This is a genomic window from Candidatus Planktophila sp., assembly GCF_040402275.1.
GTDB lineage: Bacteria > Actinomycetota > Actinomycetes > Nanopelagicales > Nanopelagicaceae > Planktophila.
Genome location: NZ_JBBAMW010000006.1, coordinates 1 through 49,782 on the forward strand (window position 1 = coordinate 1; position 49,782 = coordinate 49,782).

63 protein-coding genes, 1 tRNA gene and 1 pseudogene are annotated in these 49,782 nt (G+C 46.7%); 62 read left to right on the plus strand and 3 right to left on the minus strand.

Annotation, left to right across the window (positions count from 1 at the left end; translation table 11 throughout):
• The first annotated feature begins 127 nt into the window (after positions 1–127).
• The 5 genes from rpmG to AC9UEY_RS02445 are packed head-to-tail and all read left to right on the plus strand — an operon-like array spanning position 128 to position 2,989.
• Positions 128–298 carry a 50S ribosomal protein L33 gene (gene rpmG, locus AC9UEY_RS02425; RefSeq protein ID WP_445835565.1) on the plus strand — a complete coding sequence of 57 codons (171 nt, stop codon included), beginning with the start codon at positions 128–130 and terminating at the stop codon, positions 296–298.
• The gene (locus tag AC9UEY_RS02430; RefSeq protein ID WP_509537276.1) at positions 298–687 is read left to right on the plus strand and encodes an FAS1-like dehydratase domain-containing protein; all 390 of its coding nucleotides are present in this window, start codon (positions 298–300) and stop codon (positions 685–687) included. Before rpmG ends, AC9UEY_RS02430 begins: the two co-directional genes overlap by 1 nt.
• Positions 684–1,079 (plus strand): MaoC/PaaZ C-terminal domain-containing protein, encoded by a 396-nt coding sequence (locus AC9UEY_RS02435; RefSeq protein ID WP_509537279.1) that lies wholly within the window; start codon positions 684–686, stop codon positions 1,077–1,079. Before AC9UEY_RS02430 ends, AC9UEY_RS02435 begins: the two co-directional genes overlap by 4 nt.
• On the plus strand, positions 1,076–1,963 hold the full coding sequence (locus tag AC9UEY_RS02440) for a glycosyltransferase family 2 protein (protein ID WP_509537282.1): 888 nt from the start codon (positions 1,076–1,078) through the stop codon (positions 1,961–1,963). Before AC9UEY_RS02435 ends, AC9UEY_RS02440 begins: the two co-directional genes overlap by 4 nt.
• A gap of 9 nt (positions 1,964–1,972) precedes the next feature.
• Entirely contained in the window at positions 1,973–2,989 is a 1,017-nt protein-coding gene (locus AC9UEY_RS02445) for a UDP-N-acetylmuramate dehydrogenase (protein ID WP_509537285.1), read from the plus strand.
• On the opposite strand, the gene AC9UEY_RS02450 is transcribed toward AC9UEY_RS02445, so the two are convergent.
• A complete protein-coding gene (locus AC9UEY_RS02450; protein WP_509537288.1) occupies positions 2,986–4,185 on the minus strand; it encodes a pyridoxal phosphate-dependent aminotransferase in 1,200 nt (399 codons plus the stop codon). The genes AC9UEY_RS02445 and AC9UEY_RS02450 overlap by 4 nt on opposite strands.
• Positions 4,186–4,299: 114 nt before the next feature.
• Here AC9UEY_RS02450 and AC9UEY_RS02455 point away from each other — a divergent pair.
• From AC9UEY_RS02455 to AC9UEY_RS02495, 9 genes are all read left to right on the plus strand, one after another.
• Positions 4,300–4,373 (plus strand) — tRNA-Trp (locus AC9UEY_RS02455).
• Positions 4,374–4,432: 59 nt separating this feature from the next.
• Positions 4,433–4,657: a preprotein translocase subunit SecE gene (gene secE / locus AC9UEY_RS02460; protein ID WP_509537291.1), complete on the plus strand. Its 225-nt coding sequence runs from the start codon at positions 4,433–4,435 to the stop codon at positions 4,655–4,657.
• A gap of 9 nt (positions 4,658–4,666) precedes the next feature.
• Positions 4,667–5,410 carry a transcription termination/antitermination protein NusG gene (gene nusG / locus AC9UEY_RS02465; RefSeq protein ID WP_509537293.1) on the plus strand — a complete coding sequence of 248 codons (744 nt, stop codon included), beginning with the start codon at positions 4,667–4,669 and terminating at the stop codon, positions 5,408–5,410.
• Between the two features lie 30 nt (positions 5,411–5,440).
• Positions 5,441–5,872 (plus strand): 50S ribosomal protein L11, encoded by a 432-nt coding sequence (gene rplK / locus AC9UEY_RS02470; RefSeq protein ID WP_509537296.1) that lies wholly within the window; start codon positions 5,441–5,443, stop codon positions 5,870–5,872.
• Between the two features lie 103 nt (positions 5,873–5,975).
• The gene (rplA, locus tag AC9UEY_RS02475; protein ID WP_509537299.1) at positions 5,976–6,680 is read left to right on the plus strand and encodes a 50S ribosomal protein L1; all 705 of its coding nucleotides are present in this window, start codon (positions 5,976–5,978) and stop codon (positions 6,678–6,680) included.
• A gap of 251 nt (positions 6,681–6,931) precedes the next feature.
• A complete protein-coding gene (gene rplJ, locus AC9UEY_RS02480; RefSeq protein ID WP_509537302.1) occupies positions 6,932–7,582 on the plus strand; it encodes a 50S ribosomal protein L10 in 651 nt (216 codons plus the stop codon).
• Positions 7,583–7,587: 5 nt separating this feature from the next.
• Positions 7,588–7,971 carry a 50S ribosomal protein L7/L12 gene (gene rplL / locus AC9UEY_RS02485; RefSeq protein WP_509537305.1) on the plus strand — a complete coding sequence of 128 codons (384 nt, stop codon included), beginning with the start codon at positions 7,588–7,590 and terminating at the stop codon, positions 7,969–7,971.
• Positions 7,972–8,192: 221 nt separating this feature from the next.
• Positions 8,193–11,663, plus strand: coding sequence for a DNA-directed RNA polymerase subunit beta (gene rpoB / locus AC9UEY_RS02490; protein ID WP_509537475.1), 3,471 nt, complete (start codon positions 8,193–8,195; stop codon positions 11,661–11,663).
• Positions 11,664–11,676: 13 nt separating this feature from the next.
• The gene (locus AC9UEY_RS02495; RefSeq protein ID WP_509537308.1) at positions 11,677–15,489 is read left to right on the plus strand and encodes a DNA-directed RNA polymerase subunit beta'; all 3,813 of its coding nucleotides are present in this window, start codon (positions 11,677–11,679) and stop codon (positions 15,487–15,489) included.
• 59 nt (positions 15,490–15,548) lie between these two features.
• On the opposite strand, the gene AC9UEY_RS02500 is transcribed toward AC9UEY_RS02495, so the two are convergent.
• Both AC9UEY_RS02500 and deoD read right to left on the minus strand, forming a co-directional pair.
• Positions 15,549–16,790, minus strand: coding sequence for a M48 family metallopeptidase (locus tag AC9UEY_RS02500; RefSeq protein WP_509537311.1), 1,242 nt, complete (start codon positions 16,788–16,790; stop codon positions 15,549–15,551).
• Between the two features lie 3 nt (positions 16,791–16,793).
• A complete protein-coding gene (deoD, locus tag AC9UEY_RS02505; RefSeq protein ID WP_509537313.1) occupies positions 16,794–17,498 on the minus strand; it encodes a purine-nucleoside phosphorylase in 705 nt (234 codons plus the stop codon).
• Positions 17,499–17,542: 44 nt separating this feature from the next.
• Between deoD and AC9UEY_RS02510 the strand changes: the two genes are divergently transcribed.
• The 48 genes and pseudogenes from AC9UEY_RS02510 to alr all read left to right on the plus strand — a co-directional run bounded on the left by AC9UEY_RS02510 (position 17,543) and on the right by alr (position 49,699).
• Positions 17,543–17,911: a hypothetical protein gene (locus tag AC9UEY_RS02510; protein WP_509537316.1), complete on the plus strand. Its 369-nt coding sequence runs from the start codon at positions 17,543–17,545 to the stop codon at positions 17,909–17,911.
• Positions 17,912–18,119: 208 nt separating this feature from the next.
• A complete protein-coding gene (gene rpsL, locus AC9UEY_RS02515; RefSeq protein ID WP_018207201.1) occupies positions 18,120–18,500 on the plus strand; it encodes a 30S ribosomal protein S12 in 381 nt (126 codons plus the stop codon).
• On the plus strand, positions 18,500–18,970 hold the full coding sequence (rpsG, locus tag AC9UEY_RS02520) for a 30S ribosomal protein S7 (protein ID WP_509537319.1): 471 nt from the start codon (positions 18,500–18,502) through the stop codon (positions 18,968–18,970). The genes rpsL and rpsG overlap by 1 nt, the downstream gene beginning before the upstream one ends.
• 113 nt (positions 18,971–19,083) lie before the next feature.
• Positions 19,084–21,138, plus strand: coding sequence for an elongation factor G (gene fusA / locus AC9UEY_RS02525; protein ID WP_509537477.1), 2,055 nt, complete (start codon positions 19,084–19,086; stop codon positions 21,136–21,138).
• Positions 21,139–21,214: 76 nt separating this feature from the next.
• The gene (tuf, locus tag AC9UEY_RS02530) at positions 21,215–22,408 is read left to right on the plus strand and encodes an elongation factor Tu (protein ID WP_509537322.1); all 1,194 of its coding nucleotides are present in this window, start codon (positions 21,215–21,217) and stop codon (positions 22,406–22,408) included.
• 109 nt (positions 22,409–22,517) lie between these two features.
• Entirely contained in the window at positions 22,518–22,826 is a 309-nt protein-coding gene (gene rpsJ / locus AC9UEY_RS02535; RefSeq protein WP_509537325.1) for a 30S ribosomal protein S10, read from the plus strand.
• A gap of 16 nt (positions 22,827–22,842) precedes the next feature.
• Positions 22,843–23,538: a 50S ribosomal protein L3 gene (rplC, locus tag AC9UEY_RS02540; protein WP_509537327.1), complete on the plus strand. Its 696-nt coding sequence runs from the start codon at positions 22,843–22,845 to the stop codon at positions 23,536–23,538.
• A 2-nt stretch (positions 23,539–23,540) separates the two neighbouring features.
• Positions 23,541–24,212, plus strand: coding sequence for a 50S ribosomal protein L4 (gene rplD, locus AC9UEY_RS02545; RefSeq protein ID WP_509537330.1), 672 nt, complete (start codon positions 23,541–23,543; stop codon positions 24,210–24,212).
• On the plus strand, positions 24,209–24,502 hold the full coding sequence (rplW, locus tag AC9UEY_RS02550; RefSeq protein WP_509537333.1) for a 50S ribosomal protein L23: 294 nt from the start codon (positions 24,209–24,211) through the stop codon (positions 24,500–24,502). Before rplD ends, rplW begins: the two co-directional genes overlap by 4 nt.
• A 33-nt stretch (positions 24,503–24,535) precedes the next feature.
• Positions 24,536–25,369: a 50S ribosomal protein L2 gene (rplB, locus tag AC9UEY_RS02555; protein WP_509537335.1), complete on the plus strand. Its 834-nt coding sequence runs from the start codon at positions 24,536–24,538 to the stop codon at positions 25,367–25,369.
• Positions 25,370–25,381: 12 nt separating this feature from the next.
• A complete protein-coding gene (gene rpsS, locus AC9UEY_RS02560) occupies positions 25,382–25,666 on the plus strand; it encodes a 30S ribosomal protein S19 (RefSeq protein WP_509526185.1) in 285 nt (94 codons plus the stop codon).
• The gene (gene rplV, locus AC9UEY_RS02565; RefSeq protein ID WP_509537338.1) at positions 25,659–26,063 is read left to right on the plus strand and encodes a 50S ribosomal protein L22; all 405 of its coding nucleotides are present in this window, start codon (positions 25,659–25,661) and stop codon (positions 26,061–26,063) included. Before rpsS ends, rplV begins: the two co-directional genes overlap by 8 nt.
• On the plus strand, positions 26,063–26,836 hold the full coding sequence (gene rpsC / locus AC9UEY_RS02570; RefSeq protein WP_509537341.1) for a 30S ribosomal protein S3: 774 nt from the start codon (positions 26,063–26,065) through the stop codon (positions 26,834–26,836). The genes rplV and rpsC overlap by 1 nt, the downstream gene beginning before the upstream one ends.
• Positions 26,836–27,249, plus strand: a complete 414-nt coding sequence (gene rplP / locus AC9UEY_RS02575; RefSeq protein ID WP_509537344.1) for a 50S ribosomal protein L16 — start codon at positions 26,836–26,838, stop codon at positions 27,247–27,249. Before rpsC ends, rplP begins: the two co-directional genes overlap by 1 nt.
• The gene (gene rpmC / locus AC9UEY_RS02580; RefSeq protein WP_509537346.1) at positions 27,250–27,465 is read left to right on the plus strand and encodes a 50S ribosomal protein L29; all 216 of its coding nucleotides are present in this window, start codon (positions 27,250–27,252) and stop codon (positions 27,463–27,465) included. It abuts the gene before it with no gap.
• A complete protein-coding gene (gene rpsQ, locus AC9UEY_RS02585; RefSeq protein ID WP_509537349.1) occupies positions 27,465–27,734 on the plus strand; it encodes a 30S ribosomal protein S17 in 270 nt (89 codons plus the stop codon). The genes rpmC and rpsQ overlap by 1 nt, the downstream gene beginning before the upstream one ends.
• Before the next feature lie 18 nt (positions 27,735–27,752).
• Positions 27,753–28,121, plus strand: a complete 369-nt coding sequence (gene rplN / locus AC9UEY_RS02590; RefSeq protein ID WP_509537352.1) for a 50S ribosomal protein L14 — start codon at positions 27,753–27,755, stop codon at positions 28,119–28,121.
• 2 nt (positions 28,122–28,123) lie between these two features.
• Complete coding sequence (rplX, locus tag AC9UEY_RS02595) at positions 28,124–28,435, plus strand: 50S ribosomal protein L24 (protein WP_509537355.1); 312 nt, start codon at positions 28,124–28,126, stop codon at positions 28,433–28,435.
• Positions 28,435–28,992 carry a 50S ribosomal protein L5 gene (gene rplE / locus AC9UEY_RS02600; RefSeq protein ID WP_509537358.1) on the plus strand — a complete coding sequence of 186 codons (558 nt, stop codon included), beginning with the start codon at positions 28,435–28,437 and terminating at the stop codon, positions 28,990–28,992. The genes rplX and rplE overlap by 1 nt, the downstream gene beginning before the upstream one ends.
• A gap of 3 nt (positions 28,993–28,995) precedes the next feature.
• Entirely contained in the window at positions 28,996–29,181 is a 186-nt protein-coding gene (locus AC9UEY_RS02605; protein WP_509537360.1) for a type Z 30S ribosomal protein S14, read from the plus strand.
• Positions 29,182–29,256: 75 nt separating this feature from the next.
• Positions 29,257–29,661, plus strand: a complete 405-nt coding sequence (gene rpsH / locus AC9UEY_RS02610; RefSeq protein WP_509537363.1) for a 30S ribosomal protein S8 — start codon at positions 29,257–29,259, stop codon at positions 29,659–29,661.
• Between the two features lie 7 nt (positions 29,662–29,668).
• On the plus strand, positions 29,669–30,208 hold the full coding sequence (rplF, locus tag AC9UEY_RS02615) for a 50S ribosomal protein L6 (protein ID WP_509537366.1): 540 nt from the start codon (positions 29,669–29,671) through the stop codon (positions 30,206–30,208).
• The gene (rplR, locus tag AC9UEY_RS02620) at positions 30,208–30,585 is read left to right on the plus strand and encodes a 50S ribosomal protein L18 (protein ID WP_509537368.1); all 378 of its coding nucleotides are present in this window, start codon (positions 30,208–30,210) and stop codon (positions 30,583–30,585) included. The genes rplF and rplR overlap by 1 nt, the downstream gene beginning before the upstream one ends.
• The gene (gene rpsE, locus AC9UEY_RS02625; RefSeq protein WP_509537371.1) at positions 30,585–31,202 is read left to right on the plus strand and encodes a 30S ribosomal protein S5; all 618 of its coding nucleotides are present in this window, start codon (positions 30,585–30,587) and stop codon (positions 31,200–31,202) included. The genes rplR and rpsE overlap by 1 nt, the downstream gene beginning before the upstream one ends.
• Positions 31,202–31,384, plus strand: a complete 183-nt coding sequence (gene rpmD, locus AC9UEY_RS02630; RefSeq protein ID WP_445821876.1) for a 50S ribosomal protein L30 — start codon at positions 31,202–31,204, stop codon at positions 31,382–31,384. Before rpsE ends, rpmD begins: the two co-directional genes overlap by 1 nt.
• 2 nt (positions 31,385–31,386) lie before the next feature.
• Entirely contained in the window at positions 31,387–31,827 is a 441-nt protein-coding gene (gene rplO, locus AC9UEY_RS02635) for a 50S ribosomal protein L15 (RefSeq protein ID WP_509537373.1), read from the plus strand.
• Between the two features lie 35 nt (positions 31,828–31,862).
• Positions 31,863–33,158, plus strand: coding sequence for a preprotein translocase subunit SecY (gene secY, locus AC9UEY_RS02640; RefSeq protein WP_509537376.1), 1,296 nt, complete (start codon positions 31,863–31,865; stop codon positions 33,156–33,158).
• Positions 33,159–33,731, plus strand: a complete 573-nt coding sequence (locus AC9UEY_RS02645; protein WP_509537379.1) for an adenylate kinase — start codon at positions 33,159–33,161, stop codon at positions 33,729–33,731.
• 10 nt (positions 33,732–33,741) lie between these two features.
• Positions 33,742–34,554 carry a type I methionyl aminopeptidase gene (map, locus tag AC9UEY_RS02650; protein ID WP_509537382.1) on the plus strand — a complete coding sequence of 271 codons (813 nt, stop codon included), beginning with the start codon at positions 33,742–33,744 and terminating at the stop codon, positions 34,552–34,554.
• 113 nt (positions 34,555–34,667) lie between these two features.
• Positions 34,668–35,801, plus strand: a complete 1,134-nt coding sequence (locus tag AC9UEY_RS02655) for a Bug family tripartite tricarboxylate transporter substrate binding protein (RefSeq protein WP_509537385.1) — start codon at positions 34,668–34,670, stop codon at positions 35,799–35,801.
• Complete coding sequence (locus AC9UEY_RS02660) at positions 35,802–36,311, plus strand: tripartite tricarboxylate transporter TctB family protein (RefSeq protein WP_509537387.1); 510 nt, start codon at positions 35,802–35,804, stop codon at positions 36,309–36,311. It abuts the gene before it with no gap.
• Positions 36,304–37,803, plus strand: coding sequence for a tripartite tricarboxylate transporter permease (locus tag AC9UEY_RS02665; protein WP_509537390.1), 1,500 nt, complete (start codon positions 36,304–36,306; stop codon positions 37,801–37,803). The genes AC9UEY_RS02660 and AC9UEY_RS02665 overlap by 8 nt, the downstream gene beginning before the upstream one ends.
• A complete protein-coding gene (locus tag AC9UEY_RS02670) occupies positions 37,804–38,970 on the plus strand; it encodes an MFS transporter (RefSeq protein ID WP_509537393.1) in 1,167 nt (388 codons plus the stop codon).
• 115 nt (positions 38,971–39,085) lie between these two features.
• Entirely contained in the window at positions 39,086–39,307 is a 222-nt protein-coding gene (infA, locus tag AC9UEY_RS02675) for a translation initiation factor IF-1 (RefSeq protein WP_018207233.1), read from the plus strand.
• A 17-nt stretch (positions 39,308–39,324) separates the two neighbouring features.
• Positions 39,325–39,438 carry a 50S ribosomal protein L36 gene (rpmJ, locus tag AC9UEY_RS02680; protein ID WP_017955275.1) on the plus strand — a complete coding sequence of 38 codons (114 nt, stop codon included), beginning with the start codon at positions 39,325–39,327 and terminating at the stop codon, positions 39,436–39,438.
• 108 nt (positions 39,439–39,546) lie between these two features.
• The gene (gene rpsM, locus AC9UEY_RS02685) at positions 39,547–39,924 is read left to right on the plus strand and encodes a 30S ribosomal protein S13 (RefSeq protein ID WP_509537396.1); all 378 of its coding nucleotides are present in this window, start codon (positions 39,547–39,549) and stop codon (positions 39,922–39,924) included.
• Positions 39,924–40,343, plus strand: coding sequence for a 30S ribosomal protein S11 (gene rpsK, locus AC9UEY_RS02690; RefSeq protein WP_509537398.1), 420 nt, complete (start codon positions 39,924–39,926; stop codon positions 40,341–40,343). Before rpsM ends, rpsK begins: the two co-directional genes overlap by 1 nt.
• 16 nt (positions 40,344–40,359) lie before the next feature.
• Positions 40,360–40,986 (plus strand): 30S ribosomal protein S4, encoded by a 627-nt coding sequence (gene rpsD, locus AC9UEY_RS02695; protein WP_509537401.1) that lies wholly within the window; start codon positions 40,360–40,362, stop codon positions 40,984–40,986.
• Between the two features lie 125 nt (positions 40,987–41,111).
• Positions 41,112–42,125 carry a DNA-directed RNA polymerase subunit alpha gene (locus tag AC9UEY_RS02700; RefSeq protein ID WP_509526235.1) on the plus strand — a complete coding sequence of 338 codons (1,014 nt, stop codon included), beginning with the start codon at positions 41,112–41,114 and terminating at the stop codon, positions 42,123–42,125.
• Positions 42,126–42,136: 11 nt separating this feature from the next.
• Positions 42,137–42,490: pseudogene (gene rplQ, locus AC9UEY_RS02705) on the plus strand (50S ribosomal protein L17); the annotation flags it as partial.
• A 38-nt stretch (positions 42,491–42,528) separates the two neighbouring features.
• On the plus strand, positions 42,529–43,311 hold the full coding sequence (gene truA / locus AC9UEY_RS02710; RefSeq protein WP_509537403.1) for a tRNA pseudouridine(38-40) synthase TruA: 783 nt from the start codon (positions 42,529–42,531) through the stop codon (positions 43,309–43,311).
• Between the two features lie 112 nt (positions 43,312–43,423).
• Complete coding sequence (rplM, locus tag AC9UEY_RS02715) at positions 43,424–43,876, plus strand: 50S ribosomal protein L13 (RefSeq protein WP_509537405.1); 453 nt, start codon at positions 43,424–43,426, stop codon at positions 43,874–43,876.
• An 11-nt stretch (positions 43,877–43,887) separates the two neighbouring features.
• Entirely contained in the window at positions 43,888–44,370 is a 483-nt protein-coding gene (gene rpsI / locus AC9UEY_RS02720; protein WP_509537408.1) for a 30S ribosomal protein S9, read from the plus strand.
• A gap of 24 nt (positions 44,371–44,394) precedes the next feature.
• The gene (gene glmM, locus AC9UEY_RS02725; RefSeq protein ID WP_509537411.1) at positions 44,395–45,735 is read left to right on the plus strand and encodes a phosphoglucosamine mutase; all 1,341 of its coding nucleotides are present in this window, start codon (positions 44,395–44,397) and stop codon (positions 45,733–45,735) included.
• A 6-nt stretch (positions 45,736–45,741) separates the two neighbouring features.
• Entirely contained in the window at positions 45,742–47,580 is a 1,839-nt protein-coding gene (glmS, locus tag AC9UEY_RS02730) for a glutamine--fructose-6-phosphate transaminase (isomerizing) (protein WP_509537414.1), read from the plus strand.
• Complete coding sequence (locus AC9UEY_RS02735) at positions 47,580–48,248, plus strand: phosphatase PAP2 family protein (protein ID WP_509537416.1); 669 nt, start codon at positions 47,580–47,582, stop codon at positions 48,246–48,248. Before glmS ends, AC9UEY_RS02735 begins: the two co-directional genes overlap by 1 nt.
• Positions 48,249–48,257: 9 nt before the next feature.
• Positions 48,258–48,602: a holo-ACP synthase gene (locus AC9UEY_RS02740; protein ID WP_509537418.1), complete on the plus strand. Its 345-nt coding sequence runs from the start codon at positions 48,258–48,260 to the stop codon at positions 48,600–48,602.
• Positions 48,599–49,699, plus strand: coding sequence for an alanine racemase (gene alr / locus AC9UEY_RS02745; RefSeq protein WP_509537421.1), 1,101 nt, complete (start codon positions 48,599–48,601; stop codon positions 49,697–49,699). The genes AC9UEY_RS02740 and alr overlap by 4 nt, the downstream gene beginning before the upstream one ends.
• Positions 49,700–49,782: the final 83 nt, after the last annotated feature.

Sequence of the window (49,782 nt, forward strand, 5' to 3'; positions counted from 1 at the left end):
CGGCTCATAATCGCTGTGTCGTGGGTTCAAATCCCGCCTCCGCTACTAGTTCAACGAGCGTGAATTTCGCGCTACGTGATGGCTCAGGTAACCTGTGCCTCTCGTAATCGATAGAAGGAGTAAGACCATGGCAAGTAAGAGCTCGGACGTCCGTCCAAAGATCACCATGGCATGCGTTGATTGCAAAGAGCGTAACTACATTACAAAGAAGAACCGCCGCAACGATCCAGACCGTATGGAACTTAAGAAGTTCTGTCCACGTTGCAAGTTGTCAACTCTTCACCGCGAAACTCGCTAATGATCAATCCCGATTCGGTCGGGCGCACCTTTGAAGGTGCAGGGTCTGTAACTGTTTCTCAATCTGAAATTGATGACTTCTGTGCTGTCATCTCAGAGACAAATACAACTGTCGCACCTCCTACCTTTTCTATTCGGATTTCATTGTCCCAATATGAAGCAATTCTGACTCAACCTGACATTGGCGTTGATTGGACTCGCTTAGTTCACGGGGATCAAAAGTTTGAAATCTTTCGCCCAATAGTTGCTGGTGATGTGTTTAAGTGTTCAGCGACAATCGAAACGCTTCGAGTTGCTGCAGGAAATGAAATTGTCTCCGTTCGCTCGGATCTACATAACGGAGCTGAATTAGTTGTTTCTTCTTGGTCCACTTTGGTGGTGCGCGCATGATTGAAGTCGGCACTGTTTTGGAAGAACATATCTTTTATCTAGATCGCGCATTGCTTAAGGCGTATGCAGATGCAAGTGGAGATCAGAACCCAATCCACCAGAATGAAGAGTTTGCACTCTCTGTCGGGCTTCCTAATGTCATTGCACACGGCATGCTAACAATGGCTTTGGTTGGAAAGTATGTGACAGATTGGGCAGGCGGATCAGCTTCAGTTAAAGAGTTTTCGGCCCGCTTTGTTAAGCCTGTGATTGTGCCGGCAGATCAAAAGGTTGATTTAACTGTGACAGCTACTGTTGCTGAAATAGATGGTAATCAGATATCAATAACTTTGAGTGCTACATCTGCTGGCGTAAAGGTTCTTGGTATGGCTAAAGCGGTTGTAATCAAGTGAGCATTCCAGATTCAGTAACTGCGTTAGCACAAGCCCGCATGGATGCACGTGCCGCAAAAGACTTTGCCCTAGCCGACAAATACCGCGATGAATTACTTCAAGCAGGTTTTGAAGTTGTAGATGTTGCTGGGGGATATGAACTAAAGCCTAAGAAGCCTTATATAACTCTTGCTTACCCTCGCGATATCCGAACTATTGATTTGGAAAACGATGTCACAGTTGGATTAATTGTTGATGGCTTCACAGAAGATGCCTTAGAAACAGTTAAAGCGATAAAGGCCAACAGTGATTGCGCTGTGGCAATAATTTCAATTGGTGATGCTGGCACATTGTTTGAGCAAATGGATAAGCGCACCTATTTGATTTCAGTTAATCCAGGTGCTGCATGGGGAGATTGTGCAAATGTTCTTCTCGAAAAGGTCCAAAGTAAGTATGTAATCATCATGGATCCTTCAACTCGTTTTACAGGCGATGCAATTACTCCAGTTGTCCAAGAACTCGAAAAGGGCGAATACGTCGCCGTTGGTTGGCGCGGGGGATTAGTTAACACTGAGGATGAATGGCGAAGTGTTGATGACAAGGGTCCTGGCGAAGTTGATGTTCTGTTTTCTTACTTCATGGCATTTAACCGCGCAGCGATGATTGAAGTGGGTGGATTTAATCCTCGCGCTGTGTATTACCGAAATGCAGACATGGAATACTCATTAAAGATCCGCCAAGCAGGTGGCAAGTTGCTACAAATGGAGTTGCCACTTACGCAAGAGCGTCATCACGGATATCACGACGCAGATCCCGAATACCGCGAGGTGCAGTCCAAGAAGAACTACGACCGTATCTTGGATAAGTACAGAGGTAAAAGCGCAATTTTGTCCCCGCGCAGGTAACCTTTCTACATGACCGAGTTATCCCAATACACCAGCTTGCGCGTGGGTGGCCCGGCTACAAAAATTGTTCAGGTATCAACAGAGGCGCAAATAATCGCTGCCATTGAAGAGGCAGGCGATACGCCTATTTTGATTATGGGTGGCGGCACCAATGTTCTGATTGCAGATAAGGGCTTTGAAGGAACGGTTATTCGAATCTCTAACAACTCTGTGCAAGCAGAAGTTGATGCATGTAGCGGTGCCACGCTGACAATTGGTGCGGGTGAAGACTGGGATGTATTTGTTCAAACAACAATTGCCAGTGGTTTCGCAGGTCTTGAAACCCTCAGCGGAATTCCTGGCACGGTGGGTGCCTCACCCATTCAAAATATTGGTGCATATGGTCATGAAGTTTCAGAGTTCATTACACGTGTTCGAACTTATGACCGCCAAGAAAAAGTGCTAAAAACATTTACCAATAGCGAATGCCAATTCTCATACCGAAACTCTTTATTCAAGTCGCACCCTGGGCGATATGTCGTACTAGATGTCCAGTTCCAGATTCGTCGCGGTGAGTTGAGTGATCCCATTACTTATCTTGAACTTGCTAAAAAACTTGGAGTACAACTAGGAGATAAAGCACCAGTAGTTGCAACTCGTGACGCTGTTCTTGAGCTTCGTGCAAGCAAAGGAATGTTGCTATCTCTCGAAGATCATGATTCGTGGTCTGCTGGATCCTTCTTTACTAATCCAATTATTTCGCAGCAAGCAGCAGATGCCTTGCCTAATGCTGCGCCTAAATGGCCGCTCAACGATGGTCGAGTAAAGATTTCTGCTGCGTGGCTTATTGAAAATGCAGGAATGCATAAGGGTGATGAAGTTGGTGGTGCGCGTATTTCATCAAAGCATGTGCTGGCATTGACTAACTCTGGTGATGCAACAGCTGCAGATATTGCAGAGCTTGCAAAGCGCGCACGAGATCACGTTAAAGAGATATTTGGAATAACCCTTGAAGCAGAGGTAAATCTGATTGGGATCGAGATTTAACCTTCTGTAAGTAGTTTCTTAATACGGCCAATACCTTCGACAATATCTTCATCACTTGTTGCATAGGAAAAGCGCAGGTATCCAGAGGGACCAAATGCTTCGCCTGGTACTGCGGCAACTTCAACCTCTTCAAGTAACAAGGTAGCTAATTCAGCAGATGTCGTAGGTGTTTTCCCACGGATTGTTTTGCCCAATACGCCCTTAACGGATGGGTAGACGTAAAAAGCACCGGTAGGTGTTGGGCATTCAAATCCTGGAATTTCGTTGAGTAAACCAACAATTAACTTACGGCGACGGTTAAATGCTTCACCCATTGTGTGAACGGCATCAAGGTTTCCGGTCACTGCTGCAATAGCTGCGCGCTGTGAAACATTTGAAACATTTGACGATAGGTGTGATTGCAAGTTGGTGGCTGCCTTGATGACATCTTTTGGTCCAATCATCCAGCCCACGCGCCAACCTGTCATTGCATAAGTCTTTGCAACTCCGTTAATGATGATGCATGTGTCTGCAAGTTCTGGGACTACAACTGGAAGTGATGGAGCCTTCGCACCGTCATATAACAAGTGCTCATAAATTTCATCGGTGATTACCCAGATGTTGTTTTTAACAGCCCATTCACCAATTGCTTTAACTTGCTCTGGTGAATAGACAGCACCTGTTGGATTTGATGGAGAACCAAAAAGCAACGCTTTTGTTTTTGGTGTGCGAGCAGCCTCTAGCTGTTCAATTGAAACCAAATAGTTTTGAGTTTCATCAGCAAATACCTCAACAGAAACTCCGCCAGCTAATTTGATGCACTCTGGGTATGTAGTCCAAAATGGTGATGGAAGTAGTACTTCATCGCCTGGATCAATAATTGTTGCAAATGCTTGATACACAGACTGCTTGCCACCATTTGTTACCAGTACTTGGTCAACGGTGATGTCATAGTTACTGTCACGCTTAGTCTTTGCAACGATTGCTTCGCGTAGATCTGGCAAACCTGGTGTTGGTGTGTAGCGATGGTTTGCTACAACCTTTGTTGCAGCAGCTGCTGCTTCAACGATGTAATCAGGTGTTGGGAAATCTGGTTCACCTGCACCAAAGCCAATTACTGGACGACCAGCTGCTTTAAGCGCCTTTGCTTTTGCATCAACGGCCAAAGTGGCTGATTCTGCGATAGCTGCGATGCGGGCTGAGATACGTGGAGTCATAGGCGTAAGTCTGCCGTATTTCACGCGCGAGTTAGACCTGAACCCCACCTTGCCTCTACACTTCGACGCTCACGAGGGTTTGCTTTTCCCTATGGTTTTGCCATGCTCTCGCGAAGGGCAGTAGCTCAATTGGCTAGAGTTGCCGTCTCCAAAGCGGCCGGTTGGGGGTTCGAGTCCCTCCTGCCCTGCAAGTAGTACGAAGTATGTGTAATAAAGAAGTATCCGTGAAGTATCGAAAGGAATGACGATGACAGAGTCAGTTGAACAAGTAGCCGAGAAGCTCGGTCTATTTGCGCGCGTTGGACTTTTCTATCGCCAAGTAGTTTCAGAACTTCGCAAGGTTGTTTGGCCTACACGTAATCAGCTAACAACATACACAGCTGTTGTTCTTGTATTCGTTTCATTCATCATTGCCGTTGTATCTCTCATCGACCTTGTTCTTGGAAGACTTGTCTTCTGGGTATTTGGATAAAGGAAAATAATGACTGAAGAGATCAAAGCAGACGCATTTGAAGCAGCACTTGCTGCCAATGCGACAGAGATTTCAACTCCGGTAGTTGAAGAAGAGATCGTTGAAGCTCCAGTAGCTTCGCCTGAGCCTGAGCTTGCGCTCGCATCAGATGAAGATGGCGACATCGAATCAGATGACAATGATCCAAACGCAGAATTCCGTCGCACCCTGCGCACAGCACGTGGCGACTGGTATGTAGTCCACTCTTATGCAGGATATGAGAAGAAGGTTAAAGGCAACCTTCATAACCGCATTATGTCTCTCAACATGGAGGATTACATCTTCCAGATCGAAGTACCTGAAGAAGAGGTCAAGGAACTTAAGAACGGCCAGTTCAAGATGGTTAAGCGCAACATCTACCCAGGTTATGTTCTTGTTCGCATGGATCTAACTGATGAGTCATGGTCAGCAGTTCGTAACACTCCTGGTGTTACAGGCTTCGTTGGCAACGCTCATCACCCATCACCACTGAGCATGGATGAAGTTGAAAAGATTCTTGCACCACGTCCACAGAAGAAGTTGGATAAGGATCAAATCCGTCTTATTGACTTCGAAGTTGGCGAGTCAGTAACTGTGATGGATGGCCCTTTTGCAACGCTGCCAGCATCGATCTCAGAGATCATGCCAGAGCAAGCAAAGCTCAAGGTTCTTGTTTCAATCTTCGGACGTGAAACACCTGTAGAACTTTCATTTGCGCAAGTACAAAAGATTTAATTAGAAAACCAAGAAAAAGAGGAAACAGAAATGGCACCAAAGAAGAAGGTAACCGGCTTCATCAAGTTGCAGATTCAGGCTGGAGCAGCAACACCTGCACCACCAGTTGGTCCTGCGCTAGGTCAGCATGGTGTCAACATCATGGAGTTCGTGAAGGCATACAACGATGCAACAGCATCACAAAAGGGCCAGATCATTCCAGTTGAGATCACTGTCTATGAAGATCGTTCATTCACATTTATCACCAAGACACCTCCTGCATCACGTTTGATCTTGAAGGCGGCTGGCGTTGATAAGGGATCAGCTGTTCCTCACAAGACTAAGGTTGCAAACATCACCATGGCTCAGGTCAAGGAGATCGCAACACAGAAGATGTCAGATCTGAATGCAAATGACATTGATGCAGCTTCGAAGATCATTGCGGGCACAGCTCGTTCAATGGGAATCACAGTCAACGGATAAATAAATTTCTCAACACCAAATTGGTGAAGAGATGTGGGAGAACCTCGCTGGTTCGCTAACCACAACCACTAGCTTCTTTTAAATAAGAAGAAATGAGGAAGAAATGAAGCGCTCAAAGAAATACTTAGCGGCAGCTGAAAAGGTAAAGAAAGATCACCTATACACACCGCTACAAGCAGTAACACTTGTTAAGGAAACATCAACAGTTAAGTACGACGCATCTGTAGAAGTTGCTCTCGTTCTTGGTGTGGATCCCAAGAAGGCTGATCAAGCAATCCGTTCAACAGTTAACCTTCCACACGGAACTGGTAAGACTGCTCGCGTTTTGGTTTTCGCGAACGGTGCAAATGCTGATGCAGCTCGCGCAGCTGGTGCAGACATCGTCGGTGGCGACGAACTGATTGAAGAAGTTGCAAAGGGTCGTCTTGATTACGACGCAGTTGTTTCAACACCAGATCTCATGGGCAAGGTCGGTCGCCTCGGTAAGGTTCTAGGACCTCGTGGTTTGATGCCAAACCCAAAGACAGGAACAGTTACAACAGATGTTGCTAAGGCTGTTGAAGATATCAAGGGCGGAAAGATTGAATTCCGCGTTGATAAGAATTCAAACCTTCACTTCTTAATCGGTAAGGCTTCATTTACTGCAGATCAACTTGCAGATAACTATGCAGCTGCGATGGAGGAAATACTTCGTGCCAAGCCAAACTCTTCAAAGGGTCGCTACGTACAAAAGGCTGTAGTTTCAACAACGATGGGACCTGGAATCGCTATCGATCCCAACCTAGTTCGCGAACCATCAGCTAACTAAATAAGAATTCATGAGAAGGGCCTCGGCATTGCGCCGGGGCCTTTTTTCATGCGTGATTTGACCTCGAAGGCTGCCCACCTTTAACCTTAGGCCATAACCAAAGACCGCAGGTCTAGATCAACCGCAAGGTGGATCTAAATAAATGAGGAAATCTCAGCCCGCGTAGGTGATCATGGTAAATCCGTGGCGCTTACGCGTTACGGATTTTTTTATTCCCTACGGTCACCAATGAAACAGGAAAGGTGAACCGAATGGCTCGCCCAGATAAGACAACAGCAGTTGCTGAACTTGCGGAGGATTTCCGTACAGCTAATGCAACAGTGCTCACTGAATATCGTGGTCTTTCTGTTACATCAATGAAGGAACTTCGCCGCGCACTTGGTACAACAACCAAGTACTCAGTAGTGAAGAACACTCTCACAAAGATTGCAGCAAAGGATGCTGGAGTAGAGATCGCAGATGATCTTCTCACCGGTCCATCAGCTGTTGCATTCATCAAGGGTGATCCAATTGATGCAGCAAAGAGCCTCCGTGATTTTGCAAAAGAGAATCCATTCCTTGTTATCAAGGGTGGTTTCTATGAAGGCAAGCCTGTAACACCTGCAGAGATCATGCAGCTCGCTAACCTCGAGTCTCGTGAAGTTCTGTTGGCCAAGCTTGCTGGTGCAATGAAGGGATCGTTTGCTAAGGCAGCGCGCATATTTGACGCACTCCGTATCAAGCTTGAATCAGAACAAGGCGCACCTGCGCCAGTTGCAGAAGCAGCACCAGCTGCTGAAGCAGTAGTCGAAGCTCCTGCAGAAGCAGTAGTTGAGACACCAACAGATGTAGCAGAAGCTCCTGTAGCTGAAGCAACAGAAGTAACTACAGAAGCAACCCCAGAAACAGAAGAGAAGGAATAACGAATATGGCAAAGCTCAGCACACAAGATCTATTGGGTCAGTTCAAGGAAATGACATTGGTCGAGCTCTCAGAGTTCGTTAAGTCTTTCGAAACTGAATTTGATGTAACAGCAGCGGCTCCAGTAGCAGCTGCAGCAGCAGGCGGCGCAGCAGGCGGCGCAGCCGAGGCAGCACAAGATGAGTTCACAGTTATCTTGGAAAACGCTGGATCACAGAAGATTGCAGTGATCAAGGAAGTTCGCGGACTAAATTCAAGCCTTGGCTTGAAGGAAGCGAAGGACCTAGTGGATGCATGTCCAGCAACCCTTCTAGAGAAGGCAAGCAAAGAGACAGCAGACAAGGCAAAGGCAGCACTAGAGGCAGCTGGCGCGACTGTAACAATCAAGTAATTTCAATAATTACCGCGAAAGACCCCGTTTGGCCATCGTGCCAGGCGGGGTTTTTTCATCCACAAATTCTCCAAAAGGCCTGACAAAGCCCTGGCTTAGAGGTATAAGCATTGGGTTGGACAGGGCGGGGGTGAGGTCGGTACTCTTCACCTTCGCACAAATTTCTATGGTCAGGGCATATAGCGGCTGAGACCTAATAGTTGTGCGTTCCCGCAACTTGTCTGAAAGGACATCTCTTGGCCGCGTCTAAAAAAATCTCAGTAGCCCCCCGTCGAGTTTCATTCGCCAAGATCCGCGAACCCCTAGAAGTTCCTAACCTGTTAGCGCTGCAAACTGAAAGCGTTGACTGGCTATTAGGTAACGATGCATGGCGTTCACGTATCGCAGCAACCGATTCAATGAATCGTGGAGAAATCCCAACAACTTCAGGTCTTGAAGAAATCTTTGAAGAGATTTCTCCGATCGAAGATTTCCAGGGAACGATGTCTCTATCTTTCCGCGATCACCGTTTCGAGCCACCTAAGTACTCAATTGCTGAGTGCAAAGAACGCGATATGACATATGCACAACCATTGTTCGTAACAGCAGAGTTCACAAACAACATCACTGGTGAAATTAAGTCACAGACAGTATTTATGGGTGACTTCCCAGTTATGACAGCTCGCGGAACATTCGTAATTAACGGAACCGAGCGTGTTGTTGTTTCTCAGCTAGTTCGTTCACCTGGTGTGTACTTCGAGCGCACAATTGAAAAAGCATCTGACAAAGATGTTTTCACTTCAAAGATTATTCCTTCACGTGGTGCATGGGTTGAATTTGAAGTTGATAAGAAAGATCTTGTTGGTGTTCGCATCGACCGTAAGCGTAAGCAGTCAGTAACAGTGTTCCTAAAGGCACTTGGTTGGACTGAAGAACAAATTCTTGAAGAGTTCGGCGAGTTTGAATCAATGCGCGCAACTCTTGAAAAAGACACAGTTAAGACACAAGATGAAGCGTTACTAGATATCTACCGCAAGCTTCGTCCAGGTGAGCCTCCAACTAAGGAAGCTGCACAGAATTTGCTCGAAAACCTTTACTTCAACCCAAAGCGTTATGACTTGGCCAAGGTCGGTCGCTTTAAGGTTAATAAGAAGCTAGGTCTAGACCTTGATCTTTCATCATCAATTCTTACTATCTCTGACATTGTTGCGACTTTGCGCTACTTAGTAGCACTTCACCGCGGCGATCTATTGATGGAGTACGGCCGCGAAGTTCGCGTTGAGAAGGACGATATCGATCACTTCGGTAACCGTCGTCTTCGTACTGTTGGTGAATTGATTCAGAATCAGGTTCGCATTGGTCTCTCACGTATGGAGCGCGTTGTTCGCGAACGTATGACGACACAAGATGTTGAGGCAATTACTCCTCAGACTCTGATCAACATCCGTCCAGTAGTTGCGTCAATCAAGGAGTTCTTCGGAACTTCTCAGTTGTCACAGTTCATGGACCAGACAAATCCTTTGTCAGGACTTACACACAAGCGTCGTCTTTCAGCACTTGGACCTGGTGGTCTCTCACGTGATCGCGCAGGCTTCGAAGTTCGTGACGTCCACCCATCTCACTACGGACGTATGTGTCCAATTGAAACTCCTGAAGGACCAAACATTGGTCTGATCGGTTCACTTGCAACATATGGTCGCGTAACAGCTTTTGGTTTTATCGAGACTCCTTACCGCAAGGTTTCAAAGGGTCGCGTTACAGATCAGGTTGATTACCTCACTGCAGATGAAGAAGATGAACACATCATCGCGCAGGCAAATGCACCACTAACAGATGACAATCACTTTGCAGAAGCACGCGTACTAGTACGTCGTCGTGGTGGCGAAGTTGAATACATCCCAGCTGATGAAGTTGATTACATGGATGTTTCACCACGTCAGATGGTTTCTGTTGCAACAGCAATGATTCCGTTCCTTGAGCACGATGATGCTAACCGTGCGTTGATGGGTTCTAACATGATGCGTCAGTCAGTTCCTTTGATGCGTGCAGAAGCACCAGTCATTGGTACAGGTATGGAGTTCCGTGCCGCAGTTGATGCAGGCGATGTTGTAACCGCAACTAAGGCCGGCGTTGTTACTGAAGTATCTGCAGATGAAGTTAAGGTCATGGCAGATGACTCGACTTACCAAACGTATTCATTACACAAGTTCACACGTTCTAACCAAGGAACTTCATACAACCAGAAGGTTGTTGTTTCTGAAGGTCAGCGCGTTGAATTTGGCTCAGTTATCGCTGACGGTCCTTGTACCGATCAGGGTGAAATGGCGCTCGGAAAGAACCTACTCGTGGCATTTATGTCATGGGAAGGTCACAACTACGAAGATGCGATCATTCTTTCACAGCGCCTAGTTCAGGATGATGTTCTTACATCAATCCACATCGAAGAGTATGAAGTTGATGCTCGCGATACCAAGCTTGGTGCAGAAGAAATCACTCGCGATATTCCTAACGTTTCTGAAGAAGTTCTCTCAGATCTAGATGAGCGCGGAATCATTCGCGTTGGCGCCGATGTTGTACCTGGCGACATCTTGGTTGGAAAGGTAACTCCTAAGGGAGAAACTGAACTCACACCTGAAGAGCGTTTGCTTCGTGCAATCTTTGGTGAGAAGGCTCGCGAAGTTCGCGATACATCTCTTAAGGTTCCACACGGTGAATCTGGAAAGGTTATCGGCGTAAAGATCTTTGAATCTGAAGAAGGTTTCGAGCTTGCAGCTGGCGTTAACCAATTGGTTCGCGTATATGTTGCACAGAAGCGCAAGATTCAAGATGGTGACAAGCTTGCTGGTCGCCACGGTAACAAGGGTGTTATTTCTAAGATCCTTCCAGTAGAAGACATGCCATTCCTTGAAGATGGAACTCCAGTAGATGTTGTACTTAACCCACTTGGTGTACCTGGTCGTATGAACGTTGGTCAGGTTCTTGAAATGCACTTGGGCTGGGTAGCAAAAACTGGTTGGGATCTTTCAGGTGTTGATGAAGCATGGCAGAAGCACATGCGTGCAATCGGCGCAGAAAAGGGCGAACCAGGAACAAAGTTTGCTACTCCTGTTTTCGATGGCGCTCTAGAAGATGAAATCTCAGGTCTTCTTTCTGCAACTCTTCCAAACCGTGATGGTCTCCAACTTATTGGTAAGAGCGGAAAGGCCAAGTTGTTTGATGGTCGTTCCGGCGAGCCATACCCAACACCAATTTCAGTTGGATACATGTACATCTTGAAGCTCCACCACTTGGTTGATGACAAGATTCACGCACGTTCAACTGGTCCATACTCAATGATCACGCAGCAACCACTCGGTGGTAAGGCTCAATTCGGTGGTCAGCGATTTGGTGAAATGGAGGTGTGGGCACTTGAAGCTTATGGTGCTGCATACACACTCCAAGAACTACTCACTATTAAGTCAGACGATGTGCTCGGCCGCGTAAAGGTGTACGAAGCAATCGTTAAGGGTGAAAACATTCCAGAGCCAGGTATCCCTGAGTCATTCAAGGTGCTTATCAAGGAAATGCAATCACTATGTCTGAATGTAGAAGTGCTTTCTTCAGAAGGTGTCGCAATTGAAATGCGCGATACAGATGAAGAAGTATTCCGTGCCGCCGAAGAGCTAGGTATCAACTTGTCACGAGTTGAGCCAAGCAGCGTAGAAGAAGTGTGAGAGGGAAAATAACATGTTAGATGTCAACTTCTTTGATGAACTACGTATCGGTCTCGCATCTGCAGACAATATTCGCGAGTGGTCTTTTGGTGAGGTTAAGAAGCCAGAGACCATTAACTACCGCACACTAAAGCCTGAAAAGGATGGCCTATTCGACGAGAAGATCTTCGGACCAACTCGTGACTGGGAATGTTATTGCGGTAAGTACAAGCGCGTTCGATTTAAGGGAATCATTTGCGAGCGTTGTGGTGTTGAAGTCACACGTGCAAAGGTTCGTCGCGAACGCATGGGTCACATCGAGCTTGCAGCTCCTGTAACTCACATCTGGTACTTCAAGGGTGTTCCATCACGCCTTGGTTACCTACTTGATCTTGCTCCAAAGGATCTAGAAAAGGTTATTTACTTCGCTGCTTACATGATCACAGAGGTTGATACTGAAGCGCGTGAAGAAGATATGCCACAGATGGAAAAGAAGCTTGCTAATGATCGCAAGAAGATCGAAACTCGTCGCGATAACGATGTAGATGTGCGCACCAAGAAGCTTGAATCAGATCTTGCAGAACTCGAAGCAGAGGATGCAAAGTCAGATGTTAAGCGCAAGGTTCGTGAATCAGCAGAGCGCGAGCTTAAGTCGATCCGTGATCGTGCAGAGCGTGAAATCACACGTCTAGAAGATGTGTGGGCACGTTTTAAAAACCTTAAGGTTCAAGATCTTGAAGGCGATGAAAACCTTTACCGTGAAATGCGTGACCGTTATGGCATGTACTTCAAGGGTGACATGGGAGCAGCTGCAATCAAGCGTCGTCTAGAGACATTTGATCTAGAAACTGAGCACAAGCTACTTACAGATCTTTCTGAAAATGGTAAGGGTGCAAAGAAGACTCGTGCAATCAAGCGCTTGAAGGTTGTTAACGCATTCCTTACAACAAGCAACAAGCCAGCATCAATGGTTCTTGATTGCGTTCCAGTTATTCCACCTGATCTACGTCCAATGGTTCAGCTAGACGGTGGTCGCTTTGCGACCTCAGATCTCAACGATCTATACCGTCGTGTTATCAACCGTAACAACCGTTTGAAGCGTTTAGCTGATCTCGGTGCACCAGAGATCATCGTTAACAATGAAAAGCGTATGTTGCAGGAAGCTGTAGATGCGTTGTTCGATAACGGTCGTCGTGGTCGTCCAGTTACAGGTCCAGGTAACCGCGCGCTGAAGTCATTGTCAGACATGCTTAAGGGTAAGCAAGGACGTTTCCGTCAGAACTTGCTCGGTAAGCGCGTTGACTACTCAGGTCGTTCAGTAATTGTTGTTGGTCCACAGTTGAAGCTGCACCAGTGCGGTCTTCCAAAGCAGATGGCACTTGAACTTTTCAAGCCATTCGTAATGAAGCGACTTGTAGATCTAAACCACGCGCAGAACATTAAATCTGCAAAGCGAATGGTTGAGCGCGCACGTCCAGTTGTTTGGGATGTGCTTGAAGAAGTTATTGCAGAGCATCCTGTTCTGCTTAACCGCGCACCAACCCTTCACCGTCTAGGTATTCAAGCTTTCGAACCACAATTGGTTGAAGGTAAAGCAATTCAGATTCACCCACTCGTATGTACAGCTTTTAACGCTGACTTCGACGGTGACCAGATGGCGGTTCACTTACCTCTATCTGCTGAAGCACAGGCAGAAGCTCGTATCTTGATGTTGTCTTCAAACAACATCTTGTCACCAGCATCAGGCCGTCCAATTACATCTCCTACACAGGACATGGTTCTTGGTCTTTACTACCTAACAATGGTTCGTGACAACGAGCTTGGCGAGGGACGTGCATTCGGTTCTATTCCAGAAGCGATCATGGCTCACGATCAGCACTCAGTGTCATTGCAAGCGAAGATCAAAATTCGTTTGACTCCAACATCAGAGACAATTGAAACAACAATTGGCCGCGCATTGTTTAATGAAGCGCTTCCAGCTGATTACCCATTTGTTGATCTTGATGTAACAAAGAAGCAGCTTGGATCAATTGTTGATCGCCTTGCTGAGTTCTATCCAAAGGTAGTTGTGGCAGAAACGCTTGATGCGTTGAAGTCACTTGGCTTCCATTGGGCAACTCGCGCTGGTGCAACAATCGGTATCGAAGATGTTGTTACACCTCCACGCAAAAAGGAAATTCTTGAAAGCTACGAAACACAGGCTGACAAGGTTCAATCGCAATATGAAAAGGGACTCATCACTGATGACGAGCGTCGTCAGGAATTGATCGAGATCTGGACAAAGGCAACAGCTGAAGTGGGTAAGGAGATGGAAGAAAACTTCCCTCGCGTTAACCCAGTGTGGATGATGGTCTTCTCTGGTGCTCGTGGAAATATGATGCAGATCCGTCAGATTGCCGGTATGCGTGGACTTGTAGCAAATCCAAAGGGTGAAATTATTCCTCGCCCAATCAAGTCAAACTTCCGTGAAGGTCTTTCAGTACTTGAGTACTTTATTTCTACTCACGGTGCTCGTAAGGGTCTTGCAGATACTGCCCTTCGTACCGCTGACTCTGGTTACCTCACTCGTCGTCTTTGCGACGTTGCTCAGGATGTCATCATCCGTGAAGAAGATTGCGGTACTGATCGCGGTCTTGTTCTACAGGTTGGTGTTCGTCAAGAGTCAGGTGGCCTAGTTAAGTTTGATCACGTTGAAACATCAGTATTTGGACGTACATTGTCTGAAGATGCAGTTGTTAATGGCGTGGTAATTCTTCCAGCAGGTACAGATCTTGGAGATCGCAACATTGATGAACTTGTTGCAGCAGGTGTTGACGAAGTAAAGATTCGCTCAGTTCTTACTTGCGATAGCAAGGTCGGACAGTGTGCAGCTTGCTACGGTCGTTCACTTGCAGCAGGTCAGCGCGTTGCAGTCGGTGAAGCAGTGGGAATCATTGCAGCACAGTCAATCGGTGAGCCTGGTACACAGCTAACAATGCGTACCTTCCACACCGGTGGTGTTGCTGGTGATGACATCACTCACGGTCTTCCACGTATCGTTGAGCTCTTCGAAGCGCGTACACCTAAGGGTGTTGCACCAATCGCTGAAACAGCAGGTGTTGTTTCATTCCGCGAAGATGCAAAGGGCAAGAAGATCGTCGTTACTCCAGATGATGGAGGCGAAGAGGTTGCTTACCCAATCACTCGTCGTCAGAAGCTACTTGTAGAAGATGGTTCACGCGTTGAAGTTGGCCAGAAGATGGTTGTTGGCGCGATTGATCCAAAGCAGGTTCTTCGTATTCTTGGACCACGTGCAACTCAGGTTCACTTGGTTAATGAAATCCAGTCTGTGTATCGCTCACAGGGTGTAGGAATTCACGATAAGCACGTTGAAGTAATTGTTCGTCAAATGCTTAAGCGCATCACAGTGCTTGAAGCAGGAGATGCCGATCTACTTCCAGGCGAGCTTGTTGAGCGTGGTCGTTTCGAGACTGAAAACCGTCGCGTTGTGACATCAGGTGGAAAGGCTGCCTCAGGTCGCCCAGAACTTATGGGTATCACTAAGGCATCTCTTGCAACTGAGTCATGGTTGTCAGCGGCTTCATTCCAGGAAACAACTCGTGTACTTACAGATGCTGCACTGTCAGAGAAGAGCGATCCATTGCTCGGTCTGAAGGAGAACGTCATCATCGGTAAGTTGATTCCAGCTGGTACTGGTCTTGCCCGTTACCGCAACATTCGTGTTGAGCCAACGGAAGAAGCAAAGGCCGCAGTTTATGCAGCTTATGACGAGTACGACTTCACACCATTTGACCAACAAGGTTCTGGTGAGGCTGTTCGTCTCGATGAGGTTGAAGTACCTCGCTAAAAATAGTTACACAATAGAAAAGGCTCCCTTCGGGGAGCCTTTTCTATGTAAGAAACAGGCTATTTCTTTAGATTAGCCAATCGATCAAGGATCGGTGGGTGGGAGTAATGCACTGCAACATAGACAGGGTGTGGGTTTAAGTTACTTAAGGATTCAACAGACAATTTTTTGAGTGCTGAGTACATATGGTCCCGCGCACCTGGATAGGTATCAATTGAGTACTGATCTGCTTGGTATTCGTTGTGACGTGAGAATGAGTTGTTAATCAAACCAAGCACAGTTGAAACCGGTGTGAAGAGCATGAAGAAAGCAATCATGGATAAATGAAAGCTTGGAGTATCTGAGCCAAGTGCTTTGGAAAGGTTTGGATTACCAAGTAACCAACCCAGCAAAGAGAAAATGACAAGTGTTTGCACATTGCTAAAGGCAAACATCGTATAGACATGCTTGCGCTTGTAGTGACCAACTTCGTGGGCCAAAACTGCAACAGTCTCTTTTGTTGTTAGCTTTTCAATCAAGGTGTCATAAAGACCGATGATCTTCACCTTGCCCATGCCTGAAAAGAAGGCATTAAGTTTTGTGGAACGCTTTGAGGCATCCATCTCCCACAATTTTGATAATGGGAAACCTTGTGACTGGCAGTAAGCCTCAACCTCAGTGCGTAGTTCACCTTCTGGCAGTGGCTTTAACTTATTAAACATCGGCAAGAAGATGCGTGTGCCAAAGATGAACATGAACAAGGTAATTGCAGAAACTGCAAGCCAACCAACAAGCCAGAAAGTAGATTGTAGAGTTTGGTAGATCCATGCGATCAGCGCAATTACTGGCAGACCAAGTGCAACGCTAAGTAGTAATTGCTTGATTGTGTCCATAACAAAGAGTTTCTTTGTGGTCTTGTTAAAGCCAAACTTTTCTTCAATAACAAAGGTTGAATAATAGGAAATAGGAAGATTTCCGATCATTGAAACCAGTATCAAACCCCCAAAAAAGATAACTGTGACAAGTAAATCATTGCTATATCGATCCCGAATGGCCTGATCTAGCCAGGCAAACCAGCCCAAAATGATGGCTGAAAGCACTACTACAGTGGCTATTACAGTGGTCAGCATCTCTACTTTGTATTTGGCAGTGCCGTATTCAAGGGACTTTGCATACTCATCTGGGTTATAAATCTCTGCGGCCACTCCTGTCAGCGCAACGTTTTTGTTGCTTTCATTCAGGAAATCAATGACACGACCTGCAGCAAAATCGATCAGAATAAAGGTAACGATGCCAAGGAGTAAGAGTTCAGCAGTTGTCATTGCCTATCCGTTCAGTGCTGCGCTTAGTGCAATCTCAACCATGGCATTGAGCGACTTTTCACGTTGCTCAGATGGCATAGATTCATGAGTAATGATGTGATCAGAGACAGTTAACACAGCCAAAGCGCGACGCTGCTTACGTGCTGCAATTGAATACAGAGCATTAGCTTCCATTTCCACACCAAGTACCCCGTGCTGAATCAACTTTTGCGCAGAATCTGTTTCATCATAGAAATAATCCATTGAGGCAATGCCACCGATGTGAACATTGGGATTGCCCTTAGATGCTTCATAGGCAGCAAGAAGTAGTTTGAAATCTGCATGAGGTGCAAAATCTAGGTTGTTTGTAAAACGACGATTGATGTTTGAATCTGTTGACGCAGTCATCGCAAGGATGACATCGCCAATCTTTGTCTTTTCTAGCAATCCACCACATGTGCCAATACGTATTGCTACTTGAACGTCGTATTCATTGAAAAGCTCAGTTGCATAAATTGAAATAGATGGAAGACCCATGCCAGTTCCCATGACAGATACTCGTTCACCTTTATATGTTCCGGTAAAACCAAACATATTTCGCACTGCATTAAATTGCGTGACATTTTCTAGGTAGTTATCTGCAATCCACTTAGCGCGCAGTGGGTCGCCAGGTAGAAGGATGCGATCGGCAATGTCGCCCTTTTTAGCCGAGATATGTGGTGTGCTCATGAAGGGAGCCAACCACATCTGGCAACGGGAGTACCCTTGTTTCTATGGCGATTTTGGTAATAGAAGATCAGGGCCTAAGGCTGCAATTGAGTCCCTTGGAACAGCTGGCTGCCTGCTGGCCAGCTCCCAAAGCCTTGCTCAGCCAGGTTGAATCCATCGAATATGTCGAAAACCTATGGACCACCCAGGTGCTTCAAGGGGTTCGAGCCCCAGGCACCTCCTTTCCATATGTGGTGCTCATAGGGGTTATGCGCAGGCGCAAAAACAAGGATTTTTGCGTTATTAAGCGTAAAAAGCCGGGGGTAGTCATCACTTTTTCCTCGGGGAATTTCCAGAGATGGATCTATACCCTCGAAGGATCCCGACACGCCGAAGAGCAGATCCTGGCTGGATTTGGGCCCATCGCCCAATAAAAGGAGTAAAAGCACGGATTTGCCTCGCGTGAGCGGGTTGGGTTACCCTTCGCGTCTGCTCTTTTATAGGGCTTCTTTGCTTGCGTTCGTGAACAAGTTGCAAAACTTTTTACGGAACATATGCGAATCGGGTGCAACACACCCGACCGCGTGGGTCGGCAAATAAGCGTGAATAAAGATCAGTAACGAAGATACGAATGGAGATGAAGTGCCAACAATTCAACAGCTAGTTCGTCGTGGTCGTGCAGAAAAGACTACGAAGACAAGCACACCTGCACTTAAGGGTTCACCACAACGACGCGGTGTTTGTACACGCGTTTATACAACAACCCCTAAGAAACCAAACTCTGCTCTTCGCAAGGTTGCACGTGTACGTCTTACTAGTGGCATGGAAGTCACTGCATACATTCCAGGTGAAGGTCACAACTTGCAAGAGCACTCCATTGTTCTTGTTCGCGGTGGTCGTGTAAAAGACTTGCCTGGTGTTCGTTACAAGATCATTCGCGGATCACTAGATACACAAGGTGTTAAGAACCGTAAGCAATCTCGTTCACGCTACGGAACTAAGAGAGAGAAGAAGGCTAGCTAATGCCACGTAAAGGCCCCGTTGTTAAGTCACCTGTTGTTGCAGATCCTGTTTACAACTCACCAGTTGTTACTGCGCTAATTAACCGCGTTCTTCTACACGGTAAGCGTTCAACTGCTGAAGCGATTGTGTACAACGCTCTAGAAGGTACACGTCAAAAGACTCAGGTTGATCCACTTATTACTTTGAAGCGCGCGCTAGATAACATCAAGCCAGCTGTTGAGGTTCGCTCACGCCGTGTTGGTGGAGCTACTTACCAGGTGCCAATTGAAGTTAAGGCAAGCCGTTCAACAACTTTGGCGCTACGTTGGTTAATTGATTACTCACGTTCACGCCGCGAAAAGTCAATGGCAGAGCGTTTAATGAATGAGCTTATTGATGCAAGCAACGGCCTTGGTGCTGCTGTAAAGCGTCGTGAAGACACACACAAAATGGCGGAAGCAAACAAGGCGTTTGCTCACTACCGCTGGTAACAACTAAGTAATCAACGAATTTACGACTAGTTAATTAGAAGCTTTCGAGAAGAGGAATATAAGTGTCAACAGTAGAAAAGATCGATCTAGCTACGGTTCGCAACATTGGAATCATGGCTCACATCGACGCGGGAAAAACCACGACTACTGAGCGCATCCTTTTCTATACAGGTATTAACTACAAGATTGGTGAAGTTCACGAAGGCGCAGCAACCATGGACTGGATGGAGCAGGAGCAAGAACGTGGAATCACGATCACTTCAGCTGCAACTACATGTATGTGGGATGACCACCTGATCAACATCATTGATACACCTGGCCACGTTGACTTCACAGTTGAAGTAGAGCGTTCACTTCGTGTTCTAGATGGCGCAGTTGCTGTATTCGATGGTGTTGCCGGTGTTGAGCCACAATCTGAAACTGTATGGCGTCAAGCAGATCGTTACTCAGTTCCACGTATTTGTTTTGTTAACAAGCTAGACCGTACAGGTGCATCATTTGATAAGTGTGTTGCGATGATTAAAGATCGCCTTAACGCAGTAGCCCTAGTTCTACAGATTCCAATTGGCGCAGAGTCTGACTTCCTTGGTGTTGTCGATCTGATCGCGATGAAGGCACTTACCTGGCGTGGAGAAACACAAAAGGGTGAAGATTACACAATCGAAGAGATTCCAGCTGACTTACTTGAAAAAGCAAAGCAAGCTCGCCACGACTTGATTGAAACACTTTCAGAGAACGACGATATTTGTATGGAGAAGTTCTTAGAAGGTATTGAACTAACTGATGTTGAAATCATCGCTGGAATTCGCCGCGCAACACTTGCCGCAAAGCTCACTCCAGTTCTCACTGGTTCAGCATTTAAGAACAAGGGTGTTCAGCCAATGCTTGACGCTGTTGTTCGCTACCTTCCAAGCCCACTAGATGTTGATGCGATCGTCGGTCATGACATGAATGATCCTGAGAAGGAAATTAAGCGCCTTCCAAAGAATGAGGAACCATTCTCAGCACTTGCTTTCAAGATCATGACAGATCCACACCTTGGAAAACTTACTTTCATCCGCGTGTACTCAGGCGTTCTAGAAACTGGTTCAACAATCTTGAACTCAGCTAAGGATCGCAAAGAGCGCATCGGAAAGATTTATCAGATGCACGCAAACAAGCGCGAAGAGCGTGACAATGTTGGTGCAGGAATGATCGTTGCTGTTATGGGTCTTAAGGACACAACAACAGGTGAGACTCTCTGTGATCCAGCTAAGCCGGTAATCCTTGAATCAATGGACTTCCCAGCACCAGTTATCTCTGTTGCTATTGAGCCAAAGACAAAGGGTGACCAAGAAAAGCTTGGCGTTGCGATTCAGCGTTTGTCTGAAGAAGATCCAACTTTCCATGTGAAGACAGATGAAGAAACAAACCAGACAATTATCGCTGGTATGGGTGAACTTCACCTTGAAATTCTTGTCGACCGTATGCGTCGCGAGTTCAAGGTTGAAGCAAATGTTGGTAAGCCTCAGGTTGCTTACCGCGAAACACTTCGTAAAGCTGTTGCTCGTCACGACTACACACACAAAAAGCAGACTGGTGGTTCTGGACAGTTTGCAAAGATTCAGATTGCAATTGAGCCACTTCCAACTGGAACAGTTGAAGGCGGATATGAATTCGTAAACAAGGTCACTGGAGGTCGCGTTCCACGCGAGTACATCCCTTCAGTTGATCAGGGTTGCCGCGAAGCAATGACCTCAGGTCCTCTTGCTGGTTACCCACTCACTGATGTACGAGTAACTCTTCTTGACGGCGCGTATCACGATGTTGACTCATCGGAGCTCGCTTTCAAGGTGGCTGGTATCGCAGCGTTCAAGGAAGCCTCAAAGCTTGCTGATCCTGCAATTCTCGAACCAGTAATGAAGGTCGAAGTTGTTACCCCTGAAGACTTCATGGGTGATGTCATCGGCGATATCAACAGTCGTCGTGGTCAAATTCAGGCCATGGATGAGCGGTCAGGTGCCCGCGTTGTTAGGGCGCTAGTTCCGTTGTCAGAGATGTTCGGCTATGTCGGCGATCTCCGCTCCAGAACTCAAGGTCGTGCAAGCTACTCAATGGAATTCGATTCGTATGCCGAAGTACCTGGCAACGTAGCGAAAGAAATCATTGCGAAGGTTCGCGGCGAATAATCCCTAATTAACTAAAAAAAGAACCAAACAGCACGACCCTAATAACTAAGCACTAGTAAACGAAAGAGGAACCAAAATGGCAAAGGCCAAGTTCGAGCGCACAAAGCCGCACGTAAACATTGGAACCATCGGTCACATTGACCATGGAAAGACCACTCTTACTGCAGCGATCTCAAAAGTTTTGCATGACAAGTACCCAACACTTAATGCTGCTACAGCATTCTCAGATATCGATAAGGCTCCTGAAGAGCGTCTACGCGGTATCACAATCTCTATCGCTCACATTGAGTACCAGACAGAGAAGCGTCACTACGCACACGTTGACTGCCCAGGTCACGCTGACTACATCAAGAACATGATCACTGGTGCTGCACAGATGGACGGAGCAATCCTCGTTGTTGCAGCTACAGACGGTCCAATGCCACAGACTAAGGAGCACGTACTACTTGCTCGTCAAGTTGGCGTTCCATCAATCGTTGTCGCTCTTAACAAGTCAGACATGGTTGACGATGAAGAAATTCTAGAACTAGTTGAAATGGAAGTTCGTGAACTTCTATCTAAGTACGAGTTCCCTGGCGATGACACTCCAATCGTTCGCATCTCAGCACTCAAGGCTCTTGAAGGCGATGCAGCATGGGCAGAGAAGATCGTTGAGCTAATGGATGCAGTAGATTCATTTATTCCTCAGCCAGCTCGTGAAATCGATAAGCCATTCCTTATGCCAGTAGAAGATGTTTTCACAATCACAGGTCGTGGAACAGTAATCACTGGTCGTATCGAGCGCGGAGTCGTAAAGGTTAACGAAGAAGTTGAAATCGTAGGTATCCGCGTGGATGCTCAGAAGACAACTGTTACAGGCGTTGAAATGTTCCGTAAGCTTCTTGACGAAGGTCAGGCTGGCGAGAACGTTGGACTTCTACTTCGTGGTCTAAAGCGTGAAGATGTTGAGCGCGGTCAGGTTGTTTGCAAGCCTGGTTCAATCACACCTCACACAGAGTTTGATGCATCTGCATACATCCTTTCAAAGGATGAAGGCGGACGTCACACACCATTCTTTAACAACTACCGTCCACAGTTCTACTTCCGTACAACTGACGTAACTGGTGTTGTAACACTTCCAGCAGGAACAGAAATGGTTATGCCTGGCGATAACACTGAAATGGCAGTAACGCTAATTCAGCCAATCGCAATGGAAGAAGGACTTCGCTTCGCAATCCGTGAAGGTGGCCGCACAGTAGGTGCTGGTCGCGTTACAAAGATTAAGAAGTAATAGCTCCACAGAATTAAATGTTTGAGCCCGGCGGCGTAAAAAACCGCCGGGTAATAACAAAAGTTTGAAAACTAAATTTAAACGAAGTATAAAAAAGAAGGAGAACGACATGGCGGGACAAAAGATCCGCATTCGACTCAAGGCCTACGACCATGAGGTGATTGATAGTTCAGCGAAGAAAATCGTTGAAACTGTTGAGCGCACTGGTGCGACGGTCGCGGGTCCAGTGCCGCTACCAACAGAGTTCAACACTTACTGTGTTATTCGCTCTCCTCACAAATATAAGGACAGCCGCGAACATTTCGAGATGCGCACACATAAGCGCCTCATCGACATCATCGACCCAACACCTAAGACTGTTGATTCATTGATGCGTCTTGACTTGCCAGCAGGCGTCGACATCGAGATTAAGCTCTAAGGAAAGGACGACAACAATGACTTTTACAACTCAAGCAGCTGGATCGTCCATCAAGGGCGTCCTCGGTAAGAAGCTTGGTATGACCCAAGTTTTTGATGCTAACAACAAGATGGTTCCAGTAACCGTTGTTGAAGCAGGTCCGTGTGTTGTTACGCAGATTCGTACACCTGAGAAAGATGGTTACTCAGCTGTTCAGATCGCTTTCGGCGCAATTGACCCAAAGAAGATTACAAAGCCACTTGCAGGCCACTTCGCAAAGGCTGGTGTTACACCACGCCGTTCAGTAGCAGAACTTCGCACACTTGATACAACTAGCTACACAGTTGGACAAGAACTTGGTGCAACAGTATTTGCTGCTGGCGAATTAGTTGATGCAACTGGAACAAGCACAGGTAAAGGAACTGCTGGTGTTATGAAGCGCCACGGTTTCGGTGGTCTTGGTTCATCTCACGGTGTTGATCGTAAGCACCGTATGCCAGGTTCAATCGGTGCATGTTCAACACCAGGTCGTGTTTTCAAGGGTATGCGCATGTCAGGTGTTATGGGTGGCGTTCGCGTTACAACTCAAAACCTTGTTGTGCACTCTGTTGATGCAGACCGCAACTTACTTCTCATCAAGGGATCAGTTCCTGGCCCAGACGGACAGCTTGTTTTCATCCGTTCTGCAGCTAAGCACGCGATCTATGAAACAGCAGGAAAGGCTGGCAACTAATCATGGCGCTTACTGTTGAAGTAAAGAACGCAGAAGGTAAGAAGGTTGGATCAGTAGATCTTCCAACTGACATCTTCGATGTTCAAACAAATATTCCTTTAATTCACCAGGTAGTAACTGCTCAACTTGCAGCTGCTCGCCAGGGAACACAAAAGGCAAAGAACCGTGGAGAAACTTCTGGTTCAGGTAAGAAGCCGTTCAAGCAAAAGGGAACAGGTCGTGCCCGTCAGGGTTCTATCCGCGCTCCGTTGCAACGCGGTGGTGGAGCAGCACACGCTGTTCGCCCACGTACATATTTCCAACGCACACCAAAGAAGATGATTGCTGCAGCACTACGCGGAGTTCTTTCAGACCGCCAGCGCAACGATCGTATTCACGTGCTGGATTCAATCACAACGACAGCGTCAACGAAGTCAGCAATTGCGGCAGTTCGCCAGTTCAGTGATCGCAAGAATCTTCTTGTAGTTGTCTCACGTACTGAGGATCTTGCATGGCGTTCACTTCGTAACGCTGATGACATGCACCTTCTTGTTCCAGATCAGTTGAACGCATACGACATCCTCAAGAGCGATGACGTTGTTTTCTCAGAAGCTGCGATCAAGGATTTCCTCAAAGCTCCTTCAAAGGGCAAGAGCACAACTTCAGTTGCACGTGAAAGTGAGGTCAGCGCATGAAAGATTACCGCGACGTTCTAGTTGCACCAGTTGTCTCTGAAAAGAGCTACGGGTTGCTTGATGAGAACAAGTACACATTCATCGTTGCACCAGATGCTAATAAAACAGAGATCAAGATCGCTGTTGAAAAGGTATTCGGCGTGAAGGTAGTAAGCGTTAACACAATGAACCGTCAGGGCAAGAACAAGAAGACTCGTTTGGGTGATGGAAAGCGTAAAGACACCAAGCGTGCGATTGTTCAAGTTGCAGCTGGCGACCGCATCGACATTTTCGGAGGGCCGGTTTCCTAAGCGGAACTGGACCTGGAAAAGAAAAGGATCATCATGGCACTTCGTAAATTAAAGCCAACGACCCCTGGTCAACGCGGCGCAAGCGTTCCCGATTTCGCTGAAATCACTCGCTCGACTCCTGAAAAGTCACTTGTTCGTCCAATTCACTCAAAGGGTGGACGTAACAACCAAGGTCGCATCACTATTCGTCACCAAGGTGGCGGACACAAGCGTGCCTACCGTCTGATCGATTTTGTTCGCAATGACAAAGATGGCATTCCGGCAAAGGTTGCTCACATTGAGTATGACCCAAACCGCACTGCTCGCATTGCTCTTCTGCATTATGCAGATGGAGAAAAGCGTTACATCATTGCACCAGACAAGTTAGTTCAAGGCGCAATGATTGAAAACGGTCCAAAGGCCGATATCAAGCCTGGCAATAACTTGCCACTTCGTAATATTCCAGTGGGAACAACTGTGCACGCAATTGAACTACGTCCAGGTGGAGGAGCAAAGATTGCTCGTTCAGCTGGTGCATCAGTTCAGTTGGTTGCAAAGGATGGTCCTTATGCACAACTACGTATGCCATCTGGTGAAATTCGTAACGTCGATGTTCGTTGCCGCGCAACTGTTGGTGAAGTTGGAAACGCAGAGCAGGGAAATATCAACTACGGAAAAGCTGGTCGTAAGCGTTGGTTAGGTATTCGCCCAACAACACGTGGTGTTGTTATGAACCCAGTAGATCACCCACACGGTGGTGGTGAAGGTAAAACTTCTGGTGGACGTCACCCAGTGACTCCATGGGGTAAGCCTGAAGGCCGTACTCGTAAGAAGAAAGCATCAGATTCAATGATCGTCCGTCGTCGCAAGTCGAATAAGAAGCGGTAGGTAGGAGCCCTAATGCCAAGAAGTCTCAAGAAGGGTCCATTCGTTGATGGACATCTACTCAAGAAGGTAGATGCACAAAACGATGCCAATACAAAGAACGTGATCAAGACCTGGTCACGCCGCTCAATGATCATTCCTTCAATGATCGGACACACCATTGCAGTACACGATGGCCGTAAGCACATTCCGGTTTTCGTAACTGATGCAATGGTTGGACACAAGCTAGGTGAATTCTCCCCAACACGTACCTTCCGTGGTCACGTTAAGGGCGACGATCGAAAGGCAGCTCGTGGCTAACACACAAGAAAACTCATTGATCGCTCGCGCAGTATTGCGCGACATCCGCCACACACCACAAAAGGCTCGACGTATCGTTGACCTTATCCGTGGACAACGTGCAGATGATGCACTCAACATTTTGAAGTTCGCACCACAAGCCGCAGGACAAGATGTGTACACACTTCTTAACTCTGCAGTTGCAAATGCGAAGGCTAAGAACCCAGCAATCCGTGATGCTTCAGAGCTATGGGTTGTTGAAGCACTAGTAGACGAGGGCCGCACAATGAAGCGTTTCCGTCCACGTGCACAGGGTCGCGGTTTCCGTATTTTGAAGCGTTCATCTCACATCTCAGTTGCAGTTAGCGATGTAAAAACCGCTAGCAAGACTATGAATAAGAAGGGAGCGACCAAGTAATGGGTCAAAAAGTAAACCCACACGGCTTCCGTCTAGGAATTACAACTGAATTCAAATCACGTTGGTACGCAGACAAGCTATACAAGGATTACGTCAAAGAAGATGTCGAAATCCGTCGCTTGATGAATAAGGGTATGGAGCGCGCAGGTGTTTCTCGAATTGAAATCGAGCGCACACGTGATCGCGTTCGCATCGATCTATTCACTGCTCGTCCAGGAATTGTTATTGGCCGTCGTGGTCAAGAAGCAGACATCCTTCGTCAGCGTCTAGAGAAGCTAACAGGCAAGCAAGTACAGCTCAACATTCTTGAGGTTAAGAACCCAGAGATTGACGCACAACTTGTTGCACAAGGAATTGCAGAGCAGCTAGCTGCTCGTGTTTCATTCCGTCGCGCAATGAAGAAGTCAATGCAGTCAGCTATGAAGGCAGGAGCGCAGGGCATTCGTGTTCAGTGTGGTGGTCGTCTAGGTGGCGCAGAAATGTCACGTTCTGAGTTCTACCGTGAAGGTCGCGTTCCTCTACACACACTTCGTGCTGATATTGATTACGGTTTCTATGAAGCCGCAACAACATTTGGTCGCTTGGGTGTAAAGGTCTGGATCTACAAGGGCGAAGTTATTGGTTCACGTACAGAGCGTGCTGAAAAGGCACTTGCTGAAGCACGTGCACCAAAGCCAGAACGTCGCGGACCTCGCACACCACGTGCACCACGAGCAGAAGTAACTGTTTCTCAGGGAACACCTACTGCAACTGCGGAAGGAGCATCTAACTAATGTTAATTCCACGTCGTGTTAAGCACCGCAAGCAACACCACCCATCCCGTAAGGGCGCAACAAAGGGTGGATCACAAGTTGCATTTGGTGACTTCGGTATTCAAGCTCTTGCACCTGCTTATGTAACGAACCGTCAGATTGAAGCAGCACGTATTGCTATGACTCGTTCGATCAAGCGTGGTGGAAAGGTATGGATCAATATTTATCCAGATCGTCCAATCACAAAGAAGCCTGCTGAAACTCGTATGGGTTCCGGTAAGGGTTCACCTGAATGGTGGATTGCAAACGTTAAGCCAGGTCGCGTTATGTTCGAGATTTCTGGCGTAACAGAGGAAGTTGCAGTTGAAGCTATGCGTCTTGCGATGCACAAGCTTCCAATGAAGTGTCGTGTCGTGAAGCGTGAGGAGGCATAAGTGGCTACTACAACTAATGAAGAGCTACGCCAATTGTCAGCAGAAGATTTGACTAGCAAGGTGCGCGAGTTGAAGGAAGAACTCTTCAACCTACGTTTCCAGGCAGCAACTGGACAGTTGGAAAGTCACGGTCGTCTTAGCGCAGTGCGCAAAGAGATCGCACGCGTTTACACAATCGTTCGCGAACGCGAACTAGGAATCGGAGGAGCTGCGTAATGACTACAGAAACTGCAGGTCGCAGCGACCGCAAGGTCCGTGAAGGAATTGTTATAAGCGACAAGATGGATAAGACCATCACTGTTGAGGTTTCAAATCGTGTAAAGCACGGTATGTACTCAAAGGTTATGTCTCGCTCAAGCAAGTTAAAAGCACATGACGAGCAGAACACTGCCGGCATGGGCGATCGTGTACTCATCATGGAAACTCGTCCATTGTCAGCAACAAAGCGCTGGCGTTTGGTCGAGATTCTCGAGAAGGCAAAGTAAGGGTCTGGTGGATAACTCATGATTCAACAAGAATCTCGCGTACGCGTTGCAGATAACACAGGAGCTAAAGAGCTTCTTTGTATTCGCGTGCTCGGTGGATCCAAGCGCCGCTATGCCGGTATCGGAGACATCATCGTTTGTTCTGTTAAGGATGCAATCCCTGGCGGACAGGTTAAGAAGGGTGAGGTCGTTAAGGCCGTCATCGTTCGTACAGTTAAGGAACGTCGTCGTCCAGACGGTTCCTACATTAAGTTTGATGAAAATGCCGCAGTGATCTTGAAGGCTGATGGCGAGCCACGTGGAACCCGTATCTTCGGACCAGTTGCACGTGAACTTCGCGATAAGAAGTTTATGAAGATCATCTCGCTAGCTCCGGAGGTGCTCTAATAATGGCAAAGATTAAGAAGGATGACACTGTTCTTGTTATCGCGGGTAAAGATCGCGGAACAACAGGAAAGGTACTGTCAGTTGATAACAACCGTATTACTGTGGAAGGCGTTAATCGCCAGAAGCGTCATACAAAGGAGTCAACTGGTGAGCGCGGCGTAAAGGTCGGCGGCATCATCACTGTTGAAGCATCACTACACATTTCAAATGTCATGGTCGTTGATAGCGATGGCAAGGCTTCACGCCTTGGTGTTCGTAAAAACGAAGAAGGCAAGAATGTTCGCATCTCACGTCGCACCGGAAAGGACATCTAATGTCAACAAAGGTAGATGTACGTCTAAAAGCTAAGTACAAGAGCGATATTGCTCCTGCACTCAAGAGCGAATTTGGATTCAAGAACCCAATGATGGTTCCAACACTTGTAAAGGTGATTGTGAACATGGGTGTTGGCGATGCAGCTCGTGATTCAAAGTTGATCGAAGGCGCAATCCGCGATCTAACAACAATCACAGGCCAGAAGCCTCAGGTAACTAAGGCTCGCAAGTCAATTGCGCAGTTCAAGCTTCGTGAAGGTCAGCCAATTGGTGCGCACGTAACATTGCGTGGAGATCGTATGTGGGAGTTTGCAGATCGTTTGCTGTCAATCTCACTACCTCGTATCCGCGACTTCCGTGGTTTGTCACCAAAGCAGTTTGATGGACGCGGTAATTACACATTCGGTTTAACCGAGCAGGTTGTTTTCCCAGAAATCGAACAAGACAAGGTTGATCGTCCGCGCGGTATGGATATCACCTTTGTTACTACAGCAAAAAATGATGTTGAAGGTCGCGCTCTTCTTAAGGCGCTCGGCTTTCCATTCAAGGAGGCATAAGCAATGGCAAAAACATCGCTCAAGGTAAAAGCAGCTCGCAAGCCTAAGTTCAAGGTTCGCGGCTACACACGTTGCCAACGGTGCGGTCGTCCACACTCTGTCTATCAGAAGTTTGGTCTATGCCGTGTTTGCTTCCGCGAAATGGCTCACCGTGGTGAGCTACCTGGTATCACCAAGGCATCTTGGTAATCGTTCTATCCAACTAACTACAACGAACAAGGTCAATACAAAGAAACCAGTTCGAGAAAGGCCACGAGGCCACGTATGACAATGACAGATCCGATCGCAGACATGTTGACTCGTCTGCGCAACGCGAACTCTGCTTACCATGATTCGGTTTCAATGCCGTCATCATCGGTTAAAGCACGTATCGCAGTGATCCTTCAGCAAGAAGGTTACATCGCTGGATATCGCGTTGAAGATGCAGACAATGGAGTAGGCAAGAACCTTGTTCTTGACCTTAAGTTTGGTGCAAACCGTGAGCGTTCAATCGCTGGTTTGCGTCGCGTGAGCAAGCCAGGACTTCGCGTTTACGCAAAGTCAACAGCTCTTCCAAAAGTACTTGGTGGACTAGGCGTTGCGATTATTTCAACTTCATCTGGTTTGCTTACTGATAAGCAAGCCAACAAGCAAGGGGTAGGCGGAGAAGTTCTCGCCTACGTATGGTGATCAAATAATGTCACGTATTGGTCGCATGCCTATCGCCGTTCCAAGCGGCGTTGAAATCACAATCGCTGGACAGAATGTTGCTGTTAAGGGTCCTAAGGGAACTCTTTCACTTAACGTTGCTGAGCCAATTCAAGTTTCACAAGAGGCCGGTGTTATCACCGTTGCTCGTCCCAATGAAGAGCGTGTAACACGTTCACTTCATGGTCTATCTCGCACACTAGTTGCGAACATGGTTGAAGGCGTAACCAAGGGTTACACATTAACTATTGAAATCGTCGGTGTTGGTTACCGTGTAGCTGAAAAGGGCAAGGACCTAGAGTTCCAGCTTGGATACAGCCACAACATCCAATTCCCAGCACCTGAAGGAATTACCTTCAAGGTTGAGTCACCAACAAAGTTCCATATCACTGGAATTGATAAGCAGTTGGTTGGCGAAGTTGCTGCAAAGGTAAAGAAGCTTCGCAAGGCCGATCCATACAAGGGCAAGGGCTTGCGTCTCTCAGGTGAAGTAGTTCGCCGTAAGCAAGGAAAGACAGGTAAGAAGTAATGGCTATTGGTGTAAAGGTCCGCAAAGGTTCGGCAACAAACGCCCGTGCCCGTCGTGCATTCCGCGTCCGCAAGAAGGTCGCTGGAACAGCATCACGTCCACGTTTAGTCGTTTCTCGCTCATCTCGTCACTTGTTCGTACAAGTTATTGATGACTCACAAGGCAAGACTCTTGCCTTCGCATCCACAATGGAAACTGATCTTCGTGCTGATAAAGGCGACAAGACTGCAAAGTCAAAGGCTGTTGGTGCATTAATTGCATCACGCGCCAAGGCTCTTGGAGTTACAACTGTTGTCTTTGACCGCGCAGGTAATAAGTACCACGGTCGTATTGCAGCTGTTGCTGACAGTGCACGAGAGAATGGATTGGAGTTCTAATGTCTGCTAATCCAACTGCAGCACCAACAACTGCTAGCAATGATCGCGGCAAGGGACGCCCAGAGCGTCGCGAACGTCGTGATGATCGCGAAAAAGAAAAGAACCCATTCATGGAGCGCGTTGTGTTTATCAACCGCGTATCCAAAGTTGTAAAGGGTGGACGTCGTTTCTCATTCACTGCTCTCGTTGTTGTCGGAGACGGTAACGGTCAGGTCGGTATTGGTTACGGAAAGTCTAAGGAAGTTCCAGCAGCGATTGCTAAGGCAGTGGAAGAAGCGAAGAAGTCATTCTTCACAGTTCCACGTGTTCAAGGAACAGTCCCTCACCCAGTACAAGGTGAAACTGCAGCAGGCGTAGTTCTACTACGTCCAGCAAGCCCAGGTACCGGAGTTATTGCCGGTGGTCCAGTACGTGCAGTACTCGAGTGTGCAGGTATCACAGATGTTTTGACTAAGTCACTTGGATCTAACAATGCAATCAACATGGTTCACGCAACCGTTGCTGCATTGAAGATGCTTGAAAGCCCAGCACAAATTGCTGCGCGACGTGGTCGTCCATTAGAAGATGTTGCACCTGCAGCAATTATCCGCGCTTCACAGATCACGGTAGGTGCCTAATGCCACGTTTAAAAGTAACTCAGATTCGCTCGAAGGTTGGAAACAAGCCAGAGCAGCGCGACACACTTCGTTCATTGGGCTTAAAGCGTATTAACGATGTTGTTGTTAAAGAAGATCGTCCAGAAATTCGTGGCATGGTGTACGCCGTTCGCCACCTAATCAAGGTTGAGGAGGTCGAATAAAGATGACTTTAAAACTTCATCATCTTCGTCCAGCTCCAGGTGCTAAGAAAGCTAAAACTCGTAAGGGTCGCGGTGAAGCATCAAAGGGTAAGACCGCAGGTCGCGGTGGTAAGGGAACACGCGCTCGTAACACAGTTCGTGCAGGTTTCGAAGGTGGTCAGCTACCTCTCGTAATGCGCTTGCCTAAGCTACGCGGTTTTAAGAATCCAGCTCGCATTGAGTACCAGGCAGTCAATGTTTCAACAATTAACGCGCTATTTCCTAAGGGTGGCGATGTAACTGTTGCAGATTTGATCGCAAAGGGTGCTGTTCGCGACAGTTTGCCTGTAAAGGTGCTTGGAAATGGCGATATTGATGTGAAGGTGAGTGTTACTGCACACGCATTCTCATCATCTGCTGTAGACAAGATCACTGCAGCAGGCGGCACAACCAACGTTCTTTAATATTTAGTACTCGATAGGGAAAGAGGAGAAGATCAATGCTTTCAGCATTTGGTATGGCCTTTAAGACACCGGAGCTTCGCAAGAAGATCTTCTTCACTCTCTCAATCATGGCCTTGTTCCGTTTTGGTTCAGTTGTTCCAACACCAGGTGTTTCTTATGCAAATGTAAAAGAGTGTTTGGCAACTGCACAAACTGGTGGATTGTTTGGCTTGATTAACTTGTTTAGCGGTGGAGCATTAATTCAGCTCTCTGTCTTTGCTTTGGGAATCATGCCTTACATCACCGCATCAATTATTGTGCAGCTTTTGACCGTTGTTATTCCTCGCTTTGAAGCCTTGAAAAAAGAGGGTCAATCTGGAACAGCTAAGTTAACTCAGTACACACGTTACTTAACAATTGGTTTAGCAATCTTGCAGTCAACAGGCTTGATCGCAGTTGCTCGCACACCAGGACGTTTGATTTCAGGATGTTCTCTAGCAATCATCCCCGACACATCATGGCAGCGCATCATCACAATGATCGTTGTAATGACTGCTGGAACATCAGTAGTTATGTGGCTCGGTGAATTGATCACTGATCGCGGTGTCGGTAACGGTATGTCAATCTTGATCTTCACATCTATTGCAGCAGGATTCCCAGCCCAACTATGGTCAATCAAGCTACAAAAGGGATTGTTCGCATTCCTCTTTGTTATGGCCGTTGGTGTCTTAGTAGTTGCAGCGGTGGTCTTTGTTGAGCAAGCCCAACGACGTATTCCCGTGCAGTATGCAAAGCGCATGGTGGGACGTCAGGCATATGGTGGAACAAGTACTTATATTCCAATTAAGGTAAACCAGGCTGGTGTTATCCCAGTAATTTTCGCATCATCATTGCTTTATATTCCTTCGCTGATTGTGAACTTCACAAATAGCCAAGCAGGATGGGCTGTATGGATTAGCCGTAACTTTGTTAAGGGCGATCACCCAATTTACATCGCAACGTATGCGCTACTTATTATTTTCTTTACCTACTTCTATGTTGCAATTACCTTCAACCCAGATGAGGTTGCAGATAACATGAAGAAGTACGGTGGATTCGTACCTGGTATTCGTGCCGGAAAGCCAACAGCTGAATACCTTCAGTATGTGCTCTCACGCATTACAGCCCCAGGATCTATGTATTTAGCACTCGTTGCTGTTATTCCAATCGGTGCACTTGTTCTCTTTGGTGCAACACAGAACTTCCCATTTGGCGGAACAGCAATTTTGATCGTTGTTGGTGTTGGTCTTGATACTGCAAAGCAGATCGAGTCACAGCTACAGCAGCGTTCATACGAGGGATTCCTTAAGTAAATGCGTCTCGTCCTGGTAGGTCCACCAGGTGCCGGTAAGGGAACACAAGCTCAATTCCTTGCAGCGCACTACTCAATTCCACACATTTCTACGGGAGATATTTTCCGTGCAAATTTGAAGGCGGGAACTGAATTAGGAATCCAAGCAAAAGGTTTTATTGATCGCGGAGAACTTGTTCCAGATTCTGTAACAAATGACATGGTCAAAGATCGCCTAACCCATGATGATGCAGCAAATGGTTTTCTGCTCGATGGATTCCCACGAAATGTTGCACAAGCCGAAGTTCTCCGTGCGATTTTGGCTGATAAAAAGACACCCCTGCATGCAGTTTTAGAGTTTTCCCTTGCTGATGAACAAATCATTGCACGCTTGCTTCATCGCGCTGAGATTGAAAAGCGCGAAGATGACAAAGAAGATGTGATTAAGCGTCGCCTTGAAGTCTATGCAGAGCAAACAGCTCCCATCATCTCTTTCTATCGCAATGAAGGCCTTCTGATCTCAATTAGCGCTGTCGGAAACATTGAAGAGATCACAGCCAATGCAATATCGGCGCTAAGTCGCCTCGCACAGTAAGTTTGTAATCATGGCAATTCAAATCAAAACCGAAGAACAGATCAAGACCATGCGCAAAGCTGGTCTTGTAGTTGCTGAAATTCACACAGCAATTCGCGACGTTGTTAAGCCAGGCATGATGACTAGCGCCTTAGATGTGGTTGCAGAGGCAGTGCTTAAGCGACATGGTGCAACATCTAACTTCAAGGGGTATCACGGCTTCCCAGCAACGATCTGTGTTTCAATCAATGATGAAATCGTTCACGGAATTCCTGGTGACCGTGTGATTAATGATGGAGATGTTGTATCTGTTGACTGTGGAGCCATTATTGAAGGCTGGCATGGAGATGCAGCATTTTCAGTAGGCGTTGGAAAGATCGATCCTGAAGATCAAAAGATGATGGATGTGTGCGAAGAATCCATGTGGCGGGGGATTGCTGCAGGCAAGAATGGTACAAAGCTTTCTGATATTGGCCACGCCATCGAGGAGTACACCAAGTCTCAAGGCGCATATGGAATCTTGCAAGAATACGGTGGACATGGAATTGGCACAGAGATGCATCAAGAGCCACATGTTCTAAATTTTGGAAAGCCTGGAAATGGCCCAGTGATTGTTCCTGGATTTGTTTTAGCAATTGAACCCATGATTACTCGTGGATCTGCTCGCACCAAGGTTTTGGCAGATGATTGGACAGTAGTTTCTGCCGATTCATCAAGGGGTTCACATTTTGAGCACACCTATGCAGTGATGCCAGATGGAAAACCCTTTGTTTTAACAGCATTTGATGGCGGCAAATCAGAGCTATTTAGGCTTGGGGTTGAGGTCTCTGATCTGCTGAAATGAGGCGTATTTTGTTACCGTTTTGAGACCCCGAAATGCTTACTTATTGCTGAAAAATCTATTACTTTCTCCCTATCCCTCACCCTCGAGGGCAAGAAAATATGGAGAACTCATCGATGAGAAAAACTTCTTTAATTCGCTTAGCTGTTGCGGCAACTGCAGTTGCTGTATTGGCAAGCACAACACTTCCAGCAAACGCTGCGATTAAGCCAGCTGATAAGGCCTCAATCGGAGATGATTGCACAGCAGCTTCAGCCGCAACTAATAAAGTTGCCAAGGGCCGCGGTGTTGATGGTTCAGATTTAACATGTCTTGTAGTTACCACTGGTTCATATAAGGGCCAAACAAAGTGGTGGTACAAAGATGTTAAGCCACTGAAGAATATTGATTGGACAATCCCAGCAAACCCAGGTGGATACTCACTGACCGCTGATGCAATTACAGATTCACTAAAGGCTGAAGGCCTACTAACTGCAACAACATCTGTTTTCAAGCCAGGTGCTGGTGGAGCTGTTGGACTTGGAGCTTTCCAAGAAATTAAGGGCAAGCCAGAAGCTGCGATGGTTACTGGTATTGCAATGACTGGTGGACTTTATTCCAACAAATCAAAGCTAAATCTTTTGGATTCAACTCCAATCGCAAAGATTCTTCGCGAATATGATGGAGTTGTTGTTCCAGCATCATCTAAGTACCGCACGTTGAAGCAACTGCTAGATGATCTAGTTGCAAAGCCAAACTCAGTGGCAATTGCTGGCGGTAGCAAGGGTGGAATCGATCACCAGGTAATTGGATTACTTGCACAGAAGGCATCAATTGACCCAACTAAGTTGAACTATGTTGTGTTCTCGGGTGGACCAGAAGTTATTACTTCACTCCTCAGCAACTCAACTCAGGTTGGTGTCTCAGGGGCACTTGACTTTGCACCATATGTTGCATCAGGAAAGCTTCGCTACCTAGGTGTTTCATCTGCAAAGCCATTAGCTGGTATTAAGGCTAAGACATTCGTTTCACAAGGTTATGACCTTGTGTACGGAAACTGGCGTGGAATCATGGCCCCAGCAGATCTTTCAGCTGCTGATCGCCTCAACTTCGTGAAGGTAATTGACATCATGCACGCTTCACCAGCATGGGCAGCGCAATTACAGAAGAACAAGTGGGATAACGAGTTCGTTGCAGGAAATGCATTCAAGACATTCCTTGAGAAGCACATTCCTGAAATCAACACAGTTATGAAGGGTCTTGGAATCTAGTTGATTCTGGACAAAGTTACTAAGCACGGAAAGAGTGAGCTGGCATTTGCCGGCTCACTCTTCTTGCTTGGCATTTTCGTGGCATGGGATACCTCGAAAATGGATATACCCCAAGGATCTTCAATTGTTAGCCCGCAAACTTTTCCCTACATGGTTGCAGCTTTTACTTCATTAGTTGGGCTTGTCTTAATTCTCGAGGTACTTCGTGGAAATCATGGAACACCCGATGGCGATGAACCGGGTGACCCACTTATTCCAGTTAACTATAAAACCTTACTAATTGTCGCAGCAGCCATAGGGCTGCACGTAATTTTGCTCGAGACCGCCGGCTACATAATTGCCGCAACTACCTGTTTTCTTGGTGTCGCATACGGCTTCGGATCTCGCAAAATTTTAAAGGATTTTCTCGTCAGTTTAGCTTTTGCAATAATTGTGTATTTCTCATTTACAAAAGGTTTAAATATTAACTTGCCTTCAGGCGTCTTTGAGGGGATGTTTGGAAATGGGTAATAGCTTTGCAATGCTGATGGATGGTTTCCAAACCGCTTTCACCCCAACAAACTTGATGTTTGGATTGCTCGGTACATTTCTTGGAACTCTTGTTGGTGTTTTGCCAGGAATTGGACCAGCGTTAGCAATTGGTCTATTACTTCCAATCTGTTTAACAGTTAATCCAACATCTGCGTTGATTATGTTTGCCGCGATTTATTACGGTGCGATGTATGGCGGCTCAACAACCTCAATTTTGCTTAATACACCGGGTGAAAGTGGATCGGTTATTACAGCGCTAGAAGGCAACAAAATGGCAAAGGCCGGCCGTGCCGGTGCCGCCCTTGCCACAGCTGCAATTGGATCATTCGTTGCAGGCACCATTGCCACACTTCTTTTAGCTTTTGGCGCTCCAGCTATGGCAGATATTGCGCTCACAATTCAACCAGCGGGCTACCTGGCATTAATTATCTTGGCATTTACAACAGTTGGAACGTTACTTGGCGCTTCTAGAGTTCGTGGCTTAGTGGCGTTGTCGGTGGGACTTGTAATTGGTCTTGTTGGCGCGGATCTTCAGTCAGGCGCACTGCGTTTAACTTTTGGCAACATGGCTGCAATTGATGGAATCGAAACTGTCACGGTAATTGTTGCAATTTTTGCTTTAGGTGAAGCACTTTACTTAGCAAGCCGACATCAATTCTTTAATACTGAAGTCATCAAGATGGATGGCAAAGCATGGATGACAAAAGAGGATTTTAAGCGATCTTGGAAACCGTGGCTTAGAGGCACAGCCATTGGATTTCCACTAGGAGTTATCCCAGCTGGTGGATCAGAGGTTCCAACTTTCTTGTCTTACGGTGTTGAAAAAGCATTGTCGAAGAATAAAGATGAGTTTGGCAAAGGTGCAATCGAAGGTGTCGCTGGACCAGAAGCTGCCAATAATGCAAATGCAGCTGGAGTTTTGGTTCCGATGCTTGCACTGGGATTACCAACATCTGCAACAGCAGCTGTAGTACTGGTTGCTTTCCAATCATTTAATATTCAGCCAGGTCCAATGCTTTTCCAGACTAATCCTGAAATTGTGTGGGGTTTAATCGCCTCATTATTCATCGGAAACACTTTGCTATTGGTGCTTAACCTTCCCCTCATTCGCTTCTGGGTCCTTCTCCTAAAAATTCCGACTCATTATTTATATGCAGGAATTACTACCTTTGCATTACTTGGTGCGTACGCACTCAATAATTCAACTTTTGATTTACAAGTTGCACTGGTTATTGGCGCACTTGGGTTCCTATTCCGACGCTTTGGTGTTCCCATTACTCCATTGATTATTGGCGCAATACTTGGACCACTGGCTGAGCTTCAGTTCAAGAGAGCATTGCAGATCAGCCAAGGGGACTGGCACATTCTTATTGCTGGTGGCTTCCCTAAGTTCATCTATAGCTTGCTAATACTGGTAATTATTGGACCACTTGTTTGGAACTTTAAGAAAAAGTTTGCAAACAAAAAGTAAATGGCTGCCGAAAAGCTTTTGCCGTGGGCTAAGCCACTTCTGCTTTCTTCTACCCTGACCCAAGCAACTATTTACGTTCTGCGCCCGATGATTACATATCGGGCAATTGAATTGGATGCAAACGCGGCGCAAGTTGGTTTGATTGCAGCACTGTATGCATTATTTTCAGTCTTTCTCGCTCTTCAATTTGGTTCTTGGGTTGGAAAGTTGGGTGAAGCAAAGTTTGTAATCCTTGGTACCGCCGCAATGATGGTGACTTCAGCTGGTTTGATTTTTGCTAACTCACTTCTTACCTTAGGGATTGCAACAGCTGCTGCAGGGCTTGCACACTTGGCGTGTATGGTTGGCGGCCAATCTATGGTTGCACTTCGCGCACCTGAGGGTGGTTACGACAGATACTTTGGTTTCTATACCTTTAGTGCATCTGTCGGACACATGATCGGCCCAATCCTTGCGACAATTGTTGCTGGCTCCAATGGAACACTACCTAAGTCAACTTCGAATGCTTTTTTACTTGGAGTAGTTCTAACAATTATCGCTTTGGTCCCTGTAATTAGGTGGCGCAATGAAAAGCCAACCGTGCAGGGAAAAAAAAATTCGGAAGGCACTTTTAAGGCAGCAGTTAATCTTGTTAAACGCCCCGGTATTATGGCGGCAATTTATGTTTCACTCGCAATTTCTTCAGCAGCAGATGTGCTTGTTGTTTTCTTGCCACTCTTTGGAACTGAAAATAATTTTTCACCGTATGCAATTGGTTCAATCCTGGCTATCCGTGCCGGCACAACAATGTTGTCACGGTTCTTCTTAGGACGATTGAGTCAAAGGTTTACTACATTTCAATTGCTTTGGTGGAGCACAATGATTTCAGTAATTTGTTGTGCTGCAATGGCATTTGCCCATACGCCAATCACATTAGGTGCAATCGTTTTTGTTGCAGGATTTTCACTTGGCGTTGGCCAACCCTTAACAATGTCACTTGTTTCTCAAAAGACTGAAAGCTCTGAGCGTGCATTGGCTGTTTCAGCCCGCTTGATGGGCAATCGATTTGGGCAATTCTTAGTGCCCGCAGCTGCTGGCGGCGTTGCTGCAGCATCTGGGGCAGGGGCGGTCTTTATTGGCCTTGCTGTGCTGCTGGCCACTTCGATTTTCAGCGTAAAACGCAACTGATCTGTGGCCTGAATTACAACATTGTAGTTTAAAAGGCCGATTTCCCTTATTTGAGCCTGCCCCCTAAACTACGAGTTCGCTTGTTTCACGCTTAAAACAGAAATGTAGGTACAGCTTGGCTAGTAAAGATGGCGCCATCGAAATGGAAGGCACCGTAGCTGAGGCTTTACCTAACGCAATGTTTCGCGTGGAGCTAACTAACGGACATAAAGTCCTCGCTCACATAAGCGGCAAGATGCGAAAGAACTACATTCGTATTCTTCCTGCCGATCGTGTGATCGTGGAAATGAGTCCGTACGACCTAACAAAGGGTCGAATTATTTATCGTTATAAGTAACAAGGGGAGCAATACACATGAAGGTTAATCCAAGCGTTAAGAAGATTTGCGATAAGTGCAAAGTCATTCGCCGCAAGGGTCGCGTCATGGTCATTTGCGAAAACCTGCGTCACAAGCAACGTCAAGGATAAATAAGCACTAACAAACTCGTAATACGACTTCACGCGAGTGAAGACCTTTGGACTGGTAGGCCAGAGAACAGTATTGCGGAGGACCTCCAGATACAGATAGGTAGATACATGGCACGTCTCGTCGGTGTTGATCTTCCGCGCGAAAAGCGTTTGGAAGTCGCACTCACTTACATTTTTGGAATGGGTCTTACCCGTTCTCAAAAAACATTAGCAGCAACTGGCATTAGTCCAGATATTCGCGTTAAGGACTTGCAAGAATCAGATCTTGCAAAGCTTCGCGAATACATCGAAGCAAACTTCAAAATCGAAGGTGACCTTCGTCGTGAAATTTCTGGCGACATTCGTCGCAAGGTTGAAATCCAGAGCTACCAAGGTATTCGTCACCGCAAGGGACTACCTGTTCGCGGTCAGCGCACACATACAAATGCGCGTACACGTAAGGGACCTCGTAAGGCAATTGCAGGTAAGAAGAAGGTGACTAAGTAATGGCCGCTCCTAAGACTAAGACTGCCGCTCCAGCTAAGGGCAAAGTTAAGATCCGTAAGAAGGAAAAGAAGAATATTGCTGTTGGTAAAGCGTTCATTAAGAGCACTTTCAACAACACAATTATTTCTATTACTGATCCAACCGGCGCTGTAATCTCATGGTCATCATCTGGCCAGGTTGGTTACAAGGGCTCACGTAAGTCAACTCCATTTGCCGCACAGCTTGCAGCAGAAGCAGCAGCTCGTCGCGCACAGGAGCACGGCCTAAAAAAAGTTGATGTATTTGTTAAGGGACCAGGTTCTGGTCGCGAAACTGCAATCCGTTCATTGCAAGCAGCAGGCCTAGAAGTTGGAGCCATCTCTGATGTAACTCCAGCTCCACACAATGGCTGCCGTCCACCGAAACCACGTCGAGTTTAAGGAAGGAAGAGAATAAATGGCTCGTTATACCGGAGCAGACTGCAAGCGTTGCCGTCGCGAAAAAGTAAAGCTCTTCCTTAAGGGCACAAAGTGCGATGGACCAAAGTGTCCTATCGAATCTCGTCCTTATCCACCTGGCCAGCATGGTCGCGGTCGTTCAAAGGAATCTGAATACCTATTGCAGATGCGCGAAAAGCAAAAGTGCGCACGTATTTATGGTGTTCTAGAAAAGCAGTTCCGTGGTTACTACGAAGAGGCTAACCGCAAGCAGGGCAAGACTGGTGAAAACCTTCTTGTTCTTCTTGAGACACGTCTGGACAACGTTGTGTTCCGTGCAGGCTTTGCAAAGAGCCGCGACATGGCACGTCAACTAGTTCGTCACGGACACTTCTTGGTAAATGGTAAGAAGGTAAACATTCCTTCATTCCGTGTGACTCCGATGGACATCATTGATGTTCTTCCAAAGTCATTGGATCTCACACCATTCATCGTTGCTAGCGCAGAGCTTGGCGAGAAGGCAGTACCAGCATGGATGGAGATTGTTGGTTCGCAGATGCGCATCATCATTCACTCAGTTCCTGCTCGTGCAGTCATCGACACACAGGTTCAAGAGCAGCTGATCGTTGAACTGTATTCCAAGTAATTTTTGAAAGTTGGGTGCGCAAGCACGCAACATGCGGGCAGTACTTAGTAAGGCCCCTGATTGAAGGATCAGGGGAAAGAGCGGAAATCAAATAGTGGATTTCCCTTAAATGAAGAGGAGCAGCAGTGCTAATTGCACAACGTCCAACTCTCAGCGAAGAAGTAGTTTCTGAGCACCGTTCACGGTTCATCATTGAACCGCTGGAACCAGGCTTTGGTTACACACTTGGCAACAGCATGCGTCGTACATTGCTTTCATCTATTCCAGGTGCAGCAGTTACAAGCATTCGCGTTGCAGGTGCACTTCACGAGTTCACCACTCTTGAAGGCGTCAAGGAAGATCTCACCGATATCGTTTTGAACATCAAGAACTTGGTGCTTTCATCAGATAACGATGAGCCAGCTGTTGTTTACATCCGCAAGTCAGGTGCCGGTGTTGTTACTGGTGCAGACATTGCAGTTCCAGCAGGCGTAGAGGTTCATAACCCTGAGCTTCACATTGCAACACTTAACGGCAAGGGCAATCTTGAGATTGAACTTACAGTTGAGCGCGGCCGTGGATACGTAACTGCTGTACAAAACAAGCAGGCTGGCGCAGAGATCGGTCGCATTCCTGTTGACTCAATCTATTCACCAGTTTTGAAGGTTACATACAAGGTAGAAGCAACTCGCGTTGAACAGCGCACAGACTTCGATCGCCTTGTTGTAGATGTAGAAACAAAGCCATCAATGAAGCCACGCGATGCAGTTGCATCGGCGGGTCGCACATTAGTTGAGCTATTCGGACTTGCACGCGAACTAAATCTTGATGCTGAGGGTATCGAGATGGGGCCATCTGTTATGGATGCTGCCCTTGCAGCAGATCTTGCTCTTCCAATCGAAGATCTAGATCTAACAGTTCGTTCATACAACTGCTTGAAGCGCGAAGGCATTCACACAGTTGGAGAGCTAGTTAACCGTTCAGAGGCTGACTTGCTAGATATCCGTAACTTTGGTTCAAAATCAATTGATGAGGTCAAGGCAAAGCTTGTCTCAATGGGAATGTCTCTCAAGGACAGCCCAGTTGGTTTCGATCCAACCCAACATCAGAACTACAACGCATCAGTCGACGATGATTTCGTCGATGCAGAGCAGGCTTAGGAGAATCGATAATGCCAACACCAAGTAAAGGTCCTCGTCTGGGTTCAGGCCCATCACATGAACGGTTACTCCTACGCACACTTGCAGAGCAGTTGTTCGAGCACGGCAAGATCACAACAACCGAGGCAAAGGCTAAGCGCCTGCGTCCATTAGCGGAAAAGTTAATTACTTTCGCTAAGAAGGGTGATCTAGCTGCACGTCGTCAGGTCATGGCACAGATTCAGAACAAGGGCGTGGTACACACACTCTTGACTGAAATCGGTCCACGTTTTGCAACACGCGAAGGTGGCTACACACGTATTACTAAGGTCGGTCCTCGCAAGGGTGACAACGCACCTATGGCAGTAATTGAATTAGTAACTGAGAAAGATAACTAAGTCTTTATTTCTTAGAAAATATTCTCATGACGGAACCCACTCTCTACCCTGAGAGTGGGTTTCTTCGTTTGCGGGTTGATTTGGCATATGACGGAACAGGTTTTTCAGGTTGGGCAATTCAGCCCGACGTGCGCACCATTCAGGGTGAGATCGAGAAAGCGTTAACAATAATCACCCAATCAAAGATCGAGACTGTAGTTGCTGGAAGGACCGATGCTGGGGTGCATGCAACCGGGCAAGTAATTCATGTCGATGTACCAGCAGCGACCGAGCTTGATCAACTCAAATTCAGAATGAATCAAATACTCGATACTGATGTGCGAGTTCTGGCTGCAGATGTTGCCCCTGAAGGATTTCATGCGCGATTCTCAGCTATCCGTCGTCACTACAGCTACAAGATCCTGGACAACAATCAAACGATCTCGCCGCTTCATCGATTCGATGTAGCACCGTGGTATCGACACCTTGATTTGGATCGCATGAATCAAGCTAGTGCATTGCTTTTGGGAGAACATGACTTTGTAGCTTTCAGTAAGTTCCGTGAGGGAGCAACAACGGTTCGGGAGCTTCAACGTTTCCAGTGGAGCCGGGGCGCTGATGGTCTGTTAATCGGTGATGTTGTTGCCAATGCCTTTTGCTATTCGATGGTTCGTCATATGGTAGGTGCGGTTGTCTGCGTGGCCGATGGGCGCTTTCCGCTCGAGTGGATTTCACAGACTTTGGAGAACAAGGTTCGGGTATCGGAGGGTCAGGTATTTCCAGCCTGTGGCCTTAACCTTCGCCAGGTGGATTATCCGAGCCTAGCTTAAAGGGCATTTTGACCCCTGAGCCTGACGCGGGTATTCTTTCTCCTCTGTGCTTGAGAAAGCACCGTCCATCAACTAGATCAAAGAAGTTCACTACAAGAAGGTAGGCAAAAGCGTGCGTACATACAGTCCAAAAGCTGGTGATGCGGTCCGTAACTGGCACATCATCGATGCACAAGATGTGGTCTTGGGCCGTCTTGCAACACATGCTGCCGTTCTACTTCGTGGAAAGCACAAGCCAACATTTGCTCCACACATGGACATGGGTGATTTCGTTGTTGTTATCAATGCAGAAAAGATTGCATTGTCAGGTAACAAGGCAACACAGAAGTGGTCTCACCATCACTCAGGTTTCCCAGGCGGTTTAACTTCTACTGTGTACGGCGAGCTTATTGAAAAGCACCCAACACGCGCAGTTGAAAAGGCAATCAAGGGAATGCTTCCAAAGAATTCACTCGGTCGTCAGATCGCGTCAAAGCTAAAGGTGTACGCAGGTCCAGAACACCCACATGCTGCACAAGCACCAACGCCATATGTATTCAATCAAGTTTCACAAATCGTGAAGTAAAGGAACAGTAAATGTCAGAGAACCTAGAATTAATCGACAACGAAGAAGCTCCTACTTCATACTCTTCAGCAACACCAGCAGCAGCAACCAACCGTCCAGCCATCAAGGCACCAGGTGGTGGCACCGGTCGTCGTAAGGAAGCTGTTGCACGTGTTCGCCTTGTTCCAGGAACAGGTCGCTGGGTTGTCAACGGTAAGACACTAGAAAATTACTTCCCAAACAAGGTTCACCAGCAGTTAGTTTCTGAGCCATTCCGCACAGTTGGTGCTGAAAACCAGTACGACGTTTTCGCACGTATCAACGGTGGTGGAGTTTCAGGTCAAGCTGGCGCACTTCGTTTAGGTGTTGCACGTTCACTCAATCAAATTGATGAAGAAGCAAACCGTCCAGCACTTAAGAAGGCTGGATTCTTGAAGCGTGATGCACGTGTTATTGAGCGCAAGAAGTACGGCCTTAAGAAGGCACGTAAGCGTTCTCAATACTCAAAGCGTTAATTCACTTTTACCAAAGGAGTTCAATTGGCGCTTTTTGGCACCGATGGAATCCGTGGTGTAGCCAATCGTGATCTCACCGCAGAACTTGCACTCGATGTTTCTGTTGCCGCTGCGCATATATTGGTAGAAAGCTCGTCAAATAAAGACCATCAACCAACTGCAATTGTTGGGCAAGATTCACGTGCCTCAGGTGAGTTCCTAGAAGCAGCAGTTGTTGCTGGTTTAACAAGTGCTGGAATCAATGTGTATCGGGTTGGCGTATTGCCAACACCAGCAATTGCCCATCTTGTTGCTGAGTCAAAAGCAGACTTAGGCGTCATGATCTCTGCATCCCACAATCCAATGCCAGATAACGGAATCAAGTTATTTGCTCGTGGCGGCGGCAAGTTAGATGATGCAATCGAAGCTCGGATCGAAGCCCGCATGGGTGAGGATTGGGAGCGCCCCACTGGTCGAAATGTTGGTCGTGCAATCAATGATGACACCGCCACAGAGCGCTACTTGAAGCATTTACTGGCATCAGTTCAAACTCCTTTAAAGGGATTAAAGATTGTTGTTGATTGTGCAAATGGAGCATCATCTTTTGTGGCACCTGAGGCATATCGCCGTGCGGGTGCTGAAGTAGTTGCAATCTTTAACAAGCCAGATGGTTGGAATATTAATGATGATTGCGGTTCAACACACCTGCATCATTTGCGTGTGGCAGTTCTCAAAGAAGGTGCTGATGTTGGCATCGCACATGATGGGGACGCAGATCGTTGCTTAGCAATTGATGCAGCTGGTAATGAAATTGATGGCGACCATATTCTTACAATTTTAGCTCGTGGTTTTAAAGCACGTGGTGTTCTAAAGGGTGACACAGTTGTTGGCACAGTAATGAGCAATCTTGGCTTTATGCATGCGATGAAAGATGCAGGAATCACCGTAGTTACAACCCCAGTTGGAGATCGTTATGTTTTAGAAAACATGATTGCAAATGATTACACCTTAGGTGGCGAGCAATCAGGCCATGTGATCATGCGAGATCTTGCTAATACAGGTGATGGAATTCTTACGGCGCTACAGTTGTTACAAGAAGTTGTTCGCACCGGCAAAACTTTGCAAGAGTTAGCCGCAACTATGGTGAGATTTCCTCAAGTTTTAATCAATGTTAAAGATGTTGCAAAAGATAAGTTGCCACAGTCTGTCGTTATCGCTGCAGCGGTTAAGGCAGCTGAAGAGCGCTTAGGCGATTCTGGCCGAGTTTTATTGCGAGCATCTGGCACGGAGGCCCTCGTAAGAGTCATGGTTGAAGCCGCCAGTGATAGCCTTGCGCAAGAAGTTGCACAGCAGCTTGTAGATGTAGTTAAAAAAGAACTGAGGTAAAAAGATATGTGCGGAATTGTGGGTTACACAGGACCACAATCTGCTTCAATTCCGCTCATTGAAGGTCTGCGTCGTCTTGAATACCGCGGATATGACTCAGCCGGCATTGCACTTGGCACACCCGGCAAACTCTTTATTGAAAAGAAGGCCGGCAAGCTTTCAAATCTAGAAAACGCATTAGATGCATCCTTGCCAAATGTTCATTCAGGAATTGGCCACACCCGCTGGGCAACACATGGTGGACCAACAGATACCAATGCACATCCACACGTTGATAACGATGAAAAACTTGCCGTTATCCATAATGGAATTATTGAAAACTACACCGAACTTCGAGCCCAGCTTGAAGCAAAGGGTCACAAGTTTTCCTCTGAAACAGATACAGAATCTGTTGCCCACCTGCTGAGTGATCTTCGCAAGGAACACAAGGGTGATTTAACCGCAGCGATGCGAGATGCTGTCAAAGCACTTCGTGGTTCTTTTACATTGCTGGCGATCCATGCAGATCAGCCAGATGTGGTTGTGGGAGTTCGCCGTAACTCTCCTTTGGTGGTTGGAGTCGGCAAGGGCGAAAACTTCATGGCATCTGATGTTGCCGCCTTTATCGAATACACCAAGCACGCAATTGAATTAGGTCAAGATGAGATTGTCACAATGACACCAACATCAATTGAAATAACTGATCTTGATGGCAAGGCTGTTAAAGCTAAAGAGTATGAGATTTCATGGGATGCAAGTGCTGCACAAAAGGGCGGCTTTGCGCACTTCATGCTGAAAGAGATCTTCGAACAACCTAAGGCTGTTGCAGATACTTTGATTGGTCGCTTAAGTGATAACAATCAGATTCTGCTAGATGAACTACATATGAGCTCAGATGAGATCAAAGCATTAAAGAAGATCACTGTTATTGCGTGTGGCACTGCTTACCACGCAGGAATGGTTGCAAAATATGCAATTGAAAAGTGGGCAAAGATTCCAGTTGAAGTAGAGATTGCAAGTGAGTTTAGATATCGCGATCCAATTATTGATCCCAGCACTTTAGTTATTGCGATCTCACAATCTGGTGAAACGATGGATACTTTGATGGCAGTTCGCCATGCAAAGACTGCAGGTGGTCGAGTTTTGGCGATCTGTAATACCAATAGCTCAACGATTCCTCGTGAGTCAGATGCTGTGTTGTATACGCATGCTGGACCTGAAATTGCTGTTGCTTCTACTAAAGCATTGCTGACTCAGATGATTGCGGTGTACTTAATTGGACTACACCTTGGACAGGTCAATGGTTCTCTTAAGGACGCTGAAGTTCGAGATCTATATAAGGAACTACTTGAACTACCAGGAAAGATTGAACAAATTCTTGAAACTGTGGAGCCACTTCGTGCGCTGACAAGAACATTTGCAGAGAACAACACTGTTTTGTTCTTAGGTAGAAACATTGGCTATCCAGTTGCGCTTGAAGGTGCATTGAAACTTAAAGAGCTTGCATACATTCATGCCGAAGGTTTTGCTGGGGGAGAGCTCAAGCACGGACCTATTGCGTTAATTGATAAAGGAACTCCTGTAATTGCAATATTGCCGGCCGGACATGAACATGCTTTGGATGAAAAAATGCTCAGCAATATTCAAGAGGTTAAGGCCCGCGGAGCACGCGTCATTGTCATTGCTGAAGAAGGTGCACATGTTGAGGGAGCAGAACATGTCATTCGCATTCCGGTAGTACCTGCACTTTTCCAGCCAGTTTTGGCAACTGTTCCCTTGCAGGTGTTTGCTTATGAAATGGCTGTTGTTCGTGGCAATGATGTTGATCAACCTCGAAATCTGGCTAAATCTGTAACGGTTGAATAATGATTGAATTGGCACAAAGTCGTCGTAGACAGATGGATCGTGCACTACGTTGGTCATTCTTATTATTTGCTGGTTTCGTAGTTGTTACTCAACAAGTTTATAGTTATGGACCACTTATTAGTTACGACAAAGAAATAAATAGTCAGCCAAAGCCACAGTTTGAAGGTTTAGCTGGTTTTATTCTGCGTCGCCTAGATGATCTGGGATTGCGTTGGCTGACTGCAACTGTTTTGCTACTTGCAGCTGCCTTTATCGCTTATAAATTTAAAACATGGCGCCCACTTAATTTAGCTTTTCTTTCATTGTTATCCCTTAACTTGGTTGTTGGATCGGTCAAGCTCTTGTTGGGTCGCACCAAGCCTCGGGATGGATTTGATTTGTTGCATGCAGGAGGGATGTCCTATCCAAGCGGGCATGCATCTAATGCAGTTTTATCGTGGGGAATTTTGGCTTATTTAATCTATAGATATGCAAAGGTCGATAGGTATCAAGGCCGGCTAGCAAGTGCAGGTGTTGTACTAATCAGTCTTACGGTGTGCGTTGTTTCCTTGATCCGCCACACACATTGGTTTAGTGATTTATTGGGCGGGCTATTTATTGGTAGCGCTTTGTTAGTGACCATCATTGCGATAGATAGGTATGTTCCCTCAAAAAGCCAGTTGCACTAGACTTCTGCAATGATTGATGGGATTGGAATTGATGTCGTAGACATCGATCGTTTTAAGGCATCTCTTGAGCGCACGCCGGGACTTAAAGAAAAACTCTTTACAGAAGCTGAAAGAAGCAAGCCAATCGCATCACTTGCTGCGCGATTTGCGGCAAAAGAGGCCCTTGCAAAAGCACTCAATGCTGGCAAAGGATTGTCATGGCATGAAGCAGAGGTAATTAATTTAGAAAGCGGTAAGCCTGCCTTTTTATTTAGAGGCGAGATTGCAGATCTTATTGATGGCGCTGATGTACATCTTTCTCTTTCACATGATGCCGGGATCGCATCTGCCATGGTGATTGTGGAGCGCACATGAACCGCGCTGAAGCACGCATTGATACAGGACATCTTGCATCCAACATCGCTCTTTTAAAGTCCACCAGTAAGACCGCATTAATGGCTGTAGTTAAAGCAGATGCATATGGGCATGGATTACTAGGTGTTGGACTATCTGCCGAGAAGGCAGGTGCTAATTGGCTAGGCGTTGCACTCTTGGAAGAGGCAATAACACTTAGAACTCATGGTGTTCGGATTCCCATTTTGGCGTGGTTGGTTTCACCGGGCTCTGACTTTAAGTCCGCTGTTGATCACGACATTGATGTTGCAGTTTCATCTATTGCCGCATTTAAAGAAATTTCTGCACTTCCAGGAATGCCACGCATTCATATTGAATTGGATACAGGTATGACTCGTGGTGGCTTCTTAGATGAATGGCAAGAGTTTTTATTGCAGGATTTTTCAACTGTCAATGTTGTCGGAGTCTTTTCACACTTTGCCAGAGCCGACGAACCAGGTGAGAAGCAAAATGATGAACAGTTGAAGCGATTTAATGCAATGGTTGACGATCTTTCTAAGATCGGCATAAACCCTGCGATTAAACATCTATCAAATTCAGCGGCCACACTCAAGAATCCATCTGCGCACTTTGATTTGGTGCGGGCAGGCATTTCTCTGTATGGGTTAACTCCTGATATTTCAACACTTGGCAGCAGCAATAATCTTTTACTAAAGCCAGTAATGCAGCTGCGAGCTAAGTTGCACTTAGTGAAGACAGTTCCTGCTGGTTCACCAGTTGGTTATGGAGCTAGCGCTCATACAACAGCACAAACGAAATTAGGTGTGGTTGCAATAGGTTATGCCGATGGAATCCCGCGCATTGCAAGGGATGCAGGAGTATTTATAAACGGTAAGAAAGCACCGATTATTGGTCGGGTTTCTATGGATCAATTCGTCGTTGATTTAGGAGCGGATTCAATAGCAGTTTCTGGGGATTGGGTGATTGTTTTCGGTGATGGCTCGCATGGTGAATACACCGCTGATGATTGGGGTAACGCATCGTTATCAATTAATTATGAAATAGTTACACGAATTGGGCCTAGAGTCCCTAGAATCTACGCACCTCATGTCTACTAATAATGCAGCGCTGCACGTCGAGAGAGTCAATGTCTCTTTTGGCGGTCTTCGGGCTCTCAATGATGTCTATTTAGAGATTGCAA

Excerpts from the sequence above, each read along its gene's own strand:
- rpmJ (WP_017955275.1), top strand. The coding sequence starts at position 39,325 with ATGAAGGTTAATCCAAGCGTTAAGAAGATTTGCGATAAGTGCAAAGTC.
- deoD (WP_509537313.1), bottom strand. The coding sequence starts at position 17,498 with ATGAGCACACCACATATCTCGGCTAAAAAGGGCGACATTGCCGATCGC.
- rplL (WP_509537305.1), top strand. The coding sequence starts at position 7,588 with ATGGCAAAGCTCAGCACACAAGATCTATTGGGTCAGTTCAAGGAAATG.
- AC9UEY_RS02445 (WP_509537285.1), top strand. The coding sequence starts at position 1,973 with ATGACCGAGTTATCCCAATACACCAGCTTGCGCGTGGGTGGCCCGGCT.
- AC9UEY_RS02430 (WP_509537276.1), top strand. The coding sequence starts at position 298 with ATGATCAATCCCGATTCGGTCGGGCGCACCTTTGAAGGTGCAGGGTCT.
- rpsK (WP_509537398.1), top strand. The coding sequence starts at position 39,924 with ATGGCCGCTCCTAAGACTAAGACTGCCGCTCCAGCTAAGGGCAAAGTT.
- glmS (WP_509537414.1), top strand. The coding sequence starts at position 45,742 with ATGTGCGGAATTGTGGGTTACACAGGACCACAATCTGCTTCAATTCCG.
- AC9UEY_RS02435 (WP_509537279.1), top strand. The coding sequence starts at position 684 with ATGATTGAAGTCGGCACTGTTTTGGAAGAACATATCTTTTATCTAGAT.
- rpsG (WP_509537319.1), top strand. The coding sequence starts at position 18,500 with ATGCCACGTAAAGGCCCCGTTGTTAAGTCACCTGTTGTTGCAGATCCT.
- rplE (WP_509537358.1), top strand. The coding sequence starts at position 28,435 with ATGTCAACAAAGGTAGATGTACGTCTAAAAGCTAAGTACAAGAGCGAT.
- rplW (WP_509537333.1), top strand. The coding sequence starts at position 24,209 with ATGAAAGATTACCGCGACGTTCTAGTTGCACCAGTTGTCTCTGAAAAG.
- rplA (WP_509537299.1), top strand. The coding sequence starts at position 5,976 with ATGAAGCGCTCAAAGAAATACTTAGCGGCAGCTGAAAAGGTAAAGAAA.
- AC9UEY_RS02495 (WP_509537308.1), top strand. The coding sequence starts at position 11,677 with ATGTTAGATGTCAACTTCTTTGATGAACTACGTATCGGTCTCGCATCT.
- rpmD (WP_445821876.1), top strand. The coding sequence starts at position 31,202 with ATGCCACGTTTAAAAGTAACTCAGATTCGCTCGAAGGTTGGAAACAAG.
- rplF (WP_509537366.1), top strand. The coding sequence starts at position 29,669 with ATGTCACGTATTGGTCGCATGCCTATCGCCGTTCCAAGCGGCGTTGAA.
- rplJ (WP_509537302.1), top strand. The coding sequence starts at position 6,932 with ATGGCTCGCCCAGATAAGACAACAGCAGTTGCTGAACTTGCGGAGGAT.
- rplO (WP_509537373.1), top strand. The coding sequence starts at position 31,387 with ATGACTTTAAAACTTCATCATCTTCGTCCAGCTCCAGGTGCTAAGAAA.
- rplD (WP_509537330.1), top strand. The coding sequence starts at position 23,541 with ATGGCGCTTACTGTTGAAGTAAAGAACGCAGAAGGTAAGAAGGTTGGA.
- AC9UEY_RS02500 (WP_509537311.1), bottom strand. The coding sequence starts at position 16,790 with ATGACAACTGCTGAACTCTTACTCCTTGGCATCGTTACCTTTATTCTG.
- truA (WP_509537403.1), top strand. The coding sequence starts at position 42,529 with ATGACGGAACCCACTCTCTACCCTGAGAGTGGGTTTCTTCGTTTGCGG.
- AC9UEY_RS02605 (WP_509537360.1), top strand. The coding sequence starts at position 28,996 with ATGGCAAAAACATCGCTCAAGGTAAAAGCAGCTCGCAAGCCTAAGTTC.
- rplX (WP_509537355.1), top strand. The coding sequence starts at position 28,124 with ATGGCAAAGATTAAGAAGGATGACACTGTTCTTGTTATCGCGGGTAAA.
- map (WP_509537382.1), top strand. The coding sequence starts at position 33,742 with ATGGCAATTCAAATCAAAACCGAAGAACAGATCAAGACCATGCGCAAA.
- AC9UEY_RS02670 (WP_509537393.1), top strand. The coding sequence starts at position 37,804 with ATGGCTGCCGAAAAGCTTTTGCCGTGGGCTAAGCCACTTCTGCTTTCT.
- rpsE (WP_509537371.1), top strand. The coding sequence starts at position 30,585 with ATGTCTGCTAATCCAACTGCAGCACCAACAACTGCTAGCAATGATCGC.
- AC9UEY_RS02665 (WP_509537390.1), top strand. The coding sequence starts at position 36,304 with ATGGGTAATAGCTTTGCAATGCTGATGGATGGTTTCCAAACCGCTTTC.
- fusA (WP_509537477.1), top strand. The coding sequence starts at position 19,084 with ATGGCTCACATCGACGCGGGAAAAACCACGACTACTGAGCGCATCCTT.
- rpsH (WP_509537363.1), top strand. The coding sequence starts at position 29,257 with ATGACAATGACAGATCCGATCGCAGACATGTTGACTCGTCTGCGCAAC.
- AC9UEY_RS02645 (WP_509537379.1), top strand. The coding sequence starts at position 33,159 with ATGCGTCTCGTCCTGGTAGGTCCACCAGGTGCCGGTAAGGGAACACAA.
- rpsS (WP_509526185.1), top strand. The coding sequence starts at position 25,382 with ATGCCAAGAAGTCTCAAGAAGGGTCCATTCGTTGATGGACATCTACTC.
- rpsJ (WP_509537325.1), top strand. The coding sequence starts at position 22,518 with ATGGCGGGACAAAAGATCCGCATTCGACTCAAGGCCTACGACCATGAG.
- AC9UEY_RS02740 (WP_509537418.1), top strand. The coding sequence starts at position 48,258 with ATGATTGATGGGATTGGAATTGATGTCGTAGACATCGATCGTTTTAAG.
- secY (WP_509537376.1), top strand. The coding sequence starts at position 31,863 with ATGCTTTCAGCATTTGGTATGGCCTTTAAGACACCGGAGCTTCGCAAG.
- alr (WP_509537421.1), top strand. The coding sequence starts at position 48,599 with ATGAACCGCGCTGAAGCACGCATTGATACAGGACATCTTGCATCCAAC.
- AC9UEY_RS02735 (WP_509537416.1), top strand. The coding sequence starts at position 47,580 with ATGATTGAATTGGCACAAAGTCGTCGTAGACAGATGGATCGTGCACTA.
- AC9UEY_RS02510 (WP_509537316.1), top strand. The coding sequence starts at position 17,543 with ATGGCGATTTTGGTAATAGAAGATCAGGGCCTAAGGCTGCAATTGAGT.
- rplC (WP_509537327.1), top strand. The coding sequence starts at position 22,843 with ATGACTTTTACAACTCAAGCAGCTGGATCGTCCATCAAGGGCGTCCTC.
- nusG (WP_509537293.1), top strand. The coding sequence starts at position 4,667 with ATGACTGAAGAGATCAAAGCAGACGCATTTGAAGCAGCACTTGCTGCC.
- tuf (WP_509537322.1), top strand. The coding sequence starts at position 21,215 with ATGGCAAAGGCCAAGTTCGAGCGCACAAAGCCGCACGTAAACATTGGA.
- rpsC (WP_509537341.1), top strand. The coding sequence starts at position 26,063 with ATGGGTCAAAAAGTAAACCCACACGGCTTCCGTCTAGGAATTACAACT.
- AC9UEY_RS02450 (WP_509537288.1), bottom strand. The coding sequence starts at position 4,185 with ATGACTCCACGTATCTCAGCCCGCATCGCAGCTATCGCAGAATCAGCC.
- rpsQ (WP_509537349.1), top strand. The coding sequence starts at position 27,465 with ATGACTACAGAAACTGCAGGTCGCAGCGACCGCAAGGTCCGTGAAGGA.
- rpmG (WP_445835565.1), top strand. The coding sequence starts at position 128 with ATGGCAAGTAAGAGCTCGGACGTCCGTCCAAAGATCACCATGGCATGC.
- rplR (WP_509537368.1), top strand. The coding sequence starts at position 30,208 with ATGGCTATTGGTGTAAAGGTCCGCAAAGGTTCGGCAACAAACGCCCGT.
- rpsD (WP_509537401.1), top strand. The coding sequence starts at position 40,360 with ATGGCTCGTTATACCGGAGCAGACTGCAAGCGTTGCCGTCGCGAAAAA.
- rplB (WP_509537335.1), top strand. The coding sequence starts at position 24,536 with ATGGCACTTCGTAAATTAAAGCCAACGACCCCTGGTCAACGCGGCGCA.
- rplK (WP_509537296.1), top strand. The coding sequence starts at position 5,441 with ATGGCACCAAAGAAGAAGGTAACCGGCTTCATCAAGTTGCAGATTCAG.
- secE (WP_509537291.1), top strand. The coding sequence starts at position 4,433 with ATGACAGAGTCAGTTGAACAAGTAGCCGAGAAGCTCGGTCTATTTGCG.
- rplP (WP_509537344.1), top strand. The coding sequence starts at position 26,836 with ATGTTAATTCCACGTCGTGTTAAGCACCGCAAGCAACACCACCCATCC.
- AC9UEY_RS02655 (WP_509537385.1), top strand. The coding sequence starts at position 34,668 with ATGAGAAAAACTTCTTTAATTCGCTTAGCTGTTGCGGCAACTGCAGTT.
- rpsM (WP_509537396.1), top strand. The coding sequence starts at position 39,547 with ATGGCACGTCTCGTCGGTGTTGATCTTCCGCGCGAAAAGCGTTTGGAA.
- rplN (WP_509537352.1), top strand. The coding sequence starts at position 27,753 with ATGATTCAACAAGAATCTCGCGTACGCGTTGCAGATAACACAGGAGCT.
- rpsI (WP_509537408.1), top strand. The coding sequence starts at position 43,888 with ATGTCAGAGAACCTAGAATTAATCGACAACGAAGAAGCTCCTACTTCA.